This is a genomic window from Paenirhizobium daejeonense (genome assembly GCF_014280875.1).
GTDB classification, from domain to species: Bacteria; Pseudomonadota; Alphaproteobacteria; order Rhizobiales; family Rhizobiaceae; genus Allorhizobium; species Allorhizobium daejeonense.
Genome location: NZ_JACLAL010000006.1, coordinates 403,461 through 458,297 on the forward strand (window position 1 = coordinate 403,461; position 54,837 = coordinate 458,297).

General features: G+C 60.4%; 57 protein-coding genes, 1 tRNA gene and 2 pseudogenes (2 of these 60 running past the window's edge). 30 read left to right on the forward strand and 30 right to left on the reverse strand.

Annotation, left to right across the window (positions count from 1 at the left end):
• Together H4I99_RS17035 and H4I99_RS17040 are read left to right on the forward strand one after the other, a co-directional pair.
• Positions 1-200: the 3' portion of a D-alanyl-D-alanine carboxypeptidase family protein gene (locus H4I99_RS17035; RefSeq protein ID WP_425314388.1), read on the forward strand. 898 nt of this gene lie to the left of the window's left edge; 200 of the gene's 1,098 nt are visible here — the last part of the coding sequence; its start codon lies off the left edge, out of view; its stop codon occupies positions 198-200.
• 14 nt (positions 201-214) lie between these two features.
• A complete protein-coding gene (locus H4I99_RS17040) occupies positions 215-1,378 on the forward strand; it encodes a CobW family GTP-binding protein (RefSeq protein WP_163901921.1) in 1,164 nt (387 codons plus the stop codon).
• A gap of 50 nt (positions 1,379-1,428) precedes the next feature.
• On the opposite strand, the gene H4I99_RS17045 is transcribed toward H4I99_RS17040, so the two are convergent.
• The 5 genes from H4I99_RS17045 to H4I99_RS17065 all read right to left on the reverse strand — a co-directional run bounded on the left by H4I99_RS17045 (position 1,429) and on the right by H4I99_RS17065 (position 5,279).
• Complete coding sequence (locus tag H4I99_RS17045; RefSeq protein WP_163901919.1) at positions 1,429-1,665, reverse strand: sulfurtransferase TusA family protein; 237 nt, start codon at positions 1,663-1,665, stop codon at positions 1,429-1,431.
• Entirely contained in the window at positions 1,662-2,966 is a 1,305-nt protein-coding gene (locus tag H4I99_RS17050) for a L,D-transpeptidase family protein (RefSeq protein WP_163901917.1), read from the reverse strand. Before H4I99_RS17050 ends, H4I99_RS17045 begins: the two co-directional genes overlap by 4 nt.
• Before the next feature lie 173 nt (positions 2,967-3,139).
• On the reverse strand, positions 3,140-4,093 hold the full coding sequence (locus H4I99_RS17055; protein ID WP_163901915.1) for an acetyl-CoA carboxylase carboxyltransferase subunit alpha: 954 nt from the start codon (positions 4,091-4,093) through the stop codon (positions 3,140-3,142).
• A 76-nt stretch (positions 4,094-4,169) separates the two neighbouring features.
• Positions 4,170-5,111 carry a site-specific tyrosine recombinase XerD gene (xerD, locus tag H4I99_RS17060; protein ID WP_163901913.1) on the reverse strand — a complete coding sequence of 314 codons (942 nt, stop codon included), beginning with the start codon at positions 5,109-5,111 and terminating at the stop codon, positions 4,170-4,172.
• Between the two features lie 15 nt (positions 5,112-5,126).
• A complete protein-coding gene (locus H4I99_RS17065; RefSeq protein WP_164490820.1) occupies positions 5,127-5,279 on the reverse strand; it encodes a hypothetical protein in 153 nt (50 codons plus the stop codon).
• 148 nt (positions 5,280-5,427) lie between these two features.
• Between H4I99_RS17065 and H4I99_RS17070 the strand changes: the two genes are divergently transcribed.
• The 3 genes and pseudogenes from H4I99_RS17070 to H4I99_RS17080 all read left to right on the forward strand — a co-directional run.
• The gene (locus H4I99_RS17070; RefSeq protein WP_163901911.1) at positions 5,428-6,024 is read left to right on the forward strand and encodes a shikimate kinase; all 597 of its coding nucleotides are present in this window, start codon (positions 5,428-5,430) and stop codon (positions 6,022-6,024) included.
• On the forward strand, positions 6,017-7,144 hold the full coding sequence (gene aroB, locus H4I99_RS17075; RefSeq protein ID WP_163901909.1) for a 3-dehydroquinate synthase: 1,128 nt from the start codon (positions 6,017-6,019) through the stop codon (positions 7,142-7,144). Before H4I99_RS17070 ends, aroB begins: the two co-directional genes overlap by 8 nt.
• An 11-nt stretch (positions 7,145-7,155) precedes the next feature.
• Positions 7,156-8,025, forward strand: a pseudogene (locus H4I99_RS17080) (HlyC/CorC family transporter); the annotation flags it as partial.
• A gap of 66 nt (positions 8,026-8,091) precedes the next feature.
• Here the strand turns inward: H4I99_RS17080 and H4I99_RS17085 are convergent.
• A complete protein-coding gene (locus tag H4I99_RS17085) occupies positions 8,092-8,373 on the reverse strand; it encodes a BolA family protein (RefSeq protein ID WP_163901905.1) in 282 nt (93 codons plus the stop codon).
• A 107-nt stretch (positions 8,374-8,480) separates the two neighbouring features.
• On the opposite strand from H4I99_RS17085, the gene H4I99_RS17090 reads away from it, so the two are divergent.
• From H4I99_RS17090 to H4I99_RS17105, 4 genes are all read left to right on the forward strand, one after another.
• Entirely contained in the window at positions 8,481-9,107 is a 627-nt protein-coding gene (locus H4I99_RS17090; RefSeq protein WP_163901903.1) for a J domain-containing protein, read from the forward strand.
• A 65-nt stretch (positions 9,108-9,172) separates the two neighbouring features.
• Complete coding sequence (cobS, locus tag H4I99_RS17095; protein WP_163901901.1) at positions 9,173-10,165, forward strand: cobaltochelatase subunit CobS; 993 nt, start codon at positions 9,173-9,175, stop codon at positions 10,163-10,165.
• Positions 10,166-10,178: 13 nt separating this feature from the next.
• Positions 10,179-12,083: a cobaltochelatase subunit CobT gene (gene cobT, locus H4I99_RS17100; protein ID WP_099059487.1), complete on the forward strand. Its 1,905-nt coding sequence runs from the start codon at positions 10,179-10,181 to the stop codon at positions 12,081-12,083.
• A 4-nt stretch (positions 12,084-12,087) separates the two neighbouring features.
• Positions 12,088-13,110, forward strand: a complete 1,023-nt coding sequence (locus tag H4I99_RS17105) for an esterase-like activity of phytase family protein (protein WP_246225636.1) — start codon at positions 12,088-12,090, stop codon at positions 13,108-13,110.
• A gap of 33 nt (positions 13,111-13,143) precedes the next feature.
• Here the strand turns inward: H4I99_RS17105 and H4I99_RS17110 are convergent, their stop codons facing one another.
• Positions 13,144-13,779, reverse strand: a complete 636-nt coding sequence (locus tag H4I99_RS17110; protein ID WP_163901897.1) for a queuosine precursor transporter — start codon at positions 13,777-13,779, stop codon at positions 13,144-13,146.
• Between the two features lie 103 nt (positions 13,780-13,882).
• A complete protein-coding gene (rpmB, locus tag H4I99_RS17115) occupies positions 13,883-14,173 on the reverse strand; it encodes a 50S ribosomal protein L28 (protein ID WP_099059485.1) in 291 nt (96 codons plus the stop codon).
• 242 nt (positions 14,174-14,415) lie between these two features.
• Here rpmB and H4I99_RS17120 point away from each other — a divergent pair, with 242 nt between their 5' ends.
• Genes H4I99_RS17120 through H4I99_RS17130 form a run of 3 tightly spaced genes read left to right on the forward strand, consistent with a single transcriptional unit; the run spans position 14,416 to position 16,765 of the window.
• Complete coding sequence (locus H4I99_RS17120) at positions 14,416-15,180, forward strand: DUF3108 domain-containing protein (RefSeq protein WP_163901895.1); 765 nt, start codon at positions 14,416-14,418, stop codon at positions 15,178-15,180.
• 40 nt (positions 15,181-15,220) lie between these two features.
• On the forward strand, positions 15,221-16,108 hold the full coding sequence (gene yddG / locus H4I99_RS17125; RefSeq protein WP_163901893.1) for an aromatic amino acid exporter YddG: 888 nt from the start codon (positions 15,221-15,223) through the stop codon (positions 16,106-16,108).
• Positions 16,109-16,138: 30 nt separating this feature from the next.
• Complete coding sequence (locus H4I99_RS17130; RefSeq protein WP_163901891.1) at positions 16,139-16,765, forward strand: lysoplasmalogenase family protein; 627 nt, start codon at positions 16,139-16,141, stop codon at positions 16,763-16,765.
• Positions 16,766-16,825: 60 nt separating this feature from the next.
• On the opposite strand, the gene H4I99_RS17135 is transcribed toward H4I99_RS17130, so the two are convergent.
• Together H4I99_RS17135 and gloB are read right to left on the reverse strand one after the other, a co-directional pair.
• Positions 16,826-17,251, reverse strand: a complete 426-nt coding sequence (locus H4I99_RS17135; RefSeq protein ID WP_163901889.1) for a cupin domain-containing protein — start codon at positions 17,249-17,251, stop codon at positions 16,826-16,828.
• On the reverse strand, positions 17,251-18,021 hold the full coding sequence (gene gloB / locus H4I99_RS17140) for a hydroxyacylglutathione hydrolase (RefSeq protein ID WP_163901887.1): 771 nt from the start codon (positions 18,019-18,021) through the stop codon (positions 17,251-17,253). Before gloB ends, H4I99_RS17135 begins: the two co-directional genes overlap by 1 nt.
• 84 nt (positions 18,022-18,105) lie before the next feature.
• Here gloB and H4I99_RS17145 point away from each other — a divergent pair, with 84 nt between their 5' ends.
• From H4I99_RS17145 to H4I99_RS17155, 3 genes are all read left to right on the forward strand, one after another.
• Positions 18,106-18,855: a class I SAM-dependent methyltransferase gene (locus H4I99_RS17145; protein ID WP_163901885.1), complete on the forward strand. Its 750-nt coding sequence runs from the start codon at positions 18,106-18,108 to the stop codon at positions 18,853-18,855.
• A 113-nt stretch (positions 18,856-18,968) separates the two neighbouring features.
• The gene (gene hisC / locus H4I99_RS17150) at positions 18,969-20,072 is read left to right on the forward strand and encodes a histidinol-phosphate transaminase (protein ID WP_163901883.1); all 1,104 of its coding nucleotides are present in this window, start codon (positions 18,969-18,971) and stop codon (positions 20,070-20,072) included.
• Positions 20,072-21,001: a prephenate/arogenate dehydrogenase family protein gene (locus tag H4I99_RS17155; RefSeq protein ID WP_163901881.1), complete on the forward strand. Its 930-nt coding sequence runs from the start codon at positions 20,072-20,074 to the stop codon at positions 20,999-21,001. Before hisC ends, H4I99_RS17155 begins: the two co-directional genes overlap by 1 nt.
• 109 nt (positions 21,002-21,110) lie before the next feature.
• Here H4I99_RS17155 and H4I99_RS17160 read toward each other — a convergent pair whose 3' ends face one another.
• Positions 21,111-22,124, reverse strand: a complete 1,014-nt coding sequence (locus H4I99_RS17160) for a DUF2125 domain-containing protein (protein ID WP_163901879.1) — start codon at positions 22,122-22,124, stop codon at positions 21,111-21,113.
• A 52-nt stretch (positions 22,125-22,176) separates the two neighbouring features.
• Here H4I99_RS17160 and H4I99_RS17165 point away from each other — a divergent pair, with 52 nt between their 5' ends.
• The gene (locus H4I99_RS17165; protein ID WP_186663351.1) at positions 22,177-22,725 is read left to right on the forward strand and encodes a gamma-glutamylcyclotransferase; all 549 of its coding nucleotides are present in this window, start codon (positions 22,177-22,179) and stop codon (positions 22,723-22,725) included.
• A 7-nt stretch (positions 22,726-22,732) separates the two neighbouring features.
• Here the strand turns inward: H4I99_RS17165 and H4I99_RS17170 are convergent, their stop codons facing one another.
• From H4I99_RS17170 to H4I99_RS17180, 3 genes are all read right to left on the reverse strand, one after another.
• Positions 22,733-23,092, reverse strand: a complete 360-nt coding sequence (locus H4I99_RS17170) for a response regulator (protein ID WP_163901874.1) — start codon at positions 23,090-23,092, stop codon at positions 22,733-22,735.
• Positions 23,093-23,255: 163 nt separating this feature from the next.
• Positions 23,256-23,798, reverse strand: coding sequence for a hypoxanthine phosphoribosyltransferase (gene hpt / locus H4I99_RS17175; protein ID WP_163901872.1), 543 nt, complete (start codon positions 23,796-23,798; stop codon positions 23,256-23,258).
• Between the two features lie 69 nt (positions 23,799-23,867).
• Positions 23,868-24,557 carry a hypothetical protein gene (locus H4I99_RS17180; protein WP_163901870.1) on the reverse strand — a complete coding sequence of 230 codons (690 nt, stop codon included), beginning with the start codon at positions 24,555-24,557 and terminating at the stop codon, positions 23,868-23,870.
• A 232-nt stretch (positions 24,558-24,789) separates the two neighbouring features.
• Between H4I99_RS17180 and ftsE the strand changes: the two genes are divergently transcribed.
• From ftsE to H4I99_RS17200, 4 genes are all read left to right on the forward strand, one after another.
• Complete coding sequence (gene ftsE, locus H4I99_RS17185) at positions 24,790-25,449, forward strand: cell division ATP-binding protein FtsE (RefSeq protein WP_163901868.1); 660 nt, start codon at positions 24,790-24,792, stop codon at positions 25,447-25,449.
• Positions 25,450-25,504: 55 nt separating this feature from the next.
• Positions 25,505-26,455, forward strand: coding sequence for a cell division protein FtsX (locus tag H4I99_RS17190; protein ID WP_425314391.1), 951 nt, complete (start codon positions 25,505-25,507; stop codon positions 26,453-26,455).
• A gap of 91 nt (positions 26,456-26,546) precedes the next feature.
• Positions 26,547-27,254, forward strand: a complete 708-nt coding sequence (locus H4I99_RS17195; protein ID WP_244625134.1) for a YdcF family protein — start codon at positions 26,547-26,549, stop codon at positions 27,252-27,254.
• Positions 27,255-27,337: 83 nt separating this feature from the next.
• The gene (locus tag H4I99_RS17200) at positions 27,338-28,129 is read left to right on the forward strand and encodes a lysophospholipid acyltransferase family protein (RefSeq protein ID WP_163901862.1); all 792 of its coding nucleotides are present in this window, start codon (positions 27,338-27,340) and stop codon (positions 28,127-28,129) included.
• Between the two features lie 44 nt (positions 28,130-28,173).
• Here H4I99_RS17200 and tlpA read toward each other — a convergent pair whose 3' ends face one another.
• Positions 28,174-28,836: a thiol:disulfide interchange protein TlpA gene (tlpA, locus tag H4I99_RS17205; RefSeq protein WP_163901860.1), complete on the reverse strand. Its 663-nt coding sequence runs from the start codon at positions 28,834-28,836 to the stop codon at positions 28,174-28,176.
• 24 nt (positions 28,837-28,860) lie between these two features.
• Between tlpA and argH the strand changes: the two genes are divergently transcribed.
• The 4 genes from argH to H4I99_RS17225 all read left to right on the forward strand — a co-directional run bounded on the left by argH (position 28,861) and on the right by H4I99_RS17225 (position 34,651).
• The gene (gene argH, locus H4I99_RS17210) at positions 28,861-30,264 is read left to right on the forward strand and encodes an argininosuccinate lyase (protein ID WP_163901858.1); all 1,404 of its coding nucleotides are present in this window, start codon (positions 28,861-28,863) and stop codon (positions 30,262-30,264) included.
• 92 nt (positions 30,265-30,356) lie between these two features.
• On the forward strand, positions 30,357-30,563 hold the full coding sequence (lptM, locus tag H4I99_RS17215; RefSeq protein WP_244625135.1) for an LPS translocon maturation chaperone LptM: 207 nt from the start codon (positions 30,357-30,359) through the stop codon (positions 30,561-30,563).
• 12 nt (positions 30,564-30,575) lie between these two features.
• Positions 30,576-31,844, forward strand: a complete 1,269-nt coding sequence (lysA, locus tag H4I99_RS17220) for a diaminopimelate decarboxylase (protein WP_163901856.1) — start codon at positions 30,576-30,578, stop codon at positions 31,842-31,844.
• Between the two features lie 158 nt (positions 31,845-32,002).
• Positions 32,003-34,651: a TIGR02302 family protein gene (locus H4I99_RS17225; RefSeq protein WP_163901855.1), complete on the forward strand. Its 2,649-nt coding sequence runs from the start codon at positions 32,003-32,005 to the stop codon at positions 34,649-34,651.
• 81 nt (positions 34,652-34,732) lie between these two features.
• Here H4I99_RS17225 and H4I99_RS17230 read toward each other — a convergent pair whose 3' ends face one another.
• The 8 genes from H4I99_RS17230 to H4I99_RS17265 all read right to left on the reverse strand — a co-directional run bounded on the left by H4I99_RS17230 (position 34,733) and on the right by H4I99_RS17265 (position 41,464).
• On the reverse strand, positions 34,733-36,016 hold the full coding sequence (locus tag H4I99_RS17230; RefSeq protein ID WP_163901853.1) for a sensor domain-containing phosphodiesterase: 1,284 nt from the start codon (positions 36,014-36,016) through the stop codon (positions 34,733-34,735).
• A gap of 83 nt (positions 36,017-36,099) precedes the next feature.
• Positions 36,100-36,981, reverse strand: coding sequence for a 3-hydroxybutyryl-CoA dehydrogenase (locus H4I99_RS17235; RefSeq protein ID WP_163901851.1), 882 nt, complete (start codon positions 36,979-36,981; stop codon positions 36,100-36,102).
• Between the two features lie 130 nt (positions 36,982-37,111).
• Positions 37,112-38,041 carry an electron transfer flavoprotein subunit alpha/FixB family protein gene (locus H4I99_RS17240; protein WP_163901849.1) on the reverse strand — a complete coding sequence of 310 codons (930 nt, stop codon included), beginning with the start codon at positions 38,039-38,041 and terminating at the stop codon, positions 37,112-37,114.
• A gap of 26 nt (positions 38,042-38,067) precedes the next feature.
• Positions 38,068-38,817 (reverse strand): electron transfer flavoprotein subunit beta/FixA family protein, encoded by a 750-nt coding sequence (locus H4I99_RS17245; protein ID WP_163901847.1) that lies wholly within the window; start codon positions 38,815-38,817, stop codon positions 38,068-38,070.
• A 177-nt stretch (positions 38,818-38,994) separates the two neighbouring features.
• Positions 38,995-39,777 carry a rhomboid family intramembrane serine protease gene (locus H4I99_RS17250; protein WP_163901845.1) on the reverse strand — a complete coding sequence of 261 codons (783 nt, stop codon included), beginning with the start codon at positions 39,775-39,777 and terminating at the stop codon, positions 38,995-38,997.
• 33 nt (positions 39,778-39,810) lie between these two features.
• The gene (locus H4I99_RS17255) at positions 39,811-40,389 is read right to left on the reverse strand and encodes a cob(I)yrinic acid a,c-diamide adenosyltransferase (protein WP_163901843.1); all 579 of its coding nucleotides are present in this window, start codon (positions 40,387-40,389) and stop codon (positions 39,811-39,813) included.
• Positions 40,390-40,401: 12 nt separating this feature from the next.
• Positions 40,402-40,599, reverse strand: a complete 198-nt coding sequence (locus tag H4I99_RS17260) for a twin transmembrane helix small protein (protein WP_163901841.1) — start codon at positions 40,597-40,599, stop codon at positions 40,402-40,404.
• A 34-nt stretch (positions 40,600-40,633) separates the two neighbouring features.
• Positions 40,634-41,464 (reverse strand): SDR family oxidoreductase, encoded by an 831-nt coding sequence (locus tag H4I99_RS17265; protein ID WP_163901839.1) that lies wholly within the window; start codon positions 41,462-41,464, stop codon positions 40,634-40,636.
• Positions 41,465-41,550: 86 nt separating this feature from the next.
• Here H4I99_RS17265 and H4I99_RS17270 point away from each other — a divergent pair, with 86 nt between their 5' ends.
• Positions 41,551-42,435, forward strand: coding sequence for a YihY/virulence factor BrkB family protein (locus tag H4I99_RS17270; RefSeq protein WP_163901837.1), 885 nt, complete (start codon positions 41,551-41,553; stop codon positions 42,433-42,435).
• Here the strand turns inward: H4I99_RS17270 and gluQRS are convergent.
• Positions 42,403-43,284: a tRNA glutamyl-Q(34) synthetase GluQRS gene (gluQRS, locus tag H4I99_RS17275; protein ID WP_163901836.1), complete on the reverse strand. Its 882-nt coding sequence runs from the start codon at positions 43,282-43,284 to the stop codon at positions 42,403-42,405. The two genes, H4I99_RS17270 and gluQRS, sit on opposite strands and share 33 nt — an antisense overlap.
• A gap of 77 nt (positions 43,285-43,361) precedes the next feature.
• On the opposite strand from gluQRS, the gene H4I99_RS17280 reads away from it, so the two are divergent.
• Together H4I99_RS17280 and H4I99_RS17285 are read left to right on the forward strand one after the other, a co-directional pair.
• Positions 43,362-44,021 carry a DNA-3-methyladenine glycosylase family protein gene (locus H4I99_RS17280; protein WP_163901834.1) on the forward strand — a complete coding sequence of 220 codons (660 nt, stop codon included), beginning with the start codon at positions 43,362-43,364 and terminating at the stop codon, positions 44,019-44,021.
• Between the two features lie 80 nt (positions 44,022-44,101).
• Complete coding sequence (locus H4I99_RS17285) at positions 44,102-44,659, forward strand: HNH endonuclease (RefSeq protein WP_163901833.1); 558 nt, start codon at positions 44,102-44,104, stop codon at positions 44,657-44,659.
• Between the two features lie 15 nt (positions 44,660-44,674).
• Here H4I99_RS17285 and H4I99_RS17290 read toward each other — a convergent pair whose 3' ends face one another.
• Positions 44,675-45,187 carry a disulfide bond formation protein B gene (locus tag H4I99_RS17290; protein WP_163901832.1) on the reverse strand — a complete coding sequence of 171 codons (513 nt, stop codon included), beginning with the start codon at positions 45,185-45,187 and terminating at the stop codon, positions 44,675-44,677.
• A gap of 148 nt (positions 45,188-45,335) precedes the next feature.
• On the reverse strand, positions 45,336-45,926 hold the full coding sequence (locus H4I99_RS17295) for a YqaA family protein (protein ID WP_163901831.1): 591 nt from the start codon (positions 45,924-45,926) through the stop codon (positions 45,336-45,338).
• Positions 45,927-46,148: 222 nt separating this feature from the next.
• On the opposite strand from H4I99_RS17295, the gene H4I99_RS17300 reads away from it, so the two are divergent.
• A tRNA-Leu gene (locus tag H4I99_RS17300) sits at positions 46,149-46,233 on the forward strand.
• A 408-nt stretch (positions 46,234-46,641) separates the two neighbouring features.
• Here H4I99_RS17300 and H4I99_RS17305 read toward each other — a convergent pair.
• On the reverse strand, positions 46,642-47,202 hold the full coding sequence (locus H4I99_RS17305) for a hypothetical protein (RefSeq protein ID WP_163901830.1): 561 nt from the start codon (positions 47,200-47,202) through the stop codon (positions 46,642-46,644).
• A 193-nt stretch (positions 47,203-47,395) separates the two neighbouring features.
• Between H4I99_RS17305 and H4I99_RS17310 the strand changes: the two are divergent.
• Together H4I99_RS17310 and H4I99_RS17315 are read left to right on the forward strand one after the other, a co-directional pair.
• A pseudogene (locus H4I99_RS17310) lies at positions 47,396-47,506 on the forward strand (IS5 family transposase); the annotation flags it as partial.
• Between the two features lie 287 nt (positions 47,507-47,793).
• Entirely contained in the window at positions 47,794-49,431 is a 1,638-nt protein-coding gene (locus tag H4I99_RS17315) for an AMP-binding protein (RefSeq protein WP_163901829.1), read from the forward strand.
• A gap of 47 nt (positions 49,432-49,478) precedes the next feature.
• Here H4I99_RS17315 and H4I99_RS17320 read toward each other — a convergent pair whose 3' ends face one another.
• The 3 genes from H4I99_RS17320 to secA all read right to left on the reverse strand — a co-directional run.
• A complete protein-coding gene (locus tag H4I99_RS17320) occupies positions 49,479-50,756 on the reverse strand; it encodes a GNAT family N-acetyltransferase (RefSeq protein WP_163901828.1) in 1,278 nt (425 codons plus the stop codon).
• 2 nt (positions 50,757-50,758) lie between these two features.
• Positions 50,759-52,162, reverse strand: a complete 1,404-nt coding sequence (locus H4I99_RS17325) for a lipopolysaccharide biosynthesis protein (RefSeq protein WP_163901826.1) — start codon at positions 52,160-52,162, stop codon at positions 50,759-50,761.
• Positions 52,163-52,409: 247 nt separating this feature from the next.
• Positions 52,410-54,837 carry the 3' portion of a preprotein translocase subunit SecA gene (gene secA, locus H4I99_RS17330; RefSeq protein ID WP_163905911.1) on the reverse strand. Its footprint extends 278 nt past the window's final position, so 2,428 of the gene's 2,706 nt are visible here — the last part of the coding sequence; its start codon lies beyond the right edge, outside the window; the stop codon is at positions 52,410-52,412.

Here is a 54,837-nt window from a genome sequence, read left to right on the forward strand (position 1 = left end):
GAGAGGTACGTAGCGAGGGGCGCGACGAGGCGGGCCGTATGAAGCTGCGTTCGCCCTATATCCATGAAATGGGACGGCCGCCGCGTACGGTTTTCGCCGGCCTTATCCCCGGCAGCGAAACGCCGGCCAAGAAGCCGGGCGGGGCGGACGTCGCAGAGATTGCCAACGTGCCGATCCCTAAGCCGCGGCCGACCTTCTGATTTCGAGAGATACCATGTCCTCTGCAAAAGGCCGGATTCCGGTCTCGATCATCACCGGCTTCCTTGGCGCCGGAAAGTCGACGCTCCTCAACCGGATCCTGAAGGATCCTGTAATGAAGGACGCTGCCGTCATCATCAACGAGTTCGGCGAGGTCGGGATCGATCATATGCTGGTCGAGGCCTCGAACGACGCGGTCATCGAACTTGCGGACGGATGCCTTTGCTGCACGGTGCGCGGCGAACTGGTCGAGACGCTTGCAATGCTGATCGACGGCATGCAGACCGGAAAACTGAAGCCGATTTCACGGGTCGTGATCGAGACCACTGGTCTTGCTGATCCGGCACCGGTCATGCAATCGGTCATGGGACATCCGGCGATCAGCCAGCATTTCGATCTCGATGGCGTCATAACCGTGGTCGATGCGGTCAACGGCTTGAAAACGCTTGAAGGGTTTTCAGAAGCCCTGCGGCAAGTGGCGGTAGCGGACCGGCTGATCCTGACGAAAAAGACGCTTGCGGACGATGCCGCCATCAACGCGCTTAGTGACCGGCTGAAGGAACTAAATCCTCGCGCCGCGATGACAGATGGCGACAGTGAAGAAGCAGGTAGAGCGGCAGTTCTCGTTAACGGGCTCTATGATCCGGCGACGAAGATCGCCGATGTCGATCGCTGGCTTAAGGACGAGATCGCGGCGGAACATGACCTCGATCATCACACCGACGAACACCACGGTCACGATCATGACCACGGGCATAACCACCATGATGGTCACCATCACCGCCACGATGTGAACAGGCACGGTGATGACATCCGTTCCTATTCGATCATCCATGACCAGCCGATTGATCCGATGGCGCTGGAGATGTTTCTCGACATTCTCCGTTCGACCCATGGAGAAAAGTTGCTGCGCATGAAGGCGGTGGTGGCGCTGACCGACCGGCCGGACCGGCCGGTGGTGCTGCACGGAGTGCAGTCGATTTTCCCTCAGCCGGTCCGCCTGCCGGCCTGGCCCGATCCGTCCGACCGGCGCACCCGTCTTGTGCTGATCACCAAGGATCTTCCGGAAACCTACGTGCGGGAATTGTTCGACGCGTTTACCGGACGCCCCGCGATCGACCGGCCGGACAGGGCTGCATTGGAAGACAATCCGCTGGCCATTCCGGGCCTGAAGATCTGACGGCCGCGGCGGCGGACGGGTCCTGATTTATCTGATTGCGTTGCCGGATCTCACCGCTTCTCGCCCTTGCGGATCAGGAAGCGGTGGCCAGTATCGATCTTGATGCTTTCCAGCAGGTCGTGTCCGTCTTCCTGGCAGAAGTGCGGGATGTCGATCACGGCCAGAGGGTCGGTGGTCTCGATGGCGAGTTCAGTGCCGGCGGCCAGATCGGCCATCCGGCGACGGGTCTTGAGGACCGGCAGGGGACATTTCAGCCCCTTCAGGTCATAGACCACAGGCTCACTCATTGCGTTTGCCAGAACTTCCAGAACGGCTTCTTTTCAGCCTGAGCGGTTTCCTGTGCCGGCGTAGTGGTGTCTGTGGTCGCCGTCAGCGGATTGGGTTGAGGTACGGGAACGGCGGCCGGCGTGCCCTGCTGCGGCGCGGTTGCAGCGCCAGGAGCGGCAGCGACAGCAACCGCAGCGGTCTGCTGCGGCGGCTGCGCGTTTGCCGGCGCGGGCGTGCTCTGGTTCGGCTTCGCCGCCGCCATGCGGGCAATCGCAGCCGGCGCCGATGTCGGCGCGGCGGACTGCGCTGTCTGTATTTTCTCGGCGTCCTCGAGAGATACGAGTTTGCCGGCCTTCAGCGCGGAGCCGGTCGGCGCATAGGCGAGGTCGTGACCCTTGCGCTGGTCGGCGACGATCGCCTTGCGCTCGGCTTCGGTCGGATCGTACCAGACCTTGTCGCCAAGCTTCTTCAACGCCTTGTCATAGGCCATCTGATAGGTCTTGTTGTAGGAATTGAGCGCCATCTCCAGTGCCGGCGGCGTCGACATGGGGGGGCAGGCTGCACCGGCGTTCATGCCCTTACCGCCTTCTACCTGCTGGTTGAAGACGTATTTCTTGCCGCAGACGGCGACCTCGGGGGGACGCTTGGTCACCTCGAAATTATCGTAGCCGGCTTTCAGCATCTGCCAGAATTCGAAATGCGGGCTGGCGCGATGGCGTGCCATGTTTTCTGCGGTCATGCGGAAGGGGAAGGCCTGCAGCTGGATGGTCTGCTGGCCGCCCTTGAAAGCGTCGCGGGCGAAAGCGTAGATCTCGAGGATCTGTTCGTCCGTCATCGAATAGCAGCCGGCGGACGAGCAGGCGCCGTGAATCATCAGGTTCGTGCCGTTACGGCCGTTGGCGGAGTCGTAACGGTTGGGAAAGCCGGTGTTGATGGCGAGGTAATACTTGGAATTCGGATTGAGATGCTGGGGCGACAGCGGATAGAAGCCTTCCGGCGCCTGCCGATCGCCTTCCTTCATTTTCGGCCCGAGCCTGCCCGACCATGCGCAGATCGCGTATTCCTTGATCTTCTCAAAACGGTTGTCCGTCTTCGCCTTCCAGATCTCGAGAACCCCCTCTTCCTTGAAGATGCGGATCGCGATTGGCGAATTGCGCTCCATGCCCTTCGCCTGCATGTCCGCGAGGATCTTGGGCGACAGGGGATGATCAACCTTGTCCTTGACCTGGGACAGATCGACGGTTTCAAGCGTTTCGTTGACTGTGCAACCGGCCAGCAGCGCAGCCATGGTCAAAACGAGGACAGACGATTTCCAACGCATTCCGGACGGCTCATCTCGAAAAAGATACAAGTGCTTTCGTCGGAAAGCGCCATGCTGCCAATTTATGGTTTCAATCTTTACAAATCATAAACCAAAGGCGCCAGCCCGACCAGTATATGGCCGCCGATAACGCTGCAAAGCAGCAGCATTGTGGCGGATCTGCACTGCAAGCCTCAGAGATTGCGCCCGATGTTGAGGAATTTCTGACGGCGGTCGTTGCGCAGCTTTTCTCCCGGTTGGCCCGAAAGCTCGGCAAGGGCGCCAGCGATGACGTCGCCGGCGGTGTCGATGACCCGCTGGGGATCGCGATGGCCGCCGCCGACCGGCTCGGGAATGATGCCGTCGATGACACCGAGCGCCTTGAGGTCATCGGCGGTGATCTTCATGTTGGTTGCCGCTTCCTTGGCGCGGGTGGAATCGCGCCAGAGGATGGAGGCAGCACCTTCCGGCGAAATGACCGAATAGATCGCGTGTTCCAGCATGTAGACGCGGTTGCCGGTGGCAATGGCGATCGCGCCGCCGGAGCCGCCTTCACCGATGACGACCGAGACGATCGGAACGTGCAGTGAAAGGCACATTTCCGTCGAGCGGGCGATGGCTTCCGCCTGGCCGCGTTCCTCGGCGCCGACGCCGGGATATGCACCGGCCGTATCGATCAGGCTGACGACCGGCAGGCCGAAGCGGTCGGCCATTTCCATGATGCGGATGGCCTTGCGGTAACCTTCCGGACGGGGGCTGCCGAAATTGTGCTTGAGGCGTGACTTGGTGTCGTTGCCCTTTTCCTGGCCGATCACGGCGACGGGTTGGCCACGGAAGCGGGCGAGGCCTGCCTGGATCGCAGCGTCCTCGGCGAACTTGCGGTCGCCGGCAAGCGGCGTGAATTCGGTGAACAGGCGAGCGGCGTAATCGACGAAGTGCGGACGCTGCGGATGGCGCGCGACCTGTGTCTTCTGCCAGGGGTTGAGCTTGGAATAGATCTCCACCATGGCCTCGCCGACGCGAGCCTCCAGCCGACCGATCTCCTCGGAGGTGTCGATGCTCTGGTCTTCCTCGGCAAGTTTCTTCAACTCGTGGATCTTTGCCTCGAGGTCGGAGATTGGCTTTTCGAAGTCGAGATAGTTGTGCATGAAATCCGTTCCGATCTTTCTGCCCTGGCCATTCTTGCGCCTGGCGCTGGCATTGCCAGTCTGGAGAGCCGAGGCTCTAATCGTGGTTTTTGGCCTGTTTTGCAAGGGGGTGATGTGTCTGGACCAGCTTCTGGAGCCTTTCATCCAGCACATGTGTGTAGATTTGTGTCGTGGAAATGTCGCTGTGGCCCAGCAATTCCTGCACGACGCGCAGGTCTGCGCCGTTCTGCAGGAGGTGGCTGGCAAAGGCATGGCGCAGGACATGCGGAGAAATGGCCGACGCCCTCAAGCCTGCCCTGATCGCAAGGTCCTTGAGGTCTCGGGCGAAAACCTGACGGGGGAGATGGCCTTCCTTGCTTGCGGCGGGGAAAAGGAAGGGGCCGGTTTCTCCGTCCGTTTCCGCAGCAAGTTGTTGGCCATAACGGGCGACCGCGGCGATTGCGGCCTTGGAAAGCGGCACCAGCCTTTCCTTGTTTCCCTTGCCGCGGATCATCAGGAAACGGCCTTCCTGCGCCAGAACCTTGGCCGGCAGGGCTACCAGTTCGCTGACGCGCATGCCGGTGGCGTAAAGCAGTTCCAGCAGAGCCAGCATGCGCAGCCGTGACAGCTGTCCGGGACCGGCGAGAGCCGCCTCCTGCTCGGCGAGCGAGAGCAGCCGGCTCACCTCATCTTCGGAAAGTGTCTTGGGGAGAGGCCGCGATTTCTTCGGAGAGTCGAGAATGGCCGTCGGATCGTCGCCCCTCAGGCCCTCGGCGTAGAGAAACTTGTAGAACTGCCGCATGGTGGAGAGGCGGCGGGCCTGAGATGTCGGCTCGTATCCCCTTCTGGCGAGATCCGAGAGATAAGCGGAGAGCGTCTGCTGGTCGGCCGCATCGAGAGCGATCTTCCGTGGGCTTAGAAAGTCGTGGAGGTCGCCGAGATCGCGCTCGTAGGACGACAGCGTGTTGGCGGCGGCTCCGCGCTCCGCGCTCATCATCTCCAGAAAGGCCTCCATGCGGGCCCGGCTCAAATCGGACAAGACGGCCTCCGCTGGTTATTGTACGGTCGGATTGACCCGTTCGGAAGGGATGCGAACGATGACATCCCGTTCCCGGGGTTCGACGAATACCACCAGCGACCACATGATGCCGTAGACGATCGCGACGGCGGTGGCACAGAAGAAAGCGAAACGGAGCAAGGTGGGCATGGCATCGTCCTTGGGGCAGGCCGAAAGCTGATATGACGACGCATCCTGCGCATTGCAAGGCGCGCGGCCATCGCTTTCCTTCATGCGTATGGCTTGACGCTTGCCCTGCATTTGTAAATACCGTGTTAAAACACTTGCGAACAGGCCTATGACCGATACGATTTTTCCCGATGTCCCGACTTTGGGCGAGCGTGCCCGGGCCGCACTGGGGCGCCGCAATCTCGTCTTCGTCGGATTGATGGGCGCTGGAAAATCCGCGATCGGCCGCATGGTCGCGGGGCAGCTCGGCTTGCCCTTTGTCGATACCGACGTGGAAATAGAGCGCGTGTCGCGCATGACGATCAGCGAGCTTTTCGCCGCCTATGGCGAGGACGAGTTTCGTGCACTCGAGACGCGGGTTATCAAGCGCCTGCTGAAGTCCGGGCCGCGCGTGGTCTCCACCGGCGGTGGCGCTTTCATCAATGAAAAGACCCGCAGGCAGATCGAGAAGGGCGGTATTTCGCTCTGGCTCAATGCCGATCTCGATGTGTTGTGGGAAAGGGTCAACAAGCGCGATCACCGGCCGCTTCTCAAAACGGAAAATCCGAAGAAGACGCTGGAAGACCTGATGCAGAAACGCTACCCGGTCTATGCGCTGGCCGATATCTCCGTCGTATCGCGCGACGTGCGCAAGGAGATCATCGCCAACGAGGTTCTGGCGGCGATCATCGACCATACCGCAAAGGCAGCAAGCAAGAATGACTAGTTCAGACAATACCGAACGGCTGGTGCATGTTCCGCTCGGCGAGCGCGCCTATGACATTCTAATCGGACCTGGCCTGATCGGCCGGGCCGGCGGCGAGATATCGACGCGAATCAAGGGGCGCAAGGCGGCGATCGTCACTGACGAACACGTCGGCGCACTCTATCTCGATCCGCTGATGGACAGCCTGCAGACTGATGGCATCGAAGCCGTGTCCATCAGTCTGCCGCCGGGAGAGAAGACGAAGAGCTTCGACAGCCTCACCAAGGTTTGCGACGTGTTGCTGGAAGCGCGCATCGAGCGCAATGATACCGTTATTGCGCTCGGCGGCGGCGTCATCGGTGATCTCACCGGTTTTGCTGCGGGTATCGTTCGGCGTGGGGTGCGTTTCGTGCAGATCCCGACATCGCTCCTGTCGCAGGTCGATAGCTCCGTTGGTGGCAAGACCGGGATCAACACCCGCCATGGCAAGAACCTCGTCGGTATCTTCAACCAGCCCGACCTCGTGCTGGCCGACACCGACGTTTTGAACACATTGAGCGAGCGAGAATTCCGCGCTGGCTATGCCGAAGTCGCCAAATACGGTCTGATCGATAAGCCGGACTTCTTCGAATGGCTAGAAAACAACTGGAAGGAAGTCTTTTCCGGCGGTGCGGCCCGCATCGAGGCGATTGCGACGAGCTGTCAGGCGAAGGCCGACGTAGTTGTCGCCGACGAGCGGGAGAATGGTCGCCGGGCGCTTCTGAATCTCGGCCATACTTTCGGCCATGCGCTGGAAGCTGCAACCGAATACGACAGCCGCCGCCTCGTGCATGGCGAGGGCGTCTCGATCGGCATGGTGCTGGCGCACCAGTTCTCCGCGCGGCTCAATCTGGCGAGCCCAGATGATGCCGCGCGTGTCGAAGCCCATCTCAAGGCGGTTGGCCTGCCGACCCGGATCGATGAGATTCCGGGCGAACTGCCATCGACCGAATTCCTGATGGATGCCATCGCGCAGGACAAGAAGGTCAAGGGAGGCAAGCTCACCTTCATCCTGACCCGCGGGATCGGCCAGTCCTTCGTCGCCGACGACGTGCCGGCCTCCGAGGTGATCAGTTTCCTGGAGGAAAAGCGCAAGAAATGACCTCAGGAAATGGCCTGCTGTCGCGCGCTGTCAATGCGCTGATCCGCAGCCTTCTGCGTACCACCGGTGTGCGCCTTTCGGAAGATACGCTGACGCTTGCCAGTTCCGACGAGCTTCACGCGGCGCTCCAGCTTGCTCATCGCGAAGCCTCTTCCGACAGGCAGGAGCGCGACCGGTTGAGCGGTCTCTTCGAGCTGGATGAGCTCGAAGTTTCCGACGTCATGCGGCATCGCACGGCGATGCGGGGCGTCAATGTGGATGACCCGCCGGAAGTAGCAGTGCGCGCAGTTTTGGAAAGCCCTTATACGCGCATGCCGCTCTGGAAGGGTTCGACGGAAAACATCGTCGGCGTGGTGCATGCCAAGGATCTCTTGAGGGCGCTTGCCGAACCCGGTGTAGAACCGGAAAGGCTTGATATCACCAAGTTCGCGCAAAAACCCTGGTTCGTGCCCGATACGACCAGTCTCCGGGACCAGCTTGGTGCTTTCCTGCGTCGCAAGGTGCATTTTTCCGTGGTCGTTGATGAGTATGGCGAAGTGCAGGGTATCGTGACGCTTGAGGATATTCTCGAGGAGATCGTTGGCGATATCGCCGATGAACACGACCTTGAGATCCAGGGGGTCCGGCAGGAGGCGGATGGTTCGATCGTGGTGGATGGATCTGTGCCGATCCGCGATCTCAACCGCGTGCTCGACTGGAGCCTTCCGGACGAGGAGGCGACGACGATCGCCGGTCTCGTCATCCATGAATCCAAGTCCATCCCGGAAGAGCGTCAGGCGTTCACGTTCCACGGAAAGCGCTTCATCGTCATGAAACGCGAGAAGAACCGGTTGACCAAGCTGAGGATTCGTCCTGTCGAGGATGTTGCGAGACCGCAATAACGCTTGAAATCGGGCGGTAGCGGAACCACTTGGAGGCGGTTCCCACGACAATGAATTGTCTGGTGGCTACCAGCGGGTTGCTTCGCCCGGTGCCGCTGGTTCTATTGCCAGCGCATGCAGGCCTGCATCAAGCTCCGGCTTGAGCAACTCCGTAATCGCCCGGTGGCGGGCAAGCCTCGTCATGCCGTTGAATTCGGCGGCTACGATCCTGACCCGCATGTGGGTTTCGCCCGTGCCCGTGATGTCTGCTTGATGGCCGGCATGATGGGCGCTTTCGTCGATCACAAGGAGCCGTTCCGGCGAAAAGGCCGCGCGCAGTTTCGCCTCAATTGTGGTGCGTATGGCCATGCTTTCCCAACCTGCTTCGGCAGTCCTCGAAAAAGCCCCCACAAAGCTCCGAACATTCGCGTTTGTCAATTCTTGTCGTCATTTGCCGGAGGCACCATAATCACCGGATGAAACTCGATTCAAAATATTTCGATCGGATCCGGACGCAACGGAAAAAAGCGCCGGAAGCCGAGCCTGCACCTGCGACCTGTCAATGGGACGGCTGCGACAAGCCGGGTGTGCATCGCGCGCCCGTCGGTCGCAACGCCGAGGGCCAGTTCTTTCTGTTCTGCTTCGAGCACGTGAAGGAATATAACAAGGGCTATAATTATTTCTCCGGCCTTTCGGACGGCGAGATCGCGCGCTACCAGAAGGAAGCGATCACCGGGCATCGCCCGACCTGGACGGTCGGCGTCAACAAGGCCGCGCGCGCAAGCCCGCTGCATTCGACTGCTCGGTCCGGTTCGGCAGCCTCGCAGGCGCGTGTGAAAGATCCATTCGGCTTCGTGCAGCAAAGCCGCGGCAATGGGCCGCGCTTGCAGTCGCAAACGCGAAAATTGAAGAGTCTTGAGGCCAAAGCCTTCGATACGCTGGGGCTTCCCGGCAATTCCTCGCCGACGGAGATCAAGAGCCGTTACAAGGAGCTTGTAAAAAAACACCATCCTGACGCAAATGGCGGAGACCGGGGCTCGGAAGAGCGCTTTCGCGCTGTTATTCAGGCGTATCAATTGTTAAAGCAGGCTGGTTTCTGTTAATCCGAAGCTTGGCAAGAAGTTTCATTTTTATGCGCCGGGTCCGGGGCGTCCGGCATGGAGACACGATGAGCAAGATTGAACTTGATATTTCCAACCTCCCTGACACGACTGTGTCGGTTCGCGAAGTCTTCGGTATCGACACCGACCTGCGCGTTCCGGCGTATAGCAAGGGAGATGCTTATGTGCCGGATCTTGACCCCGACTACCTTTTTGACCGCGAGACGACGCTCGCGATTCTTGCAGGCTTTGCCCATAACCGCCGCGTCATGGTGTCCGGTTTCCACGGTACCGGCAAGTCGACCCACATTGAGCAGGTTGCCGCCCGACTGAACTGGCCGTGCGTGCGCGTCAACCTCGACAGCCATGTCAGCCGTATTGATCTCGTCGGCAAGGACGCCATCGTCCTCAAGGAAGGCAAGCAGATCACCGAGTTCAAGGACGGCATTCTGCCCTGGGCATACCAGCACAATGTCGCGCTCGTGTTTGACGAATACGATGCCGGCCGTCCGGACGTCATGTTCGTCATCCAGCGCGTGCTGGAATCCTCCGGGCGCCTGACCCTGCTCGACCAGAGCCGCGTCATCCGTCCTCATCCCGCTTTCCGCCTGTTTGCGACCGCCAACACGGTCGGTCTCGGCGATACCACCGGTCTCTACCACGGCACGCAGCAGATCAACCAGGCGCAGATGGACCGCTGGTCGATCGTCACCACGCTGAACTACCTGCCGCACGACAAGGAAGTCGATATCGTTCTCGCCAAGGTGAAGGCTTTTGCAGGCAACGACACTGGCCGCGACACGGTTTCGCGCATGGTTCGGCTCGCTGATCTCACGCGCGCTGCCTTCATGAACGGCGATCTTTCGACCGTCATGAGCCCGCGCACCGTCATCACCTGGGCGGAAAACGCCGTGATCTTCGGTGATGTGGCCTTCGCCTTCCGCGTGACCTTCCTCAACAAGTGTGACGAGCTCGAGCGTACGCTGGTGGCCGAACAGTACCAGCGCGCCTTCGGTGTCGAACTCAAGGAGAGCGCCGCCAACATCGTTGTAGGCGCGTAAGAAGGCGATCGGAATGGCAGGTCGCGGCGACAATGTGAATGCGAAGCCCGGCGTGGGCGTTGATACCGAGCCAATGCGGCGGGCGATAACCGGCTGCGTGCGGTCGGTTGCCGGCAGCGCGGAAGTCGAGGTGGTATTCGCCAACGAGCGACCCGGCCTCGCTGGCGAGCGCGTGCGCTTGCCGGAACTCTCCAAGCGACCGACGGCCCATGAGCTCGCCGTGACCCGAGGTCTCGGCGATTCCATGGCGCTTCGCATCGCCTGCCACGACCAGAAGGTCCACGCCGTCATGGCGCCGCAGGGCACGGATGCCCGTGCCGTCTTCGACGCCGTTGAACAGGCGCGCGTGGAATCCATTGGTGCGCTCAGAATGAGCGGTATGGCCGCCAACATGAGCGCCATGCATGCGGAGAAATACGCCAAGGCGAATTTCTCCGGCATCAGCCGTCAGGAGGACGCTCCGATCCAGGAGGCCGTTGCCATGCTGGTGCGCGAGAAACTGACGGGAGAAAAACCGCCTGCCAGCGCCGGCAAGGTTCTCGATCTCTGGCGCCCTTTCATCATGGAGAAGGCGGGTTCCAGCCTCGATCAGCTGAACGGAACGATCAACGACCAGCAGGCCTTTGCCAAGGTCATCCGTCACATGCTCTCGGCCATGGAGATGGCTGAGGATGTCGGCGAGGATCAGGAGGAGGGCGAGGACGACCAGTCCACGGACGAGGATCAGCCGCGCAGCAACGAGGAAGAGCAGGAAAACGCCGAAGAGGAAGCCGGTTCGGAATCCGCTCCCGCCGAGGAAAGCGAAGCCTCGCAGGAGCAGATGGAAGACGGCGAGATGGACGGCGCCGAAATCTCCGACGACGACATGTCGGATGAAGGCGACGACGATTCCGAAACACCCGGCGAAATGCGGCGTCCTGCAAGTCCCTTCGACGATTTCAATGAGAAGGTCGACTACCGGATCTACACTCAGGAGTTCGACGAGGTCATCACCGCGGAAGAGCTTTGCGACGAGGCCGAACTCGACCGCCTCAGGGCCTTCCTCGACAAGCAGCTTGCGCATCTGCAGGGTGCCGTCGGCCGGCTGGCAAACCGGCTTCAGCGCCGCCTGATGGCGCAGCAGAACCGTTCCTGGGACTTCGATCTGGAAGAAGGCTACCTCGACAGCGCCCGGCTCACTCGCCTGGTGATCGACCCGATGCAGCCGCTGTCCTTCAAGCGGGAGCGCGATACCAAGTTCCGCGATACCGTGGTGACGCTGGTTATCGACAATTCCGGTTCGATGCGCGGCCGGCCGATCACTGTTGCAGCCACCTGCGCCGACATTCTTGCCCGCACGCTCGAGCGCTGCGGCGTCAAGGTCGAGATTTTGGGCTTCACGACCAAGGCCTGGAAGGGCGGTCAGTCGAGGGAGAAGTGGCTGGCGAGCGGCAAGCCGCCGACACCCGGCCGTCTCAACGACCTGCGCCACATCGTCTACAAGTCGGCCGATGCGCCCTGGCGCCGCGCGCGCCGCAATCTCGGCCTGATGATGCGCGAAGGCCTTCTCAAGGAGAACATCGACGGCGAAGCCCTGATGTGGGCTCACAGCCGACTGGCGGCCCGGCAGGAGCAGCGCAAGATCCTGATGATGATTTCTGACGGTGCGCCGGTCGATGACTCGACGCTGTCGGTCAATCCGGGCAATTATCTGGAGCGGCACCTACGCGCCGTGATCGAGCAGATCGAGACGCGTTCGTCGATCGAGCTTCTCGCCATCGGTATCGGTCACGACGTGACACGCTACTATCGCAAGGCCGTCACCATCGTCGATGCTGACGAACTGGCGGGCGCGATGACCGAACAGCTTGCAGCGCTTTTCGAGGATCAGAGCGAAGGCGGCGGCAAGCGCGGCAGTCGCATGCGTCGTGCCGGCTGAAGGCGTGCGGGCCGGAAGAGTTCGGTCTGGCCGCCTTCTCGCGGCCGCGCTGATCGGTATTTCCGTCGGTTGGGGCGATGTCGGCGCTGCGAGCGAGATCGTGGCGGCCCCGATCAAGGCGACGTCGATCGCCACCTTCCGCCCCGGCTCGACCGATACGCGTTTCGGCTCGCTGGAGTTTCTCGGCGGGCTTGAGCTTTCCTCTTCCGAACGGCTTTTCGGAGCGTGGTCGTCGATCAGGCTGACCGATGGCGGCAAGAAATTCATCGGCGTTCTTGATACCGGTCACTGGCTGACGGGTTCGATCAGCAGGGGAGCCGATGGCCACCTTGCCGGTCTCGATGACGTGACCATTGCGCCGATGCTGGATGCCGCCGGCCGTAGCTCGGCGCCGAAGCGCACCGTCGATGCGGAAAGCCTCGCCTTGCGCGGAGACGAAGCCTTTGTCGGCTTCGAGCAGATACATCGTGTCACTGGTTATTCCCCGCTTTCGGCCATCGAGACCTCACGGCCCTTCCGGCTGGCCCTGCCGTTGCCGTTTCCTGTCGGCAGGTTGCGCAGCAATGGCGGTATCGAGACGCTGGTCGCAGCGCCGCTGGACGGTCCCTTGAAGGGCGGCCTTGTGGCCATCGCCGAAAAGAGTGTCGATAGCGACGGTAATCTCTTTGCCGGTATTCTCGACGGTCCTCTGAAGGGTGGCTTCCGGGTCGTGCCTTATGACGGCTTCGACGTTACTGACGGGGATTTTCTGCCCGATGGCGACCTGCTGTTGCTGGAGCGCCGGTTCACGATCGCCACCGGCGTTGCGATGCGGCTACGCCGGATCGACGGCGCAAGCCTAAAGCCCGGCGCTATGGTCGAGGGAGATGTCATCCTTGAGGCGGACGGCTCCTCACAGATCGACAACATGGAAGGTCTGGACACTTTCGTCGCCGCGGATGGATTTACGCATGTCATCCTCGTTTCGGACGATAATCATTCGATCCTGCAGCGGACCGTGATGCTGGAATTCCGGCTCGTGGATTGACGAGCCGGTCTTCGTCTTTCAGCGGCTGAAAGATCAGGCCGAGCGGGCGGAAACCGTCGGCTTCAGAACGCTCATCAGTGCCCCATAGGGAAGGAGCATGACGAGGCCGACCAGTATTTTGACGGTGAGATCGCCCAGAGCCCATGAAATCCAGCGCGGAGCATCGGTGGAGAAGACGCCAAGGACCGGAGCCCATGCAATGGCGAAATCGTCATTGGGGCCGATCATTGCGAAGATGGGGGCAAAGGACAGCGAGAAGAAGATCGCTGTATCAAGGGCCGATCCGATGAGCGAGCCCATCAGCGGCGCCTTCCACCAGTCGAGCCGGCGCAGGCGATTGAAGACCGAGATGTCGAGCAGCTGGCCGGCCAGATAGGCGGAGCCGGATGCGATCGCGATGCGAGGCTGGGAGGTAACGAAGGAGAGCACAACGCCCACCACGAAGCCCATAAATACCACCTTGCGGGCGGTCGAGGGGCCGAACTGGCGGTTGGTGAGGTCGGTGATCAGGAAGGCGACCGGATAGGTGAAGGCACCATAGGTCAGGAGATCGCCGAGATTGATGCCTGCAAGCTCGCCCGAGAGCGGGTACTGGACGAGAATGTTCGACGCGACCACGACGGCCGTCATCAGCAGGGAATATACGAAAATAGAACGTGTCATCTGCATTTTTTTATCCTGGGTGATGCCACCAGTTGGAGGGACAAAGGAAAAAGGCCTGCCGAAGATCCGGTCAAGCCTTCATACCTTTATAGCGATGTAGCGCAGAAGCTTATGCAGCTTCTGCCGTCTTCTTTGCGATCTGGCGACGCAGAAGGCGAGCGCGCATCGAAAGTTCGTTTTCGCTGGCCTTCAGGAGGAAGGCATCGAGGCCACCGCGATGTTCAACGGAGCGCAGGGCGGCAGCGGAAACGCGCAGGCGGAAACGCTGGCCAAGTGCATCCGAGATCAGCGTGACGTCGCACAGGTTCGGCAGGAACTTGCGCTTGGTCTTGTTGTTCGCGTGGCTCACATTGTTGCCCGACTGGACGCCCTTGCCGGTCAATTCGCAACTGCGGGACATGGTACACCTATTTTCTTCTTTGCCATTACATCGCTTCCGGACAACAGCCGGTCAAGCAATCCAACGGCGCTTGATTGGAAAGTTGCGGTTCTATAGTCAGACTGGCGGGCCGCGTCAAGCCAAAGCTTGGATTTTCCTTCATCGGCAGGCCACTTCCGCTATGTTCTTGCCACAGTCCGGTTGGAGGATGAAGATCGAAACAGTTTCCGGAACAGACATTTTCGAATTTGAGGGTCCCAATCTTGCGTTTCGCCAGCCTCGCATTTGCTCTTGCGGTGTCGTTCGCCACATCCGCTGCCGGGGCGGACATTCGCTATCGCACGGATTACAGCGTTTCTCTGGGTGCGCTGCCGATTGCCAAGGCCTCGTTCCTGACTGAGGTCAACGATCAGAATTACAGGATTTCGGCCAATTTCCGCTCCTATGGTCTCGTCGATATCATTTCCAGAATATCAGGTGAAAGCACCGTCTCTGGTCAGCTGAGCGGTCAGAGCATGCGGGCGCAGCATTATCGCCTGGTCTATCAGGCCGGCAAGAAGACCAGCATATATGATGTCAGCTACGATAACGGCAATGTGACGAAGACCACCGTCGACCCGCCGCCGAAGCCGCGGTCGGCGAGCTGGATCCCTGTGACCGATGCCGATCTGAAATCCGTGTTCGACCCGATCTCCGGGCTGATCGTTCCCGATGGCGAGGCCGTCTGCCCCCGGACGCTGCCGATCTATGACGGCGAGAGCCGTATGGATATCGTCATGACGCCCAAGGGGACACGCAGCTTCACCGCCGGCGATGTGGAAGGCGAAGCCGTCGTCTGCAGTGTCCGTTATATTCCGAAGTCGGGCTTTCGAAAGGGGCGCAAGGATATCGAATATATGCGGAGCGCAACCGGCATGGAGATCTGGTTTGCCAAGACTGCACAGCTGAAGGTATATGCTCCGGTCTATGCGCGCGTGCCGACGCGCATGGGAACACTATATGTAACCGCCGTAAAATTCGACGGTTGAGAACGCGGGAAGACCTTTGTCCCGCAATGGGGGATAGAGGGTGAAGATAAGGGCGACGCTCATCGGGTTCACGGCCATTCTCATGTGGTCCTTTCTGGCGTTGCTGACTGCCGCCTCCGGCAAGATGCCGCCCTTCCAGCTTTCGGCGATCACCTTTGCAATCGGCAGTCTGCCGGGCATCATAACCTTCATTCTTCGACCTGAGCGTATCGGAGAGCTTCGACAGCCCGCCAAGGTCTGGCTCACCGGTGTCATCGGGCTGTTCGGCTACCATTTCCTCTATTTCACGGCTCTCAGGAACGCGCCGGCCGTCGAGGCGGGACTGATCGCTTATCTCTGGCCTCTGCTGATCGTCGTCGGCTCAGCGCTGTTGCCGGGGGAGAAGCTGCGCTGGTATCACGTCCTCGGGGCGCTGGCGGGGCTTTCCGGCACGGTGCTGATCGTTGCCAAGAACGGCATTTCCTTCGATCCCGCCTATGGTTTCGGATACTTCGCTGCCTTCCTTTGTGCCTTCACATGGTCGGCCTATTCGCTGATCACGCGGCGTTTCGAGGCGGCCTCGACCGATGTCGTCACGGGCTTCTGCCTCGCGACCTCGATCCTTTCGCTCGCCTGCCATCTTGGGCTGGAGACGACTGTCTGGCCGGAATCGGTTTCTCAGTGGGCTGCCGTTGTCGGGCTTGGTATCTTTCCCGTTGGCCTTGCCTTCTACGCCTGGGATTACGGTGTGAAGAACGGCGATATCCAGATCCTTGGAGCCTCGTCCTACGCTGCGCCGCTGCTCTCGACCCTGATCCTCACGCTCTTCGGTTTTGCCGAGCCAAGCCTCAGGATCGGCCTTGCCTGCCTGCTGATCACGGGCGGGGCGATGCTGGCTGCTCGGGACATGATCCGCCGCCGGCAATCTACGGAAAAAGTGGAGGCTTGACGGTTTCGCGGCGCATGCCAAAGTAGCGGCATGACGATATTCTATCTCGCCGTGCTGCTGGGCCTTGCCTATTTCGCGATATTGCCGCGCCCGGAAAGTCATTTCCGGACGGTGGCGAAGACATTGCCGATCATTCTTCTTTGCGTTTTCGCCGCTCTTTCCGGCGCGTGGTGGCTGGTTGTCGTGGCGCTGGGCCTGAGCGCTGTCGGTGACGCGCTGATCTCCCGCAGCGGCGAGCTTGCCTTCAAACTCGGTCTTCAGGTCTTCCTGGCCGTGCTGCTGATCTATGCCGCGATCTTTTATCTGAACGGCGATCTCGACATTCTGACGGTCGCGCCGTGGCGCTGGCTGGCTGCAGTCGCGCTCGTCGTTTTCGGCGTTTTCCTGCTGCGCATACTCTGGAACCCGACTGGGCCGTTGGCACCTGCGATCGCCTCCTATATCGCCGCCATGCTGGTGATGGGGCTGATGTCGCTGACGATGCCGTCGCCACTCGTGTTCATCGGTGCGGTAGCCTTCCTTATTTCGGATGCATTGATCGCGCTCGAAAGTTTCCTGTTGAAGGATGAAGGGCATAAGAAGATCTCAAGCTATGCAGTCTGGGCTTTCTATTTCTTCGCCCAGTGCATCCTCACGCTTTCGCTCGTGAGCCTTTAGATTTTACGCATTTCCGGACGCAAAACCGCGGCACACTTTTGCTGGAAATGCTTCAGCCAATCAGGCGCCTGCAGGCTTCCAGTCCGGCGAAGCCATCTCGAAGGACGAGTATTCGAAGCCGGGTGCCACGGTGCAGCCGACAAGGGTGAAAGCGCCGAGGCTTTCGGCGGCTTGCCAGCCTCCGGCAGGAATAATGGCCTGTGGCCTTTCACCCTTGGCGAGGTCTGGCCCGAGCACGATGGTTTCGACCGCATCGCCATCCGGGGAGGAGCGGAGCGCCAGCGGTGCTCCGGCGTAATAGTGCCAGACCTCGACTGCATCCCTGACCCGGTGCCAATGGGATTGTTCGCCGGCCTCAAGCAGATAGTAAATGGCGGTCGAGTGGCCGCGCGGCGCTCCTGCCTGATCGCGGTATGTCTCCACGAACCAGCCGCCTTCCGGATGCCGCTGCATGCCGAGCGTCCTGATGATGTCTTCCGCCTGCATCAGAAATGATCCTTGCGCTTGCGGATCTCGGCGAAGACCTCCTCATTCGTGTTCCCCTCCATCAGCAGGTTGCGGCGGATCGCGGGATCGGCCGCCCGGAGGAAGGGGTTGGTCTCCTTCTCTAGTCCGATTGTCGTCGGAATGGTGAATTCACCTCTCTGGCGCTTCTCCTCGATTTCCGCTGCGCGGCTCACCAGTCGCGCATTGTCCGGGTCGATAGTCAGGGCGAAGCGGGCGTTGGAGAGCGTATATTCATGGCCGAAATAGACGGCAGTCTCGTCCGGCAGGGCGGCGAGTTTCTGCAGCGAATGCCACATGTCGAATGCGGGCCGCTCGAAGAGACGTCCGCAACCGAGCGCAAACAGCGTATCGGCGGCAAACAGGATCTTGCTGTCCGGCAAATGATAACAGACGTGCCCGGCGGTGTGACCGGGCGTTTCGATCACGCGGACCGGTCTCGTGCCGAAATTGAAGCTGTCGCCATCGCCGACGGCCCGGTCCAGTCCCGGAATCGCAACCGCTTCGTTTCGGGGGCCGATGATTTCGCACCCGAAATGCTCTTTCAGGGCCAGATTCGCCTCGACGTGATCGCCATGATGATGGGTGGTGAGGATGTGGGTGATCGACCAGTCGCGCCGTTTCGCCGCGGCCAGGATCGGCTCGAGTTCCGGCGCGTCGACCGAGGCGGTGACACCGGATTCCTCACAATGGATGAGAACGCCGAAATTGTCGCTTCGGCAGAGAAAGACTTCGATTTCGAGGGGTTTCATCAGGCCGCAGTCCCTTCCAGGTGGTTCGCCGGAATGTAGCGTGTTCGGCCTTGAAGTCCAATCACCGCCTGCTATCAATGAGCGATGCATGTCGATATCGTCGATCTCCGTCAGTTTTATCATTCCATGCTGGGGCGCGTGGCGGAACATTCCATTGCCATGGCGCTTGCCTCGCTCTGGGTGCGGATGCCGGAGGAACGGCTGGTCGGTCTTGGATATGCTGTTCCATTTCTCGACCGTTTCCGCGCCGACACCGAGAGAACCTTTGCCTTCATGCCTGCTGGCCAGGGGGCGGTGAACTGGCCTGTCGGTGAGCCTTCGGCGACTGCGCTGGTGTTCGAGGAGGAATTGCCCCTGCCGGATGCCTCGATTGACCGGGTTCTCATGGTGCATTCGCTGGAATTTACGGAAAATCCCCGCGAGACGCTGAAGGAAATCTGGCGCATTCTGGCGCCGGGTGGCCGGCTGGTGATCGTGGTGCCGAACCGGCGTGGCGTCTGGGCGCGAATGGAGCACACCCCGTTCGGTTCGGGGCGGCCCTATTCGCGCGGACAACTGACCACCCTCCTGAGGGAAACCAATTTCACGCCGGGTGCCAGTACCGAGGCCCTGTTCTTTCCGCCGTCGAAGATCCGGGCAGTGCTGCGGCTCAGGGGCGGGTTCGAACGGCTCGGACGGATGCTGTGGCCTGCCTTTTCCGGCGTTATCGTCGTCGAGGCGCAGAAGCGGCTCTATCAGGGGCTGCCGGTTGCGGCGCGAGCTTCCCGCCGCGTTTTCGTGCCGGTCATCGCTCCCCAAGGCATCCCCACCACCCGGCAGGCGGCCAAGCGCTGAAGCCTGCTTCGTTTCCCGCGTGAAGTCTCGACAAATCCGGCGTTCCGCTTTATTGGCTTGCGCCAGCAGGGCCGGGCTATTGCCGGGATTTTTCGAGATAGAAAGCCAGTTTGATGAACATGGAAGTGAAGCCTACTCCGCGTCCGGGTATTCTCGACATTGCCGCCTATGTGCCGGGCAAGGAGCATGCCCCGGGTGTTGCCCGGGTCTTCAAGTTGTCCTCCAACGAGTCGCCGCTGGGCCCCAGTCCCAAGGCGATCGGTGCCTTCCAGCAGAGCGCCGGGCATCTGGAAATGTATCCTGACGGGCAGGCGCTGGCGCTTCGCGAAGCGATTGCCGACGTCCATGGCCTCAATGTGCACAATATCCTGTGCGGCAACGGCTCTGATGAACTTCTCGGTCTGCTTTGCCATGTCTATCTCGGTGCAGGCGACGAGGGCATTATCACCGAGCATGGCTTTCTGGTCTACAAGATCCAGATCAAGGCTGCGGGCGCCACCCCGGTCGTGGTGAAGGAAAAGGATTGCACCGTCGATGTCGACGCAATCCTCTCCGCCGTTACCGAGAGGACGAAGATCATCTTCCTTGCCAATCCGGGCAACCCGACGGGCACCTACGTGCCGGCAAGCGAAATCCGCCGGCTGCATGCCGGACTGCCGGGCAATGTCATTCTCGTGCTTGATGCCGCCTATGCCGAATATGTCCGTCGCAACGACTACGAAGCCGGCGTCGAACTGGTGTCGGGCAATCGCAACGTCGTCATGACGCGCACCTTCTCCAAGGTTTACGGGCTTGCCGCGTTGCGTGTCGGCTGGGCCTATGGGCCCACCGAGATCCTCGATGCGCTCAATCGCGTGCGCGGTCCGTTCAACCTCAACGCTCCGGCAATCGCTGCGGGGGCTGCCGCGATCCGCGACCAGGAATTCGTCGGCAAGGCTGTCGAGCACAACCTCGTCTGGATCGAAAAGGTTACCGAGGCGCTGACCGGGCTCGGTCTCAGGGTAACGCCTTCCGTCGCCAACTTCGTGCTCATGCATTTCCCGGATGTCGATGGCAAGCGCGCTGAGGAAGCCGATGCGTTCCTCACCAGCCGGGGTTACATCTTGCGGGCGGTGCGCGGTTACGGCTTTGCCAATTCTCTGCGCATGACGATCGGCAGTGCAGAAGCCAATATCGGCGTTATCGAAGCGCTCACTGAATTCATGGGTCGCGCCTGATGCCGGAAGCCATGTTTGACCGTATCGCGCTCATCGGCATCGGCCTTATCGGCTCGTCGATTGCCCGTGATGTCAAGGAGCTCGGGCTGGCCCGCGAGGTGGTTATCTCGACGCGTAGCGCCGATACGCTGAAGCGCGCCGGAGAACTTGGGCTTGGAACATCCTACACCTTGTCGGCGGCGGAAGCTGTCGAAGGCGCCGACCTGGTTATCGTTTCTGTGCCTGTCGGCGCTTCCGAGGCGGTGGCGAAACAGATTGCGCCGCACCTGAAACCGGGCGCCATCGTCACTGATGTTGGCTCCACCAAGGCTTCCGTCATCGCGCAGATGGCGCCGCATATGCCTGAGAACGTGCATTTCATCCCGGGCCACCCGCTGGCTGGGACGGAGAAATCCGGCCCGGATGCCGGTTTTATCGGTCTTTTCAGAGGTCGCTGGTGCATCTTCACGCCCCTGCCGGACACGGATGCCGAGGCGCTGTCGCGGCTCAAGATTTTCTGGGAGGCGCTCGGTTCCCGGGTGGACGAGATGGATCCGCAGCACCACGACAAGGTGCTGGCGATCGTTTCTCACTTGCCGCACATCATCGCCTACAACATCGTCGGCACCGCCGACGATCTTGAGACGGTGACGGAATCGGAAGTCATCAAGTACTCGGCTTCGGGTTTCCGTGACTTCACCCGTCTTGCCGCTTCGGATCCGACCATGTGGCGGGACGTGTGCCTGCACAACAAGGATGCGATCCTCGAAATGCTCTCGCGCTTTTCGGAGGATCTCGCCTATCTGCAGCGGGCGATTCGCTGGGGCGAGGGCGACAAGCTGTTCGAACTCTTCACCCGCACGCGCGCGGTTCGCCGCTCGATCATCGAGGCCGGTCAGGACGTCGATGTACCCGATTTCGGTCGCCACGCCCTCGACAAGAAGGCCTGATCCTCAGGAGCTTGCCGGCGGGCGAATCTGAGAGATTGCGACGTGTTCTATCCCTTTGTTCCCCGTAATTCCGGACGCAAAACCGATTCCCACTTTTGCTGGAATTGCTTCAGATCGGCGGCAGTACGCCGATCGGGATGAAGCCGCCGAGGATGACGACGCCGTTTTGGATTTTCAGATCGACGCCGCCGTTCTGCCGGCCGGAGAAGAGTGCCTTGAGGATCTTTGCACCGCTCTTGATGGTGTCGGCGTCATCGGGGAATGCCTCGGCGAGGGTTTTTCGCCACGCGTCGATGCCCTCGAGGTCGAGGCGTAACTCGCCGGAAATCAGACCGTCGGTGCCGATGGAGAACGGGCCGTTGGCGGAGAGGATCCGCCCTTCGCCGAGGTCGATGGCGATGCGGCGGATTTCACCACTGCTGCCGTAAAGGCCTTCGCCGCGGTCTCCCTGCATGTCGAGATATTTCGCCTTGCCGGCAAGCGTCATGTCCACGGTCGTCGAGGACGGAGGGATGACGGGCGTTCCACCCGGCAGCTGGAATGTGCCGTTGCGGATCATCAGGGCGACATCAAGATCATCGCCATTGCGGCGGGCATGGGCCTCCAGATGGTCCGAGGCGGCATCAAAGGTCTGGCCCGTAGTCATTACGGTCACGGTCGCCTTGGAACCCGTTGCCTCCAGCGAGGTTCGGTCTACGCCGGAAAGGCCGGAGTTGACGCTGGATCGAAGCGCCTGCCACTGCAGCGCAGCGGAAAAGCCGAGGGCCGAGCGCACTTCGCCGGGGCTGTCGAGTTCCCAGACCACATGGCCGGGCGCATAGATCTGTGCGGCAGAACGCAGCGCGCCGAACGAGGCGGAAAGTCCGTGAAAACGGTCGTCGAGCCCGACCTTGGAGCAGAACAGGCCAATGCGGAACGGAAAGCCGCGGACGGTGGTGTCATCGCAACTGATATCCACCTCCGCCGGATTTTCGCCGCCAAAGAAGGCAAGAAGGCTTTTCTGGAGCGAATTGGCTGCATAGAACCACGCACCTGTATAGGCGGCGATGCCGACTATGATGAGAATGCCCAGGCGCATAATCTTGCGACTGACGGCACTTGTCTCGGGCTTGTTCGTTGCCATCCGGCGCTCCGATCGTAGAATGGTTGTTCGGCAAACGGGAATGACTTGCGATATGGACGAATTTTGGGTGTTTGGCTACGGATCGTTGATGTGGAATCCGGGCTTTCCCTTTGAAGAACGGATTCAGGCGCGGCTGATGGGGTATCGCCGCTCGCTTTGCGTCAGGTCATGGGTGCATCGTGGAACGGAAGAGCGCCCCGGACTCGTGCTTGGTCTCGACCGTGGCGGTTCTTGCAGGGGCGTTGCCTTCAAGGTCCCGCATTCCGATCAGGAAGAGACGCTCGGCTATCTCCGGCAACGCGAGCTTGTCACCCACGTTTATCTCGAGCGGTTTCTGCGGTTGAAGCTGGACGATGGGCGGATCGTGAAGGCGGTGACCTATGTCGTCGACCGTGCGCATGCCCAGTATGGCGGCGCGGTAACGGTCAGTGAGGCAGCGCGGATCGTCAATGCAGCAGTCGGGCAGTCCGGCCCCAACCCCGTTTATGTTGCCAATACCGTGGCCCATCTCCGGGAAATGGGTATCCGCGACCACTGGCTCGAGTCGGTCGTCGCGGAAATCGCAAAGCTTGAAGGACTCGGGGTCGAAGAGGCGCTTTAAACTTGTGTCAGCTTGCCAGGGCGCGGGCGACTGCCTCGCGGATATCCGGCAGCGCGAAGGGCTTGGCGACGACGTCGACGATCTTTGCTGCGAGGTCGTCGGCGCGTTCGCGCTGCTCGGCATAGCCAGTCATCAGCAGGATCTTCATGTCGGGGAATGAAGAAGCGGCGCGGTGCGCCAGTTCGATGCCGTCCATGACGGGCATGCGGATATCCGAAAGCAGCAGGTCGAAGGAGCTTTCCGAGAGCCGCTCCAGGCCTTCGGCGCCATCGGCAGCTTCATAGGTTTCGTGGCCGTCGAGACGCAGCGCACGGGCCACGAAGGACCGCAGCGAATCTTCATCTTCGGTAATCAGAATTCTAGCCATGAACGAACTTGCGCTCCCGTCTTGTCTGTGTGCCCCCGGGAGGCAAATCACCATGCTTTCCTTTTCGATCGGTAAACACCAGGGGCTGCGCTCTCGCCCATGGTTAACAAGTGCTCTTCTTTAGCTGGCAAGAGTTCGCCTCATGCCGGTGCTTCGAAAAGCTTCAGGCGTCGCCGGTGACGACGCCGACGAAGGGCAGTTCGCGGAAGGCATAGGCGACATCCATGCCGTAGCCGACAACGAAATAGTCGGGGCATTCGAAGCCCACGTAATCGGCTTCGAAGACTTCCTTGCGCTTCACCTTCTTGTCGAGGAGCACGACGATCGTGACGCTCTTCGCGCCGCGTTCATACATCAGGTTCTTGGCGAAAAGCAGTGTGCGGCCGGATTCGAGAATGTCGTCGATCAGGAGGACGTTGCGGCCGCTGACATCGCTGTCGATGTCCTTGATGATCTTTACACCTTGGGACACCGTGCCAGTGCCGTAGCTGGACAGCGTGATGAATTCGACTTCCGGGGCAAGGCCCACGTCATGCAGGGCGCGGATCAGGTCGGCTGCGAAAATAAAGGAGCCCTTGAGGACGGAAATGACCAGCAGGTCGTCACAGGGACCGCTGGCGATCTCGGCAGCCAACACATGGTTACGCTCGGCGATCTGTTCGGCAGTATAAAGCGGTTCGATGTTCTTTCCGCGGACGACAGGCATGCACACACTCCTTCAGCACAGCGGCCTCATGCTGACGGATGGCCGCGGGAAGGTTGGCGGATAGCACAGTCAGGAGCGCGAGGCATCCGCTTCTTCGAAGGAAAGCCGCAATTCCGGCAATTTTCCACCGGGGTGCAGCAACCTTGCCGAGATTCCGCGGCTGTGACCCGCGTCCAATTCGTCTACGGGGCTGTCGATGTAGGTGCTGGCGATCACCTGGCCGCCGGACACCAGATCCGCGCGCAACTTCGGCAGCAAGGTGCGACCCTGGCTGCGGTTTTCGACGATCGCGTTGACGAGCAGAACGCGCATGCCGTTGGCATCCTGTGGTGTCAGGCTGACATGGGTGATGTCGAGCGGGCCGGAAGCCGGCAGCGGCGCGGCGTCATGTGCCGCGACGCCGGCGTAGACGCTTGCTGCGGCAAAGATCATGGCGAAGGATGCTGACACGAGAACGGCGAAGGTTTTTTCGGAAAGCCGTTGTAGCGCCTGCTCGCCCGAACGCAGCGGCGCGGCCAGTGTGTCGGTCCAGCGACTGGCGCAGGGCTGCGAAACGAAGCGGTTACGAGGCTTGCGGGCGTCGATACGGCCGGGCGTGTCCTGCGGCGACCGCCGGTCTTCGCGCACGGTGACGAAATGCGCGTCTACGATGTCTTCGTTGACATGGATGGGCCAGGCGTGCGGGGGACGGCGGCGGTCGGGCGGCAGGAGATCGATCACCGGCTCGGCGGGCTCTCGTCTGGACCTTGCTGCGTTCATGAGCCGAAGCCTTTCCTTGAATTTCCGTTCTGCGAAGCGCCTTTCTTCAACGCGTCTGGGGCCGGACAAAACTGGGGCATTGAAACAATTTGTCCCCAGTCGTAAATTTAAATGGTTAATGCTTCGAAAAGATCCGGCGGAAAGCGCCGTTCTTTGACCCGTGTTTACCGGCCGTTAACGTGTGGTGTTAACATGTGGCCGGTCTTTAGATCCGTCAGACTGGGCCCGTCGCTTGATCCATTTCGAAAATGTCGGTTTGCGTTATGGAATGGGACCGGAGATCCTCCGAGACCTTACCTTCGACATTCCGAAGCGCTCGTTCCAGTTCCTCACCGGACCTTCCGGCGCGGGGAAAACCACTCTGTTGCGCCTGCTTTTCATGTCGCTCCAGCCGACGCGCGGGCTGATCCGCAGCTTTGGCCGGGACATTACCCGGATTCCTCGCAATGAATTGCCGATGCTGCGCCGACGGGTGGGCATCGTTTTCCAAGACTTCCAGCTTCTCGATCACCTGACGACCTACGAGAACGTGGCGCTGCCGCTGCGCGTGCGGGGCAAGGACGAGAACAGCTATCGCAAGGATGTTCTGGAACTGCTGAAATGGGTCGGTTTGGGCGAGCGCATCAACGTTCTGCCGCCGGTTCTGTCTGGCGGCGAAAAGCAGCGTGTGGCGATTGCAAGGGCGCTTATCGACCGGCCGGAAATCCTGCTTGCCGACGAACCCACGGGCAATGTCGATCCTCCGATGGCGCGCCGCCTGCTCAGCCTCTTCCTCGAGCTCAACCGTCTCGGGACGGCGGTGGTGATCGCAACTCATGATCTGGCGCTGATGGATCAGGTGGACGCGCGGCGGATGATCCTCACGGACGGGCGGCTCGACATCTATGAGTAACATCGACCAGCCCGCCCGCAGGAAGAACCCTGACAGGAACCCGCGCCGCATCGAGATGAGTGTGAGGCCGACCGGACCCATCCTGCCGCCCTCTAACATTCAGGGCAATGCGTTGATGGTGGTGATCGCCATCATGGCCTTCCTCGCCTGCCTGACACTCGGTGCGGTCAGCATGGTCAGGGCGACGGCTGCCGGCTGGCAAAGCCAGATTTCGCGGGAAATCACCATCCAGATCAAGCCGGACGACAATCTCGACATGGAGAAGGCGCTCAACAGGGCGCGTGATCTGGCGTTGACCTTCGTCGGCACCAAGGACGGCCGCATCATGGACGATGCCGCGACTGCACGGCTTCTCGAGCCCTGGCTCGGCACCGGTCTCGACATCAACGAGCTGCCGGTTCCCCGCCTCATCATCATTACCATCGACGAAACGCATCCGCCGGATTTCGCCGCCATGCGCGATCTCCTGAAGGCGGAGGTACCGCAGGCGTTTCTCGACGATCACCGCACCTGGGTCGACAGGCTGGTGCAGATGGCGCGTACCACGGTTCTGATCGGATCCGCCATTCTCGTTCTAGTTTTCACGGCCATGGTGCTGACGGTCGTCTTCGCCACCCGTGGCGCGCTTTCCGGAAACAGGCACATCATCGAGGTCCTGCATTTCGTCGGCGCGGAAGGCTCTTTCGTCGCCCAAGAGTTCCAGAAGCATTTTCTCAAGATCAGCCTCAAGGGGGCGGCGGCCGGGGGGATTCTTGCAGCCGGGCTGTTTGCCGTGGCCAGCTTCTGGCAGAGCCGTTCGCTCGCCACGCCGGAAAGCGATCAGGCTACGGCCCTTTTCGGAACCTTCTCGATCGGTTATCTCGGTTATCTCGGAATCTTCGCCACGATGATCGTGATTGCATTGCTGACCACGGTCACGGCCCGCATAACTGTCATGCGTACAATCTATGAAATCGATCTTGTGAGATCGGATCCGGCGCGTACGGACGGCCTGCTCAAGGATTGAGCGCTTGCGTCTAAAGCCTGTTGAATTGCCACAAAGCCGCCTGTTCCGTATGTGAAAAGCGCGCTATTCACGAACCATGTCGATGGACCGAATGATACGGAAGAAAGCGTCCAGGGAGGAGTTGTCGCTACGCCCGGCGGGCGGCGTTCTCTCGCGCCATGGACGTCTGCGCCGTTTTCTTCATTATGCGGGGCTGGTGCTGATCTTCGCTTCAGCGCTGGTGCTTGCGGGGTTCCTGCGGTTTGCCGATGCCGTAACCACGTTTACGCCGCCGGTCGACGCCAAGGCGGATGCCATCGTCGTGCTGACGGGTGGCTACCAGCGGATCGACCAGGCGATCGAACTGCTGCGCAAGGGCATGGGGCGACGGCTGCTGATTTCCGGGGTGCATCCGACGACCACGCCGGCGCAGATCCGCAAGGTGACGCAAAGCTCGCCCGATCTCTTCGAATGCTGCGTCGATGTCGGCTACGAGGCGATGGACACTATCGGCAATGCCAATGAGACCTCGCGCTGGATACACGATCGCGGTTATTCCTCGGTTCTCGTCGTCACCAGCAATTACCACATGCCGCGCAGCCTGATGGAACTGCGCCGCATCGACCCGTCGACCACCTTCATTCCCTATCCGGTGGTCATTTCCGACCTGAAGACGACCGCTTGGTATGCAGAACCCAATCTCTTGAGGACACTGCTTTCCGAATATGGCAAGACGCTTGTCGCCTATGCCCGGGGCATCATCGGCTGGGGTGTTGGTGAGGGACTGCGGTCCAAAAGCCATCTCGCCAAGGTGGAATGATGCCGCAGGAAAGCTGAGCCTTCGGCTTTTGCTTTCCGGCGTTTTGCGATAGGGACTTCTCGGCCCGCCCACGGATAGTTTCCATGATCACCTTGCGCTCAATACTCTTCAACACGCTTTTTTATGCAAACCTCATCCTGCGGATGATCTTCCTGTCGCCAATCTACTTTCTGTTACCGCGCAAAAAGGCTTACTTCATCCCTAAGAACTGGGCGCGTTCGTGCCATTGGCTGATGGAGAAGATCGTCGGTACGACCTTCGAAATCGAAGGGCTGGAGAACATTCCGAAGGGCGGCTACATCCTCGCGCCGAAACACCAGTCCTTCTGGGATACCTATGCGCTGCTGCCCTGGCTGGACGATCCGGTCTATATTCTGAAGCGCGAACTCATGTGGATTCCGCTGTTCGGCTGGTATGCGATGAAGCAGCGGATGATTCCGGTCAATCGCGGCGCGCGCGGCAGGATAATGGCCGCAGTGATGGAGCGGACCAAGCAGGAGATGCTAAGCGGTCGTCAGCTCATCATCTATCCGGAAGGCACGCGCCGTCCGCCCGGCGCCGTGCCGCATTACAAGTATGGCATTGCCCGCATCTACCGCGACCTGCAGGTTCCCGTGGTGCCGGTGGTCATGCATCCGGGTCTGTTCTGGCCCCGTACCACGACAAAACGCTATCCCGGTCACTTCAAGGTTCGGATTTTGCAGGCTATTCAGCCGGGCCTTGATCCCGACACCTTTTTCGAAACGCTGACCGGACAGCTCGAAAGCGCGAGCGATGCGCTTCTGATCGAAACGGCGCGGGACAATCCGCATGTGCCGCTGCCGCAGACGGCACGCAAGCGGATTGCCGAACTCAAGGGAGCCTCGTCGTCCTGACGGGCTTGCGAGGCGATTGATCCCCTTGGGTCAGTGCACGACGGTCAGGTGCCGGTTGCGGCGCGGACCAGCTTGGCTGCATCCTCGCTATCCCAGGCGGCCGGGCCGTTCATCGAGCCGAGCAGGCAACCCTTCTCATCGATCAGCAGGGTTACGGGGAGGCCGAATGCCAGCCCCTCCTTCTTCATCACGTTGAAGACGCCCATGCTGGCGTCGCGGTAGAGGCCGAGCGCATTCACTCCAATCTCGTCGAGGAAGGCCTTTGGCTTGTCGGCATTGCCGGTGTCGATGTTGATCGCGAGCACTTGGAACTTGTCGCTGCCCTCTGCCTTCTGCAGCGCGTCGAGCGCTGGCATTTCCTCGCGGCAGGGCACGCACCAGGTGGCCCAGAGATTGAGGAGAACGGTCTTGCCGGAGAAATCGGCGAGCGTCATGTCCTTGTCCGATGCATCCTTGAAGGAGAGGCCCGTGATCGTTCGCGGGCCGGTGGCGGCTACCATCGCGGCGACCTGTCCGCTCGTGAACGGTTTCAGGGTATCGGCTTTCTGGACTGCGCCCTGACATTGCGCGGTTTCAGCGGCCACCTCGCCATTGCCAGACATGGTCTGCTTCACGTATACCGCTGCCGCGCCGGCGAGTATGCCGGCGACCGCCGCAATCGCAACCAGCTTGGCGGAAGGAAGTCCCAGCGGTCTTTTTTCTGTCATTGCAGTCTCCAGGATGGGCATCGCATGGCCGAGGACACCAAGAACACGAAATCCTCCAACCAGATGTGGGGCGGTCGTTTCGCTTCCGGGCCCGCGGCCATCATGGAGGAGATAAATGCCTCCATCGGTTTCGACAAGAAGCTTTATGCCCAGGACATCCGCGGCTCAATCGCGCATGCGACCATGCTCGCCCATCAAGGCATCATCTCGGCCGATGACAAAGACAAGATCGTTCACGGCCTGAACACGATCCTGTCAGAGATCGAATCCGGTCAGTTCGTGTTCTCGCGCAAGCTCGAGGACATTCACATGAATGTCGAGGCGCGCCTTGCCGAACTCATTGGCGCTGCCGCTGGCCGACTGCATACGGCGCGTTCACGCAACGACCAGGTGGCGCTCGATTTCCGCCTCTGGGTGAAGGAAGAATTGCAGAAGGTCGAGGTTTCGCTGACCTCCCTTATCGCCGCTTTCCTCGACCGTGCGGAAGAGCATGCTGATACCGTCATGCCCGGCTTCACCCATCTCCAGACGGCCCAGCCGGTGACCTTCGGCCATCACTGCATGGCCTATGTCGAGATGTTTGGCCGCGACCGGCAGCGTGTGCGCCATGCCATCGAACACATGGACGAAAGCCCGATCGGAGCTGCCGCCCTTGCCGGCACCGGCTTTGCCATCGACCGCCACATGACGGCGAAGGCCCTCGGCTTCCGCGAACCTACCCGCAACTCGATCGACACCGTATCGGACCGCGATTTCGCGCTGGAATTCCTGTCGATCGCCTCAATCTGCGCCACCCATCTGTCGCGGCTTGCCGAGGAGATCGTCATCTGGTCGACGCCGCAATTCGGTTTCGTCCGCCTGTCCGATGCCTTCTCCACCGGCTCCTCGATCATGCCGCAGAAGAAGAACCCGGATGCGGCCGAACTGGTGCGCGCCAAGACCGGCCGTATCAACGGATCGCTGATCGCGCTTCTGACCGTTATGAAGGGCCTGCCGCTCGCCTATTCGAAGGACATGCAGGAAGACAAGGAACAGGTCTTCGATGCTGCCGAAAGCCTTGAGCTGGCAATTGCCGCGATGACCGGCATGATCGGCGATCTGACTGTGCGTACCGATCGGATGAAGGCAGCCGCCGGCTCCGGTTATTCGACCGCGACCGATCTCGCCGACTGGCTGGTGCGGGAAGCTGGCCTTCCGTTCCGCGAAGCCCACCATGTCACCGGTCGCGCGGTAGCGCTCGCAGAGCAGAAGGGATGCGATCTGGCGGAGCTCTCGCTTGAGGATCTGCAGTCGATCAATCCGGCGATCACCGCCGGTATCTTCGATGTCCTGACGGTCGAGGCGTCCGTTGCCAGCCGCAAGAGCTTCGGTGGTACGGCGCCATCTGAAGTGAAGAAGCAGATCGCCTGGTGGCGTGCCCGCAACTGATCACGTTGGTTTGCGGGCCGGTTGCGAGATTAAGGGTGCACAAGCGCTGTGATTTTCGCTACAGGCTATAGGAAGATGTTCCGGTGGATAGGATGATGGTGAAAACGTTTCGACGCTCAATAGTCGCCGCTGGCCTGGTTGTTGCGGCTGCTCTCGTGCTTTCCGGCTGTGGCCGCAAGTCCGATCTCGATCCGCCGAGCATGCCGGCTGACCAGCAGAACGTACGCACGACCGGCGGCAAGCCGCAGTCTGCTCCGCCAAAGCCGGACGATCCGTTCATTCTCGATCCTCTTCTCTGACAGGCCTTACCCGTGAACCACTTCGACTATCGCGATGGTGTCCTCTATGCCGAGGGTGTACCCGTGCCTGAAATCGCCAAGGCCGTGGGAACACCCTTTTACTGCTATTCTACGGCAACGCTGGAGCGGCATTACACGGTATTTTCGAAGGCCTTTGACGGGGTGGACGCGATGGTCTGCTATGCGCTTAAGGCCAATTCCAACCAGGCCGTGCTGAAGACGCTAGCCCGGCTTGGAGCCGGCGTCGACGTGGTCTCCGGGGGTGAGCTGCGCCGCGCGCTTGCTGCCGGCGTTCCCGCAAGCCGCATCATGTTCTCTGGCGTCGGCAAGACGGTTTCGGAGATGGATCTGGCTCTTGATGTCGGCATTTACTGCTTCAACATCGAATCAGAGCCGGAACTCGAGGTTCTTGCCGTCCGCGCCGCCAAGGCCGGCAAGCAGGCACACGTCTCGTTTCGTATCAATCCGGATGTCGATGCACGCACCCATGCGAAGATCTCGACGGGCAAGAAGGAAAACAAGTTCGGCATTTCCTACGAGCGCGCCCGTGCTGTCTATCAGCGGGCGGCTAGCCTGCCATCGATAAAGGTTACCGGCATCGACATGCACATCGGTAGCCAGATCACCGAACTCCAGCCGTTCGAGGACGCATTTCGGCTTTTGCGGGAACTGGTCGAAACCCTGCGCAGTGACGGACATATGATCGACCACGTCGATATCGGCGGCGGTCTCGGCATTCCCTACCGTGACGATAACAACCCGCCGCCAGAACCCGACGCCTATGCCCATATCGTCAAGGAACAACTGGCGGGGCTCAACTGCCAGATCGTGACCGAACCGGGTCGCCTGATCGTCGGCAATGCCGGCATTCTGGTGACTGAGGTTCTGTTTGTGAAGGACGGCGGCGACAAGACCTTCGTGATCGTCGATGCGGCGATGAACGATCTCATCCGGCCTACGCTCTATGAGGCCTATCACGAGATTCGCCCCGTGGTGATCTCGGCTGCCAGCGCGCCACGCATCAAGGCCGATGTTGTCGGTCCCGTCTGCGAAACGGGAGACTATCTGGCGCTTGATCGCGAGATGGCGATGCCGAAGCCTGGTGATTTGTTTGCCGTCGGTTCTGCTGGTGCTTACGGGGCCGTGCAGGCAGGCACTTACAACAGTCGGCTGCTCGTTCCCGAGGTGCTGGTAAATGGCGACCGGTTTCACGTGATTCGTCCCCGCACGAGCTACGAAGAGCTGATCGCGCTCGATTCCGTGCCGGATTGGCTGGCCTGATCGCCCGTTCACTTTTCGGAGACTGGTCTAAAAAAGCGGCGATCATCGAGCCGCTGCCCTCGTCTTCGCCACAAAGGGTGGTATCCTGCCTTAGCAGATGAAGGCGATCACCCCTTTAGGGTGATGCCAAGACCGTGGACGAAACGGAGACCCGACGGATGAGCCCCCCTCAGCCGGGCACTACGCGAAAAGGCGCATTCCGCACCGATCCGGTGCTGGCACGTCGCGTCGCGATCAAACGTCTGCTGGCGCGTCTCGTCCTCTTTGCCGAACGTCTGCTGCCGCTGTTCCTTCCCGTTATGGGCATTGCCGCGATCTTCGTCTCGCTGGCATGGTTCGGTGTTTTCCGGCAATTGCCGGATTTCCTGAGGTTGCTTCTGGTCTTTGCCCTCACCTTTGCTTTTGTTTCGGCCCTTCTGCCGTTTACAAGGCTGCGCTGGCCGGATGCGCAAGAAGCTGACAGGCTGCTCGAGGAGCGTAACGGCCTGCCGCACCAGCCCGTCGCCGTGCAGGATGACGAACCGGCCTTCGAAACGCCGTTTGCTCGCGCTCTGTGGCAGGAACACCAGCGGCGAATGGCGGAAACCATCGCTGCGCTGGATGCTGGCTTGCCTCGGCCGGATATCGCCCGGTTCGACCGGCATGCGCTGCGCGCCATTCCGGCACTCCTGTTTGCGACCGCTTTTGCCTATTCCGGCTCCAACGGGGCGGGGGTGATTTCCGATGCATTCCGCTGGACCGCCGTCGAGGGGACCGGTCAGGACATACGCGTCGACGCGTGGATCACGCCGCCTGCCTTTACCGGCCGCGCGCCGGTGTTTCTCTCCGGTGCAAATTCGCAGCCCGTGGAAGGCGGCGTGCGCGTGCCGCAGAATTCGCAGGCGACCGTGCGCATCAGCGGCGGGCGCGAGGACGAGAAGGTTCTTTATCGTCTGGCCGATGGTGGCGAGGTTCTGGACGTCGCGGAGAGCCGTGAGGCGCTGCCGCCTGCCCAAGCAGACGGAAGCGGTCCGGCACAGGACCCTGTGAGCCGTACGCACGAACTCAAGCTCGAGCAGAACGGCGAACTTGTGGTTGGAGACAAGCACTGGGCAATCGAAGTGGTTGCCGACAATCCGCCGGAAATCGCCTTCGAGGGGTTGCCAAAACCGACCGTCAATGGCGCTCTGGAAATCGGCTTCACCGCAAAGGACGATTACGGCCTCCAGTCGGCGCGTGCCGAGATTGTGCCGGTTGATGAGAAGCCGGGCGCGACCCCGCTCTATCCGCTGCCTGATTACAGGCTCGATCTTCCGCGCCACAATGCGCGCGATGCAAAGGGCGTTTCCAGCCGCAACATCAGCGAGCATCCGCTGGCCGGCCGCAAGGTTCGTATTACGCTGGTTGCGACCGATGGGGCCGGGCAGACCGGTCGCAGTCCGCCGCATGAAATGGTGCTGCCATCCCGCCATTTCGTCGAGCCGTTGGCTGCGGCGGTGGCCGAGGAGCGCCAGGTTTTCTCGCTGGATACCCGGGATATCGGTCAGGCGGTTGCACTCAACGAGGCGATTTCGTTGCGTGCCGATGAGACCATTCCCAATCCCACACATTTCCTGCTCATCCAGTCCGCGCAGACGCGCATGAAGATCGCCCGCTCCACCAACGATCTCAAGGATACGGCCGACTATCTCTGGGAAATCGCGCTCGGCATCGACGATGGCGATCTTTCGCTGGCGGAGCGCAATCTACGGGATGCGCAGCAGGCGCTTGCCGATGCGCTGGAACGGAATGCTTCCGATCAGGAAATCAAGAAGCTGATGGACGAGCTTCGCGCCGCCATGCAGGAATTCATGAAGGCGGTGGCCGAGCGCCAGCAGAACGCCGATGGCCAGCAACAGCAGCAATCAGCGCAGAACATGCTTCGACAGCGCGATCTGGACAACATGCTGAACCAGATCGAGAACCTTGCCCGCTCTGGCAATCGTGACGCCGCGCGCCAGATGCTTTCCGAAATGCAGCGGATGATGAACAACCTGCAGGCCGGCCGGCCGATGCGCGGACAGCAACAACAGCAGACCAGTGAACTTCGCAAGCAGATCGACAAGCTTGGCGAGATCATGCAGCAGCAGCAGAAGCTTATGGACGAGACCTTCCGTCTCGACCAGGCGCTGAAGGACCGCATGCAGCGCGGCGATCCGGGTGATGGCGAAGACGGCGAGTTCCTGCAGGACGAACCGCCCGTGACGGAGAACGGCCAGCAAGGGCAACAACAGGATCAGCAGGGCGGTTCACCGACAGACCGCATGACTGCCGAGCAATTGCGCGAGGCGCTGAAAAACCTGCGAGCCCAGCAGGATGCACTCGGCAAGAAGCTTGGCGAACTGCAACAGGGCATGAAGGATCTTGGCTTCCAGTCGGGCGAAGGCTTCGATCGTGCGCAGCGCGAAATGAAGGGTGCTGGAGACGCGCTCGGAAAGAGCGAAGGCGAACGCGCCGTCGATGGTCAGGGCAAGGCCATGGAAGCCCTGCGGCAGGGCGCGCAGGATATGATGGGCCAGATCCAGCAGGCCATGCGCGCCGGCGGTCAGGGACCGGGCGAGAACGGACAGGGCGGACAGCGCGGCCGGGATCCTCTGGGGCGTGACACCGCGAGGACGGGCGAGCAGATGGACGATGGCAGGGTAGAGATCCCGGACGAGATCGATGTGCAGCGGGCGCGCGAAATTCTCAACGCCATCCGGAAGAAGCTCGATACCATGTCGGTTGACGATGTCGCTCGTCCGGAGCTGGAGCGCCGCTATCTCGAGCGGCTGCTCGATATACAATAGCATTGCGATAGACTGTCCGCAGGTTGGCGTCTGATCGTACCCAATCTCTCAGGAAGCGGCCAGGACGCGGTCTTCAAACCCTCAGCCGGCTGGGGCAGTCAAAAGGCTCTGTGTGTCTTGCGCGAGGGATGGTCGCCATTTGCCAATCTCGATTCCGGCCATGGGACGGCCTAGATGGAACCCCTGCGCCGCATCTATTCCAAGCTTCTTGAGAGTCTCAAGCGTTTCCGCAGTCTCGACGCCTTCCGCAATCAGTGTGCTTCCTGTGTCGCGGGCGAAAGCTACCAGTGATGCAATCAAGGCGCGACGCGCGGGGTCGTCGTCTATGTCGCGGCATAGTTCTGCGTCCAGCTTGATGATGTCAGGTTTGAGATTGAGGATATGTCTCAAGCTGGCGTAGCCGGCGCCGGCATCATCGACCGCGAGCCGCATTCCAAGAGCCCTTAACGGCGCAAGGGCAGCTCCCAGACGGTCGTAATCGTGGATGCCGGCGTGTTCGGTCACCTCGACGACGATTTGTTGCGGCGACTGGCCTTTCGCCAGTTCGGCGAAACGTGGGTCGAGCAATGTTGCGGGCGAGGCGTTCAGCGCGAGGTAGGCTCCCTCGGGCAGCCATCGGGTCCCTTCGAGTCCAAGGTGTATCGCCTTCAACTCCAAATCGACGCCGCGCTCCACCTCGAATGCTTCGGCAAACCATACGTTCGGCGGCCGCGAGGGGCTGAAAGGAAAGCGGGCCAACGCTTCGAAGCCTAGCACATTGCCATCGCCAAGGCCGACGATGGGTTGATAAACCATCGTAAGGCCATCCTGCTCCAGAGCGTCCAGAATGCGCGTTTCCGCATCCCAATAATGGATGCGTTTTTCCATCGATCGATCGAGTTCGAATGCGGCGAACTGGGCAAAGGAACGCAGAATCTGGAGATCCCGTTGATTGAGCGTCGGATCTGCGCGGGTGGAGAAGCAGCAGAAGGTGCCATAGAGACGACCGTCGCCCAGTCTGATCGGAACGCTCAGATGAGAACCGATCGGAAAGGCGTGGGTCGCTGCGACTTCCTGTGCTGCGGGCAGCACAGCGGTATCCGGGATCAGTTCGGGCAATTCGCCATCGATGATTCGCTGGCAATATCCTTCATCCATCGGGAGCCAGTCGCCCACACGCAACGCGGCGTCATGCATGTGTGTATCGAGATAGCGAAAAAACCGCCTTGAGCCGGCAAACTCGGCGATGAAGCCAATGTCCATTCCCAGGCAGTTGCGGGCAGTGGCCAGAATATTGTTGATACGCTCATCAGCCTCGGTCTGTTGCTCGAGACTGAAGAGGAGATCATGTAACCCATATTGTCTGGCGCTATCAAAGAACGTCATAAGGGTATCCGTGCGACTCTTCACGTCTGAAGTGAATAAGCTGTGTCACGCAGATTCAAGTGCTAATTTTAGCAGTGCCAATGTTATCGGGTCGGAATCGGATGCTCGCCCCGATAATCATAGAAACCGCGACCTGATTTTCGGCCCAGCCAACCTGCTTCCACGTATTTCACCAAGAGCGGGCATGGGCGATACTTGCTGTCGGCCAGCCCGTCATGCAGCACCTGCATGATAGAAAGGCAGGTGTCGAGGCCGATGAAGTCTGCCAGCTGCAGCGGGCCCATGGGATGGTTGGCGCCGAGCTTCATGGCGGTATCGATGGCCTCGACCGAGCCGACACCTTCATACAGCGTGTAGATCGCTTCGTTGATCATCGGCAGGAGGATGCGGTTGACGATGAAGGCCGGGAAGTCTTCCGCAACGGTGATCGTCTTTTCGAGAGAGCGGACGAAGGTCTTGGCGGTTTCGAAGGTGCTCTCTTCGGTGGCGATGCCGCGAACGAGTTCGACGAGCTTCATCACCGGAACGGGGTTCATGAAGTGAATGCCCATGAAGCGTTCCGGTCGGTCGGTGGCGGACGCAAGGCGCGTGATGGACAGCGAGGAAGTGTTGGTGGCGAGCAGCGCTTCAGGCTTCAGGACCGGGCAGAGTTGCGCGAAGATCTTGCGTTTGACTGTCTCGTCTTCTGTTGCAGCCTCGATCACGAGGTCCATCGGTGCCATGTCGTTGATGTCGGTGGTGCCGCTGATGAGGGCGAGAGCTGCTTTGCGGGCTTCTTCCGAGAGCTTGCCGTTCGACACCTGGCGCGCAAGATTTCCGTTGATCGTGGCAAGGCCTGCTTCGATCCTCTCCTTGGCCAGGTCGTAGATGGTGACCTTGTAACCGGCCAGTGCAGCGACATGGGCGATGCCGCATCCCATCTGGCCCGCGCCTACGATGCCCACATTATCAAAAACCTTGGTCATGCCGTTCTCCTCACCTGAAACCGCATCGCCTGACAAAAATGCCGGGCCAACGTTACGGTTGGTCCGGCAAATTTCATAGCCCTTCACGGGCGATTTTCCAGTCTTTTCGCGGTTGCGAAATAATGGATTGTCACAGCGCCTTTTCGAGTTCGGGTAGTGCTTCGAAGAGGTCTGCGACGAGGCCGTAGTCGGCGACCTGGAAGATGGGGGCTTCTTCGTCCTTGTTGATGGCGACGATGACCTTGCTATCCTTCATGCCGGCGAGGTGCTGGATGGCGCCGGAGATGCCGCAGGCTATGTAGAGCTGCGGGGCGACGACCTTGCCGGTCTGGCCAACCTGCCAGTCGTTCGGTGCGTAGCCCGCATCGACTGCCGCGCGCGATGCGCCGACGGCGGCACCGAGCTTGTCGGCGACCGGAAGGATAACTTCCTTGAACTTCTCGGAAGAGCCGAGCGCGCGGCCGCCGGAGATGATGATCTTTGCCGAGGTCAGTTCCGGACGCTCGGACGAAGACAGCGCATCCGAGACGAAGGTGGAAACGCCGGGGTTGGCAGCAGCAGCCACGGTCTCGACGGAAGCCGAGCCGCCTTCGGCAGCGGCAGCAAACGATGCCGTGCGGACCGTGATCACCTTCTTTGCGTCGGTGGACTGGACGGTCTGGATGGCGTTGCCGGCATAGATCGGGCGCTTGAAGGTATCGGCGGAAACCACTTCGATGATTTCCGAGACCTGCATCACGTCGAGAAGGGCTGCGACGCGCGGCATGACGTTCTTGCCGACCGAGGTGGCGGGCGCGATGATCACGTCATAGGACGGAGCGAGCGAAACGATCAATGCCGCCAGCGGCTCAGCCAGATTGTTGGCGAGGCTTGCGTCATCGGCGACGAGTACCTTGGAAACGCCGGAGAGCTTTGCAGCGGCGTCAGCGGCTGCCCTGGCGCCCGAACCCGCGACCAGCACATGAACGTCGCCGCCGATCCTGGCGGCTGCCGTCAGCGTCTTGGCTGTCTGGTCGGAGACGGTTGCGTTGTCGTGTTCTGCCAGAAGAAGAATGGCCATGTCTTTGTTCTCCTTGTCCGTCCCGATTACAATACGCCGGCTTCGGTCTTGAGCTTTTCGACCAGTTCGGCGACGCTCTTGACCTTGATGCCTGCCTTGCGGCCGCCCGGTTCTTCGGTCTTCAGCACCTTGAGGCGCGCTGCGATATCGACGCCGAAGTCGGCGGGCGACTTCTTGTCGAGCGGCTTCTTCTTGGCCTTCATGATGTTCGGCAGCGAAGCATAGCGCGGCTCGTTGAGGCGAAGGTCGGTGGTGACGATGGCCGGAAGCTTGACGTTGATCGTCTGCAGGCCGCCATCGACCTCGCGGGTGACGTCGGCGGATCCGTCCTTGATCTCGAGCTTGGAGGCAAACGTTGCCTGTGCCCAGCCGAGAAGGGCCGAAAGCATCTGGCCGACCTGGTTCGAGTCGTCGTCGATCGCCTGCTTGCCGGTGATGACGAGGCCCGGGGCTTCCGCCTCGACCACGCCCTTCAGAATCTTGGCGACTGCGAGCGGCTCGACCGTTTCCTCGGTCTCGACAAGGATCGCGCGGTCGGCGCCCATGGCGAGGGCGGTGCGCAGCGTCTCTTCGGCCTTGGCCGGGCCAACCGATACGACCACGACTTCCGAAGCCTTGCCGGCTTCCTTCAGGCGAAGGGCTTCTTCGACCGAGATTTCATCGAAGGGGTTCATCGACATCTTGACGTTTGCAAGCTCGACACCCGTGCCATCCGTCTTAACCCGGATCTTGACGTTGTAGTCCACAACGCGCTTGACGGTCACCAGTACTTTCATGACTTTCTTCCTTCATTGCCCTGCCTGAAAATGCCTCTTCAGGCGGCCCTCCGATGGTCAATGGGCGACATGGATACGCATTTTTTTCGCAATTACAACGCTTGCTACAGCATCGATTTCGCTTAAAAACGATTAATTAACGTTTACGTATACGTCAATATGCAGAAATCTGCGATGTTAACGGCCCCAGTGGACTGTGCGCCGGGGTGGAGGCGGGACCGCAGGAGCTAGTGGCGGGGCCGCCTGCTGATGTTCGACTGCCTTGGGTGTCACGATGGTCCGGTCGAACAGGGGAACGCCGCGCCTGCGCATGAATACGACCAACAGGGCGCCCGTGAGGATACCCCCTACGTGGGCGCCCCAGGAAACTTCGCCCTCTCCATCGATGGCGAGCATTGCGAATTGTTGTCCGATCCAGAAGAGAAGCGGCAGGAAGGCTGGTAGCGGCAGAGGAAAGCGAAAGAGAACGAGTACCCAGACGCGCACCTTGGGATGCAGCATAAGGTAGGCTGCGACGACACCTGAGACCGCGCCTGAAGCCCCGATCAGCGGGCTCTGGGAGGTCGGGCCCACTAGGCCATGAAACAGTGCACCGGCGGCGGCGCAGGCGAGATAGAACAAGAGGAAGCGCACATGGCCCAATGCGTCCTCGACATTATCGCCAAACACCCAGAGGAACAGCATGTTTGAGCCGAGATGCATCAGGTTGCTGTGCAGGAAGGCATAAGTGATGAGCGTGGCATCGGGCGGCACGAGTGCGAGCGAGGGATCGAGCGCCGCATAGTCGAACACGACCGCGGGAATGAAGCCCAGTCCGTAGACGCTCGCCTGAATGACGGATTCCGGCATCAGCATGTTGGTGAAGGCGAAAACCATCGCATTCGTCAGGATCAAGCCGATCGTGACATATTGCATCCGTATATGCCTCAGGGAGTTGCGGTCATGCAGGGGAATGAACATCGCGTGCTCCCTAGGTTTAGAATTCAATCAGGTTCAACGGTTCTTGCCGGGCACCCAGAGAATGTCGGCCTTGCCGCCGTCATTGGCGAAACGAGCCGCAACAAACAGGAAGTCCGACAGGCGGTTGATGTATTTCAGCGCTGGCGGGTCGATGGTTTCTCCTTCGAAGCGTGACAGTTCGACCATGATCCGCTCCGCCCGTCGGGCGATCGTCCGGGCAAGATGCAGGTGAGCTGCAGCCGGGGTTCCTCCTGGCAGGATAAAGGATTTCAGCGGATCGAGACTTGCATTCAGTAGGTCGATTTCGCCTTCGATCCGGGTGACCTGCGCCTCGATCACACGAAGAGGTTCGTAGCTCAGGGTCTCGCCGGTGTCGGGCGCGGCCAGGTCCGCTCCGAGATCGAAGAGGTCGTTCTGGATCCTCAGGAGCATGGCGTGGAGTTCGGACAGGCTCTGGGTGTGCAGCCGGGCAACGCCGATTGCGGAATTCACCTCGTCGATGGTGCCGTAGGCATCCACGCGCAGGTCGTGCTTGAGCCGGCGGGGGCCGCTCACCAGCGCCGTGGTACCGTCATCGCCGGTGCGGGTGTAGATCTTGTTGAGACGAACCATCGTCGTATTCTCCTATCGCCCGCCGCCGGTCAGCCAGAGCGTCAGCATGATGAGCGCAATGGCTATGGCCTGCAGAACGAGGCGCATCTGCATGAGCTTGTTCGAGGTATTGCCGCTGCCGCCCTTCAGCATGTTGAAGAGCCCGCGCACGAGAACGAGCACGACGAGTCCCATGACGATCAGGGTGAGAACCGTGGTGAAGCCTGACATGGTGTATCTTCCCGAGCCTTTTGTTGTTGTTGCCTCAGTCCAGCGATCGCATCAATCGATAGAAGAGATCCGCCGGGAGCAGCCTCTTCAAGAGCGCGCCTTGCCGGGCCGGTGTGGTAACGAGATAATGTGGCCGCGCCCTGTGGGCGGTCAAGGCGTGCTTGAGCGCTTTGTAGACGGCGTCCGGGCCAAGCTTATGCTTGTTGACCGGGCCGGTGCCGTTCAGTCTCGACAGCTGACGTTCGTATTCCTTCGCATGCGGTGAGCCGGCAAGGTCGATGTTCGCTTCGATCTGTTTCAAGGCGTTGGCGGTGAAGCGGCTCTCGATCGGGCCGGGTTCGATCAGGCTCACCTGAATGCCGCTACCTTCAAGCTCCATGCGCAACGTGACCGTCAGTCCCTCCAGCGCATATTTCGATGCCGTGTATGCGCCCCGGTATCGATAGGGCAACAGCCCGAGGATTGACGAGCACTGGACGATGCGGCCCGCCCGGTTCGCGCGCATCAGCGGAATCACTCGGCGGGTCAGCTCATGCCATCCGAAGACATTGGTTTCGAACTGCTGACGCAGCACATCGGTTGAAAGGTCCTCGACCGCGCCGGGCTGGCCATAGGCGCCGTTATTGAACAGCGCGTCGATCCGGCCGCCTGTGCGGGCCGTCACTTCATCGACCAGCGCGCCGATGCTCGCACGGTCAGTATAGTCCATCAGCAGGGCTTCGATCCCCGCTTCTTCGAGCGAGGCAAGATCTTCATTGCGGCGAACCGTCGCAAAAACGCGCCAGCCATCGGCCTTCAGGGCCCTTGCGCAATGGGCGCCGATGCCGGAAGAACAACCTGTGACGATGATGGTTCGAGCATTCATAACGGAATGTTCCCTGTACAAATCCGACCCGGTTTCCCATATTCGACGTGGGCTTACAATCGGCATGCCGCGATCGAGGAGAATGGATGCGGGCTTTCCTGCGCACTGTCTACCGGGTCGGGTTCGACGCGTTTTACCACTTCACCGAGGACGATGGCTGGGCCATGGCGAGCCATGTGGCGCTATCCGCGCTGCTGGCGGTGTTCCCGTTCCTGATCTTCGGGACGGCGCTTGCGACTTTTCTCGGAGCGGATCGCTTTGCGGAGACAGCGATCCATATCATTTTTGATACTTGGCCCGAATCGATCTCCAAGCCGGTATCCGACCAGATCGTGAGGGTGCTGACGATCCCCCGTGGCGGCCTGCTGACAATCTCCGTACTGGCCGCTGCCTACTTCGCCTCCAATGGCGTGGAGGCGCTGCGTGTCTCGCTGAATCGCGCTTACCGGGTTGCTGAGACGCGGCCATGGTACATCACCCGTCTCGTTAGTCTTGGTTTCGTTCTCGGTGCGGTTGTCGTGCTGACCGTTATCAGCGCACTGCTCGTCGCCGTTCCTGTGGCGCTCGCCTTCGCCGAAAAGTGGTTCCCCTGGCTGAAGGAGTGGCTCGCGGCGATTTCGAACTGGCGCGTCTACGGCACGATCGGCCTCCTTGCCCTTGCACTTCTGATCTTTCATATGAGCCTGCCCGCTGGCAACAGGCGTCTTCTCGACGTCATCCCCGGTGTCCTGCTGACGCTGGTACTCTGGCTGATCGGCGCGCTGGTCTTTGCCTATTACCTTGCGAGTTTTGCCAATTACGCGGCCATGTACGCCGGTCTTGCCTCGATCATGGTGGTGATCGTCTTTCTTTACATGGTCGGGGTCATCTTCATCATAGGCGCGGAGTTCAATGCCGCGCTGATGAAGTTCAACGTGCTGCCTTCGCGGACTGTCGTTTCAAAGCCCGACCAGCCGGCGGATCTCTTCTGACGTCCGCCCCGCTTTTCTGAGCTCTGCCAGCGCCGTATCTCCCTGGCTCTTGGAGAGCTTGCGCCCGTCATCGCCGAGGATCAGCCGGTGATGATGATAGCGGGGAGCTGACAAGCCAAGAAGTGTCTGCAGCAGGCGGTGAACCGAGGTCGCGTGAAAGAGGTCGAGGCCACGCACCACATGGGTCACGCCCTGGGCGGCGTCATCGACGGTCACGGAAAGATGGTAGCTGGAAGGCGCATCCGAGCGCCACAACACCACATCTCCCCATGCCGCGGGATCGGCGGAGATCTCGCCGGTTTCTCCATCGCCTGTTTCCGTCCATGTGAGCGCTGCTGTGGTCGAGGCGATTGCTTTCTTCATGTCCAGCCGCCAGACATGGCGTTCACCGGCTGCGATGCGCTCCTTGCGAACCGAACCGGGAAGAAAGAGGTCATCCTCTGGATAGTGTGGAGCGCCGTCGGGATCGCGCGGCCACGGCTTGCCTTTTTCTTCGAAGCGTATTGCACGCGCCCTGACCTCGCCGCGGGTCATGAAGGCCGGATATGCGAGCCCGCGAGCGACGAGTTCATCAAGGGCTGCCAGATACTCATCGAGATGTTCCGATTGACGGCGTACGGGCTCCTCCCACGCGAGACCCAGCCAGACGAGATCGTTATAGATCGCCGTTTCGAATTCGGGTGTACAGCGACCGATGTCGATGTCTTCCATCCGCAGCAGAAGCCGACCTTCCATTGCTTTCGCCATATCGGCATTGATGAGCGCCGAAAGCGCATGGCCGAGATGCAGGCGTCCGTTTGGGCTCGGAGCGAAACGAAAAACGGGTTTTTGACGGGCAGGCGGGATCATGCTCTCTATCTCGCATGGAATGCATCCCCAGGGAACGGGACTTCGACAAAGAACGACTAGCACGAGACGGGCTGGAAATGACGATTACAACGCGGGCTGATCTCGATGCCGGTCTGGACGAGCTTCTGACGATTGATCCGCGTCTTGTTCCCATCGCCGGAGCCTGCGGCCCATTGCCGCTGAGGCTTTCGGAGCCGGGCTTTGCCGGCCTTGCTAACATCATAGTGTCGCAGATGGTGTCGCGCGCGAGCGCCGATGCGATCTGGCGGCGGATCGTTGCTGCCACCGGAGAAGTGGTGACGTCGGAAGCTTATCTGGCGCTCGATCCGGCTGTCATCGCCACACTCGGCCTTTCGCGAGCCAAGGCGGAGACTCTGCACGCCGTGGCGGGCGCAGTGGCCTCCGGCGAACTCGATCTTGGCAAAATAGCGGCGCTCGAAGCCTCAAACGCAATCGCGAAACTCACTTCCTACAGGGGGATCGGCCTCTGGACGGCCGAGGTCTACCTGATGTTCTGCGGCGGTCATCCGGACGTCTTTCCAGTCGGGGACGTGGCGCTCCGCGTCGCCGTCGGGGACGTATTCGGTTATGTGGAAAGGCCGGATTTCAAGGAGGTGAAGCGGGTGGCGGAAGTCTGGCAACCGTGGCGTTCGGTGGCTGCCCGACTGTTCTGGGCGCATTACGCATTGCGGACGGGCCGACAGGCGATTCCTGTCGATGTCCAGGTCCTTTCGTGATCTGCAAGAAGGGGCTTCACAATGCTGTAACAACGGACCTAATATAGATGGACAGGTGCCGAATCGCTCAGGAGAATGCCTTGACGATTGCAGTCTCACCCCAGTCCTTGCCGGCGCTCGTCCTGAATGCCGACTACAGGCCTCTAAGTTATTACCCCTTGTCGCTATGGTCCTGGCAGGACGCGATCAAGGCGGTCTTTCTTGACCGTGTGAACATTATCGCGGAATACGATCAGTCGGTTTGTTCCCCGAGTTTTTCGATGCGACTGCCGAGCGTCGTCAGCCTCAAGACCTACGTTCAACCCACCCGCAACCCTGCTTTCACCCGCTTCAATGTGTTCCTGCGTGACAAGTTCGAATGCCAGTATTGCGGGTCTGAAGACGACTTGACCTTCGACCACGTGATCCCGCGCGCCCATGGCGGCGAGACCACTTGGGAAAATGTGGTCGCCGCCTGCTCTCCCTGCAATCTCAGGAAGGGCAGCAAGCTGCCGAAACAGGCTTCGATGTTCCCGGCACAAAAGCCGTACCGGCCGTCAGTGCAGGACCTGCACAACAATGGACGGCGTTTCCCGCCAAACTATCTGCACGAAAGCTGGGTCGACTATCTCTACTGGGATTCCGAACTGCAGCCGTAACCGGCTGCTATCCGTTCAGGCGCGCTTGCGGAAAAGGGCCCATGCGGCGATGGCTGCCAGAGCCGCACTGGTGATGACGTTCCAGCCTGCGAAGGAAAGGCCGAGCACGCGCAGTGCCGCCTCCGTGCACGACGGTCCCTTGGTTTCGTTCAGGGCCTCCAGCACATTGACCGGAGCTTCGCCGCCTGTGGCGCCCACGGCGCAGGTCGTCGGCCCCTCCCAGAACTTCCATTCGACGCCGGCATGATAGGTGCCGAGTCCGATGCTGACGATCATCAGGATCGCGATGATCGCGATGAGGCTGCGCGTAACGGCGGCTGGAAGACGTAAGACCGACGAAAGCGTTGCCAGCGCACCGACGCCGACGCCGATGTAGTATGGGTTGCGCTGCATCAGGCAGAGTGCACATGGAACATAACCGCCGATATGTTCGAAGCCGAGCGCCGAGCCGACGACCACGGCCATGCCAAGGGTCAGGACTGCGGCGATCGCCGTATCGTTCTTGAGGTATGAGGCGGATACGCTCATGTCGTCTTCCTGTTCTCAGGTTTGGAGGTTGTGCTTCAAATCATTTGTTGCTTGCATGCCATTGTCACCAAGCCGCGCCAGATTCTGGGTCGACATGCCTTATCTGTTCATCGCCCACAGACTTGGGGCTGGTAGCTGTCTGATCGCCTTAATGCAGGAAATAGCGATAGGCGACGTATAGCACGATCAGTACGGCTGCTCCGACCATGGCGATCTGCCCCAGACGCTTTTCGATGAATTCCCGGATCGGTTCGCCATAACGCTGCAGAAGCCATGCAAGCAGGAGGAAACGTCCGCCGCGGGCGACGATGGCGGAGACGATGAATAGCCAGATGTTGATATGGGCGACACCCGAGAGGATCGTCACCACCTTGATCGGCGGGAGATGGGCGAGGCCGGAAGTCACCAGCAGCAGCAGGACCATCTCGTAGTTGACTGAGGTGCGCAGCCGCTCGAAGGCCTCGTACTTGCCGTAGAATTCGAGAATCGGCCGAGCGACGGTTTCGAAGGCGTAGTAGCCGAGGAACCAGCCGGCGATGCCGCCAAGTACGGATGCCACGGTGGCGATGATGGCATAGCGCCAGGCCTTCTGCGGCTTCGCCAGCGCCATCGGCAGATAGAGCACATCCGCCGGGACCAGAAAAATCGAGCTTTCAATGAAGGCGATGACGGCGAGCCAACGTTCAGCCGACTTGCGTGCGGCGAGTGACATGGTCCAATCGTAGAGGCGACGTAGCATCAAGTCTTTCCCGGTCTTTCGGTCGCTCGGTTTTATGCAAGCCGGCCTGCACTGTAAATGGGGCGTTTTGCGGTGCAGCACATGCGAAGCAAACATTTGCGTGAAGTTGAATAACCGGATGAAACCTTTTCTGGCGAGATGGGACTGCAGGCGGCACAGCCGCCAAGTTCGCCCTTGCGCGGGTGCCCAGGTGCATGGTAGACGCCGTTTAACCATCCTGCTGCCCCATTGGCGGAACTGGTAGACGCGCTCGACTCAAAATCGAGTTCCGAAAGGAGTGCTGGTTCGATTCCGGCATGGGGCACCAACACACTTTCAAAGTATTGCTTTTGCTTTGATTCCCTCCAAGAGGTGTCCAAAAGATCGATTTGGCCTATTTGGCTGGACACTTTTGTTCTCGATTATTCCAATTGACGTATTTCTGGCCTCACTCCAGTTTTGGTTGCATTTCGAATAACTAACTATGCCAAGGGTGATTTGACATAGGCAGAGGGTGAGCTGACATAAATGCCAATTATGGTCAGGCTGATGTTCCTGCGCCGCAGGGCTTTAATGCCAAGCGCGCCCTATTTGTTAGTAAGCCATTAAAGAAGGCGTTGGAGGGGGGGAACCGCTCCGGCTTTGCCGGATACCCCAACTCGTGAGAAGCAGGGTCTATGACGAGCAAGACGGAGCACGTCCGCCTTGCCGAAATCGTCATATACGATCGCTTTCATTAGGCCGCTGTCTTGCTCGCCGACTTTGCCTGGGCGTGGCGGGCAATGCTTTCCGCGAACTTCGGCGTTTCGCGATGATTGTGGTCACCGCCGGCTGCCTGGCGAGCCTCGGCTGCATCCTCGAAGGACTGGCCGTGCTGCTCGATAAAGGTCATGAAGGCATCCGTCGGATGGCATGTGACCTGGTTGGTATAGCGGGTACGATTGCCATCGATGGATTCAGCAATCAGTTCCCAGATCACGTTGACTTGGGTGCGCTCGCCCGTCGGCGTGAAAACGTCTGAAATCGAGTTCATCCGGCAATAGGATGGAGTGGCCTCTTCTGCGACATAGTGCTGGATCACCAACCCGGTGCCGATCTTTTCGACATTGATCGACATCTTGCGGCCATCATCGGTAAAGGTCGCGCCGCATCCGATGTGATCGGGAATGCAACAACGCAGGTATTCGGCTTCGGGAAGGTTGAAGAGCCAGTCGGCGATGTCGATCTGATCGAGCGACACATCAATATCGTGCGAATAGGCGGACTTGGAGAGCAACTTGTCTTTGATAACGTTCATGGTCTTTGTCCTTCAGGGTTTTTCGACAAGCCTCCGTGCGGCGTGGTCGATACGGTGCATGCGTACTGATATTTGACAATGTTAGTTGGTGAGCAGCGTGTTGTTTGCTCTCTGCAAAAGGTCGCATTCGGACCTTGCTGTCTCAATCATACCGATAGGTCACACGCCTATCCTTTGGTCTAGTCGGCTGCCGGAGTCGTTGTTCAACCGCCTCAAACAATTCCGTCGCGTTGCGACCCGATACGACAAGACTCGAAAATCATTTTCGGCATTCGTCGCCCTGGCCGCCGCAAAGATATGGCTGCCATACTTTGTCAAAGGGCCTAGCCGTCCGGCGCGAGGTGCGTTGTTGGCAGCGGGTGGTTTTTTTGGATCGGTGGTGATTGTGGCTACCGGCGCGATCCTGATGTCCCGTTAGCAACCTGATGGTGTTAGTCTGCGCCTTTAGGCGAGCGGACGTGACTACCCGATCTTTGCCGAAGGGCACCAAAATCCATTTTTGTACTACGGATAAGTGTGTTTCTGCCCGCCTATTGTGCGCTTGCGAGAGGAATGGTAGCAGAAAGCCCTTGGTGACACGGGTTTTCCGCCATGTTTCTGCCTGAGCGAGGCACCTACGAGACGCTTTGTCGCGATTTCTCGTGGTCCATTCCTGACGATTTCAACATCGGTCGCGCGGTCAGTGATGACTGGGCGTTGCATGCGCCGGATCGCGTGTGTCTCCAGCATTTCAGTTCCGATGGCAATCATCTGTCGATGACCTATGGCGAGCTAGCGGGGCGTTCGGCGGCTTTTGCCCATGGGCTTCGGGCACTCGGGGTTGAACCGGGCGATCGTGTAGCACTGCTTCTGCCCCAGTGTTTCGAGACGGTCATCGCCCATGTAGCGATCTACAAGATGGGCGCAATCGCACTGCCGCTTGCTCTGCTATTCGGTGCCGAGGCGCTCGAATACCGGCTTGCCGCTGCCGGCGCCAAGGTCGTCGTCACCAATGATTTTGGTTTGTCCCGGTTGGAGGAAATTCGGTCCCGCCTGCCGGATCTGCGGGAGGTTGTGACGATCGGGGCGGTTGCGTCGGGTGTGCACGCTTTCGCCGATGTGGAGGCAGGCCACCCGTCCGTCTTCAATGTGGCGAAAACCGGGCCCGATACGCCGGCCCTGATGATCTTCACGTCGGGGACAACCGGTCCGCCCAAAGGGGCGCTGCATGGGCACAGGGTCCTGCCCGGCCATCTACCCGGCTTCCAGATGGCGCATGAATTTATTCCGCGTGACGGCGACAGGATGTGGACGCCGTCGGACTGGGCGTGGGCGGGCGGATTATTGAACGCGCTCTTGCCTTCGCTCCTGCTGGGCGTGCCTGTCGTTTCCTCTCCCGCTCAGAAATTCGATGCGGACACGGCCTTCCGGATCATGGCGGAGATGAAGGTGCGCAACGCCTTCATTCCGCCGACGGCATTGAGATTGCTGAAATCGGTGGAGCGGCCGCGGGAAAAATACGATCTGGTGCTCAGGTCGATCGGTTCGGCGGGAGAGGCTCTGGGTCGGGAGACCTATGAGTGGGTCAAGTCTGCGCTCGGCATCGTTCCCAACGAATTCTACGGACAGACGGAGTGCAATTTCGTGCTGTCTTCGGCGGCCCATCTTGGTGTTAGCCGCGCCGGGGCCATCGGGCGGACGGTACCGGGTCATCGTGTTGCGATCATCGATGACGAGGGCAGGGAGCTTCCTCCGGGCAGTGTGGGGCAGGTGGCGATTGCACGGCCTGATCCGGTGATGTTTCTCGGCTACTGGCACGACGAGCGGGCGACCGCGGCGAAGTTCGTCGGCGACTGGATGAAAACGGGCGATCTCGGCCGGCAGGATGCCGAAGGCTATGTCGAGTTCTTCGGCCGGGATGACGATGTCATTACGTCATCGGGCTATCGCATCGGTCCTGCGGAGATCGAGGATTGCCTCATCGGCCATCCGGCGGTGCGCCTTGCTGCTGTAATTGGCAAGCCGGATCCGTTGCGCACGGAGATCGTCAAGGCTTTCGTGGTTCTTGCCGACGATTTTTTGCCAAGCGATGTACTGGCTGTCGAGATCCGCGACTGGGTGAAGCAGCGCCTGTCGATGCACGAATATCCGCGGGAGGTGGCCTTTGTCGAGGAGTTGCCTCTGACCGCCACTGGCAAGGTTATCCGCCGCCTGTTGCGGGACCGGGAATTAGCCGCAGCGGCTGAATAACCCATCCGGGTTTGAGTATGCCCGATTTCGTCGAAACTGCTCTCGCGTCAGTCGTTCAGACGACGCGAGAGGATCTTGTCACGCAGGATACGGGCGATGTTGCGCGTGTTGCGGTACATATGAAGCTGGGCGGCCGCCTGTCGCACGTCTCGGTCGGCATTGGCGCGCAGACCGATGACCAGCGTACCCATCTCCTCGCGTTCCTTCCAGAAGCGGCTCATGATCGGATGGTCCGGCACGGCGCAGCTGTCGGTGCGCTGGATATTGGCGTCGTCGAGGTGCCATTCGGTGAGGTCGGCCATCAGCAGCTTGCCGGGAGAGAACCGGCCATAGCGCTCGTCATAGGCTGTTTTCCACGTATAGGCTTCGCCGGCCATGATGAAGACCACCATCGAGGCGATGGCCCGGCCGTTGAGGTCGAGGGTGTGAATACGCACGGCATCCACTTCCGCCAGATTGGTGATGGCTTCGCGGGCGAAGGCAGAGCGTAGCCGGTCCATGACCATGGCGGAACGCTTCTGGCCTTTCCAGCCGCTTGCTTCCAGCGCCAGGAATTCCTCCATCCTGAGACGGATCTCCTGCGGCTGGCGGGTGACGTTGTATGTCAGTTCGCCGTGTTGGCTGAGCAGGCGGAACTGGCGGCGCATCTCCCGCAGGTGCGGTTTGGCGATTGCCCGCTGCAGATAGGTCTCGCCGTCGTCGAGGCTTTCGAGCATCGGGCGGGTAAATGTGTTGGTGACCGTCAGGGGCAGGTCGCGGCTGATGGCGACGGCCTTCAGAAGCTGGGCGAAGCGGCCGTTGAGCCGGAGGTCGGGCAGAACGAAGACACCCGGCAGACGGGCGTCGGGGCGGGCCAGCGCTTCCAACAGATTGTCCAGCGTTTCGGCGGCTTCCTCGGCATCGACGAGCAAGGTTCCCAGCGGGCCGAAGGGGTTCGACCAGACGCGCAGGATCGTCGGTCCCATGGAGAAGCCGGGCTTCTCGATGGAATAGGGCATCAGCAAGCGGACACGGCTGCGTCGTCCGTCCTCGTCGCGGATGACGCCGAGGCGGATCAGCCTGTCCTCGAGCCGCGGCATGGCCGGGGCGAGGAAACGCGGCGCAAAGAAGACGTTCGCTTCCATCACGCGATATGTGAGATAGTCCAACTCCTCCTGCAGATCATATCCGACCTTGCCGGGATAGAAGGCGAGATGACGTCCGGGGCGGCCGACCTCGATCGTCTGGTCGGCGTCGGGTCGATTGCTCTGCAGGCTTGCGAGACTGCCCGAGGAATGGCGGGTGCCGAAGCTGGTGCTTTCGCTATGGATCGGAGCTTCCGTCATGGTCAGGATGCCTTGGTCTTGGTCAGGATCGACAACGGGTCGGCAAATGCAAAGAGAACGATGCCGAGTGCATGGCGGACCGCAATGTGCAGAAGCAGCGCCTCCGCCATCATTGCTGCCGCTGTCGCGGCTGCCGCTCCGGTCAATCCGAAGAGCGGTATGAGCGTAACGTTCAGGCCGATATTGACGGCGAGTGCGCCGACATAAAGGAAGACGCAAAGTTTCTGATGGCCCGTCATGGTCAGGAGTACCTCGCCCGGGCCGACAAGTGCCTTCGAGAGGCTGCCGGCGAAGAGGATTGCCATCAATACATAGCCGGCTGTGAAGGCTGGGCCGAACAATGCCAGCAGGAATTCGCCGACAGCCAAAACGGCAAGGCCAACAAGAAGCGAAGGCCAGAAGCTCCAGCGGGTCGTCTGACCGGCGAAGGCCGCGAGATGGCGCAGATCATGGGCCGCAACCATGGAGGAGAAGCGTGGGGCGGCGGCCGCCTTTACGGCGAAATAGACGAACTGGACCAGCGCCATGGTTTTCGCTGCGGCGAAGTAGATCGCCACCTGATCGGGGTCGAGGTAGAGACCGACCACGACGACGTCGGAATTGGTGAGTAGAAAACCGAAGCCTTCAATCAGGAAGATTGGCAGGGCCACTTTGAACCAGGCGAGGAAATCGATCTTCCGAGGGCCGGCGACGAAGCGCTTCTGCATACGGCGGTCGATCGTCAGGAACTGGCCGAGTGTGGTAACGTAGGTCGCGGCCAGTGCGGCCTGCATGGCTGTCGTCGCCGTATGTGGAGCACCGGCCCAGACAGCGGCGATCATGAATAGCAGGATGAGCAGCGGGCGGACGATATAGGTGGGGCTGAGTGCAGCCACTGGCCAGCTGTTGGCACGCGCCGTACCATCAAGCACATCGCCGAGTGCGATCATCGGAAGCGCGAATAGCCCCAGAAACAGCGGCAGGATGTAATAGGCCTCGATCGCGTCGCCGAAGAGCATGAGCACGGCGAAGCCGATGACGGCGAGCAGGCTTGCCGAGAGCATGGCGAAGACCCTGGCGGTCATGGTCAGGCCACGGATTTCATCGTGTTCGTCGCGGGCGTCGTATTGCGGCAGGAAACGGATGACCGTCGTGTGGAAGCCGAGGCAGGAGAGGTTGCCGAACAGCACGACCAGCACCCATACGAAGACGAAGATGCCGTATTCGAATTCGCCCATCATTCGGGCCTGGATAATCTGGGAAACGAACGCGATGGCCGCGGAGACCACCCGTATGGCGAAGGCGACGAGCGCCATGCGCTGGGCGCGGGCGATTTCATCTGCTCCCGTGAAGGCGGCGACAAGCTTGTGCATCGCCGGATGCAGGCCGGTCGGCAGTATCTTCTCCGCTGTCTGGACAACCGCCATTATCGACACGCACGGCCTATTGAAAACGCAAAACAACAATGCCGCACTGTTGTCAGATCAGAGTTAAGAAACGGTTTGCCGTTGTTCGTCAGTTTCCCTGTGTCAACAGGGCATGATGCACTCCGTCCTTCATGGGAGTGAGTAAATTCCAATGTCTTTTCCGGTGACTGCGGTCCTTTTCGCCCGACTTTAAAAAGAAAAGGCGGCCGGAAGGCCGCCTTGACTGTCATTTTGCGTCGTTGCCCGTTCAGGCGTTTTCGAATGTGCCGTGGCAATGTTTATATTTCTTGCCGGAACCGCAGGGGCAAGGCTCGTTGCGGCCGACGCGGCCCCAGGTGGCGGGGTCCTGCGGGTTACGGTCCTCCGGTGCGACGTAGTTTGCCGCGCCTTCGTCGAAATCGTCCTCGCCGGTGCTTGCATCGACGTGGTGCGCTTCCATGACCGGCAGGGTCGGCGCCGGCGGAGCTTCGCGCACGATCTCAACGCGGGACATCTGCATGGTTACGGCGTCGCGCAGGTTGGCGAGCAGGGCCTGGAAGAGCTCGAAAGCTTCAGCCTTGTATTCCTGCAGCGGGTCGCGCTGGGCGTAGCCGCGGAAACCGACGACGGATCGCAGGTGGTCCAGGTTGACGATGTGCTCGCGCCAGAGATTGTCGATGGTCTGAAGCACGATCGAGCGTTCGACATAGGCCGTGATCTCGGGGCCGAAGCGTTCAGCCTTCTCTGCCGCGGCCTTGTCTGCGGCCTCGGTGATGCGGGTGACGATGTCGTCTTCCGCAATGCCTTCTTCCGTCGCCCACTGCTCGATCGGCAGGTCGAGGTTGAGGGTCGTTGCGACCTTCTCCTTAAGCCCTGCCACATCCCACTGCTCGGCATAGGCGCGCTCGGGAATGTGGACGCGCACCATGGTCTCGATGACCTCGTGGCGCATGTCGGCGATCGTGCTGGACACATCGGTGGCGTCCATCAGCTCGATGCGTTGCTCGAAGATAACCTTGCGCTGGTCGTTCAGCACGTCGTCATACTTGAGCAGGTTCTTGCGGATGTCGAAGTTGCGGGCTTCGACCTTTTTCTGGGCGCGTTCCAGAGCCTTGTTGATCCAGGGATGGACGATTGCCTCGCCGTCCTTCAGGCCGAGCTTCTGCAGCATCGAGTCCATGCGGTCGGAGCCGAAGATGCGCATCAGGTCGTCCTGAAGCGACAGATAAAACTTCGACCGGCCCGGGTCACCCTGACGGCCGGAACGGCCGCGAAGCTGGTTGTCGATACGCCGGCTTTCGTGGCGCTCCGTCGCGATGACATAAAGGCCGCCGGCGGCAAGCGCCTCTGCCTTGAGCTTCTTCACCTCCTCGCGGATGGCCTGTTCCTTGGCGTCAAGCTCGGGGCCCGGTTCCATGCCTTCCAGCTCGCGCTCGAGGCGCATGTCGATATTGCCTCCGAGCTGGATGTCGGTACCGCGGCCGGCCATGTTGGTGGCGATGGTCACGGCGCCGGGTACGCCGGCCTGCGAGACGATATAGGCTTCCTGCTCGTGGTAGCGGGCATTCAGCACCTGGAACTTGTCGAAGCCGGATTTCTTCAGGAGGTTGGCCAGAAGCTCTGATTTCTCGATGGAGGTAGTGCCGACAAGAACCGGCTGCTTGCGCTCGTGCGCGGCCTTGATCTCGGCGATGATCGCCGTGAACTTTTCCTCGAAGGTCCGGTAGACCTCGTCATCCTCGTCGATACGCTGGATCGGCAGGTTGGTGGGAACCTCGATAACATCAAGACCGTAGATGTTGGCGAACTCCTCCGCCTCGGTCGCTGCCGTACCGGTCATGCCGGCCAGCTTGTCGTACATGCGGAAGTAATTCTGGAAGGTGATCGAGGCGAGCGTCTGGTTCTCCGGCTGGATCTGCACCTTTTCCTTGGCTTCAAGCGCCTGATGCTGGCCTTCCGAGTAACGGCGGCCCGGCATCATGCGGCCGGTAAACTCATCGATGATGACGATTTCGCCGTTGCGGACGATGTAGTCCTTGTCGCGCTGGAAGAGCTTGTGAGCCTTCAAAGCGTTGTTGATGTGGTGGACGATCGAGACGTTTTCGACGTCGTAGAGTGACTCGCCTTTCAGCAGGCCGGCTTGACGGAGCAGATTCTCGAGCTTCTCGGTGCCAACTTCGGAGAAGTTGGCCGAGCGCTGCTTTTCATCGATTTCGTAGTCTTCCTCCGAAAGCATCGGAATGAAGGCGTCGATCGTGTTGTAGAGGTCCGAGCGGTCATCCAGCGGGCCGGAGATGATCAGCGGAGTACGGGCTTCGTCGACCAGAATGGAGTCCACTTCGTCGACAATCGCGAAGGCGTGGTCGCGCTGGACCATCTGGTTGCGCTCGTACTTCATGTTATCGCGGAGATAATCGAAGCCGAGTTCGTTGTTGGTCGCGTAGATGATGTCGCAGAGGTAGGCCGTGCGGCGTTCCTCGTCGGTCAGGCCGTGGACGATGACGCCGGTGGTCAGTCCGAGAAAGCTGTAAAGCTTGCTCATCGTCGTCGCGTCGCGCTTGGCGAGGTAGTCGTTGACGGTAACGACGTGGACGCCGCGACCGGCAAGTGCGTTGAGGTAGACGGCGAGCGTTGCCACGAGCGTCTTGCCTTCGCCGGTTTTCATCTCCGCGATCGCGTTATCGTTCAGGATCATC

Excerpts from the sequence above, each read along its gene's own strand:
- H4I99_RS17135 (WP_163901889.1), bottom strand. The coding sequence starts at position 17,251 with ATGCAGGCGGAAGACATCATCAGGACGCTCGGCATGCAGCGGCATCCG.
- tlpA (WP_163901860.1), bottom strand. The coding sequence starts at position 28,836 with ATGACAGAAAAAAGACCGCTGGGACTTCCTTCCGCCAAGCTGGTTGCG.
- H4I99_RS17160 (WP_163901879.1), bottom strand. The coding sequence starts at position 22,124 with ATGGCAACGAACAAGCCCGAGACAAGTGCCGTCAGTCGCAAGATTATG.
- H4I99_RS17155 (WP_163901881.1), top strand. The coding sequence starts at position 20,072 with ATGCCGGAAGCCATGTTTGACCGTATCGCGCTCATCGGCATCGGCCTT.
- H4I99_RS17190 (WP_425314391.1), top strand. The coding sequence starts at position 25,505 with ATGAGTGTGAGGCCGACCGGACCCATCCTGCCGCCCTCTAACATTCAG.
- H4I99_RS17245 (WP_163901847.1), bottom strand. The coding sequence starts at position 38,817 with ATGAAAGTACTGGTGACCGTCAAGCGCGTTGTGGACTACAACGTCAAG.
- aroB (WP_163901909.1), top strand. The coding sequence starts at position 6,017 with ATGACTAGTTCAGACAATACCGAACGGCTGGTGCATGTTCCGCTCGGC.
- H4I99_RS17225 (WP_163901855.1), top strand. The coding sequence starts at position 32,003 with ATGAGCCCCCCTCAGCCGGGCACTACGCGAAAAGGCGCATTCCGCACC.
- H4I99_RS17055 (WP_163901915.1), bottom strand. The coding sequence starts at position 4,093 with ATGCACAACTATCTCGACTTCGAAAAGCCAATCTCCGACCTCGAGGCA.
- H4I99_RS17270 (WP_163901837.1), top strand. The coding sequence starts at position 41,551 with ATGCGGGCTTTCCTGCGCACTGTCTACCGGGTCGGGTTCGACGCGTTT.
- H4I99_RS17180 (WP_163901870.1), bottom strand. The coding sequence starts at position 24,557 with ATGAACGCAGCAAGGTCCAGACGAGAGCCCGCCGAGCCGGTGATCGAT.
- H4I99_RS17070 (WP_163901911.1), top strand. The coding sequence starts at position 5,428 with ATGACCGATACGATTTTTCCCGATGTCCCGACTTTGGGCGAGCGTGCC.
- argH (WP_163901858.1), top strand. The coding sequence starts at position 28,861 with ATGGCCGAGGACACCAAGAACACGAAATCCTCCAACCAGATGTGGGGC.
- H4I99_RS17165 (WP_186663351.1), top strand. The coding sequence starts at position 22,177 with ATGGACGAATTTTGGGTGTTTGGCTACGGATCGTTGATGTGGAATCCG.
- H4I99_RS17280 (WP_163901834.1), top strand. The coding sequence starts at position 43,362 with ATGACGATTACAACGCGGGCTGATCTCGATGCCGGTCTGGACGAGCTT.
- H4I99_RS17085 (WP_163901905.1), bottom strand. The coding sequence starts at position 8,373 with ATGGCCATACGCACCACAATTGAGGCGAAACTGCGCGCGGCCTTTTCG.
- cobT (WP_099059487.1), top strand. The coding sequence starts at position 10,179 with ATGGCAGGTCGCGGCGACAATGTGAATGCGAAGCCCGGCGTGGGCGTT.
- H4I99_RS17305 (WP_163901830.1), bottom strand. The coding sequence starts at position 47,202 with ATGAACGTTATCAAAGACAAGTTGCTCTCCAAGTCCGCCTATTCGCAC.
- H4I99_RS17200 (WP_163901862.1), top strand. The coding sequence starts at position 27,338 with ATGATCACCTTGCGCTCAATACTCTTCAACACGCTTTTTTATGCAAAC.
- H4I99_RS17050 (WP_163901917.1), bottom strand. The coding sequence starts at position 2,966 with ATGCGTTGGAAATCGTCTGTCCTCGTTTTGACCATGGCTGCGCTGCTG.
- H4I99_RS17320 (WP_163901828.1), bottom strand. The coding sequence starts at position 50,756 with ATGACGGAAGCTCCGATCCATAGCGAAAGCACCAGCTTCGGCACCCGC.
- H4I99_RS17295 (WP_163901831.1), bottom strand. The coding sequence starts at position 45,926 with ATGCTACGTCGCCTCTACGATTGGACCATGTCACTCGCCGCACGCAAG.
- H4I99_RS17255 (WP_163901843.1), bottom strand. The coding sequence starts at position 40,389 with ATGGTTCGTCTCAACAAGATCTACACCCGCACCGGCGATGACGGTACC.
- H4I99_RS17290 (WP_163901832.1), bottom strand. The coding sequence starts at position 45,187 with ATGAGCGTATCCGCCTCATACCTCAAGAACGATACGGCGATCGCCGCA.
- H4I99_RS17325 (WP_163901826.1), bottom strand. The coding sequence starts at position 52,162 with ATGGCGGTTGTCCAGACAGCGGAGAAGATACTGCCGACCGGCCTGCAT.
- cobS (WP_163901901.1), top strand. The coding sequence starts at position 9,173 with ATGAGCAAGATTGAACTTGATATTTCCAACCTCCCTGACACGACTGTG.
- hisC (WP_163901883.1), top strand. The coding sequence starts at position 18,969 with ATGAACATGGAAGTGAAGCCTACTCCGCGTCCGGGTATTCTCGACATT.
- hpt (WP_163901872.1), bottom strand. The coding sequence starts at position 23,798 with ATGCCTGTCGTCCGCGGAAAGAACATCGAACCGCTTTATACTGCCGAA.
- gloB (WP_163901887.1), bottom strand. The coding sequence starts at position 18,021 with ATGAAACCCCTCGAAATCGAAGTCTTTCTCTGCCGAAGCGACAATTTC.
- H4I99_RS17250 (WP_163901845.1), bottom strand. The coding sequence starts at position 39,777 with ATGTTCATTCCCCTGCATGACCGCAACTCCCTGAGGCATATACGGATG.
- H4I99_RS17145 (WP_163901885.1), top strand. The coding sequence starts at position 18,106 with ATGCATGTCGATATCGTCGATCTCCGTCAGTTTTATCATTCCATGCTG.
- H4I99_RS17260 (WP_163901841.1), bottom strand. The coding sequence starts at position 40,599 with ATGTCAGGCTTCACCACGGTTCTCACCCTGATCGTCATGGGACTCGTC.
- lptM (WP_244625135.1), top strand. The coding sequence starts at position 30,357 with ATGATGGTGAAAACGTTTCGACGCTCAATAGTCGCCGCTGGCCTGGTT.
- H4I99_RS17265 (WP_163901839.1), bottom strand. The coding sequence starts at position 41,464 with ATGAATGCTCGAACCATCATCGTCACAGGTTGTTCTTCCGGCATCGGC.
- H4I99_RS17235 (WP_163901851.1), bottom strand. The coding sequence starts at position 36,981 with ATGACCAAGGTTTTTGATAATGTGGGCATCGTAGGCGCGGGCCAGATG.
- H4I99_RS17130 (WP_163901891.1), top strand. The coding sequence starts at position 16,139 with ATGACGATATTCTATCTCGCCGTGCTGCTGGGCCTTGCCTATTTCGCG.
- H4I99_RS17170 (WP_163901874.1), bottom strand. The coding sequence starts at position 23,092 with ATGGCTAGAATTCTGATTACCGAAGATGAAGATTCGCTGCGGTCCTTC.
- H4I99_RS17090 (WP_163901903.1), top strand. The coding sequence starts at position 8,481 with ATGAAACTCGATTCAAAATATTTCGATCGGATCCGGACGCAACGGAAA.
- gluQRS (WP_163901836.1), bottom strand. The coding sequence starts at position 43,284 with ATGATCCCGCCTGCCCGTCAAAAACCCGTTTTTCGTTTCGCTCCGAGC.
- H4I99_RS17240 (WP_163901849.1), bottom strand. The coding sequence starts at position 38,041 with ATGGCCATTCTTCTTCTGGCAGAACACGACAACGCAACCGTCTCCGAC.
- rpmB (WP_099059485.1), bottom strand. The coding sequence starts at position 14,173 with ATGTCCCGCAGTTGCGAATTGACCGGCAAGGGCGTCCAGTCGGGCAAC.
- H4I99_RS17110 (WP_163901897.1), bottom strand. The coding sequence starts at position 13,779 with ATGCAGATGACACGTTCTATTTTCGTATATTCCCTGCTGATGACGGCC.
- H4I99_RS17195 (WP_244625134.1), top strand. The coding sequence starts at position 26,547 with ATGATACGGAAGAAAGCGTCCAGGGAGGAGTTGTCGCTACGCCCGGCG.
- H4I99_RS17315 (WP_163901829.1), top strand. The coding sequence starts at position 47,794 with ATGTTTCTGCCTGAGCGAGGCACCTACGAGACGCTTTGTCGCGATTTC.
- H4I99_RS17045 (WP_163901919.1), bottom strand. The coding sequence starts at position 1,665 with ATGAGTGAGCCTGTGGTCTATGACCTGAAGGGGCTGAAATGTCCCCTG.
- H4I99_RS17040 (WP_163901921.1), top strand. The coding sequence starts at position 215 with ATGTCCTCTGCAAAAGGCCGGATTCCGGTCTCGATCATCACCGGCTTC.
- H4I99_RS17230 (WP_163901853.1), bottom strand. The coding sequence starts at position 36,016 with ATGACGTTCTTTGATAGCGCCAGACAATATGGGTTACATGATCTCCTC.
- H4I99_RS17065 (WP_164490820.1), bottom strand. The coding sequence starts at position 5,279 with ATGCCCACCTTGCTCCGTTTCGCTTTCTTCTGTGCCACCGCCGTCGCG.